Annotated in this window: 45 protein-coding genes and 2 tRNA genes; 33 read left to right on the top strand and 14 right to left on the bottom strand. The window is 38.7% G+C overall.

Annotation, left to right across the window (positions count from 1 at the left end; translation table 11 throughout):
* A partial coding sequence (locus PHV30_02850) for a MerR family transcriptional regulator (protein ID MDD5455954.1) occupies nt 1-335 on the bottom strand: 335 nt, incomplete at its 3' end.
* A gap of 147 nt (nt 336-482) precedes the next feature.
* Between PHV30_02850 and PHV30_02855 the strand changes: the two genes are divergently transcribed.
* On the top strand, nt 483-782 hold the full coding sequence (locus tag PHV30_02855; protein ID MDD5455955.1) for a hypothetical protein: 300 nt from the start codon (nt 483-485) through the stop codon (nt 780-782).
* Between the two features lie 6 nt (nt 783-788).
* On the opposite strand, the gene PHV30_02860 is transcribed toward PHV30_02855, so the two are convergent.
* Nucleotides 789-1,157: a VOC family protein gene (locus tag PHV30_02860; GenBank protein MDD5455956.1), complete on the bottom strand. Its 369-nt coding sequence runs from the start codon at nt 1,155-1,157 to the stop codon at nt 789-791.
* 157 nt (nt 1,158-1,314) lie between these two features.
* On the opposite strand from PHV30_02860, the gene PHV30_02865 reads away from it, so the two are divergent.
* Nucleotides 1,315-2,064: a substrate-binding domain-containing protein gene (locus tag PHV30_02865; GenBank protein MDD5455957.1), complete on the top strand. Its 750-nt coding sequence runs from the start codon at nt 1,315-1,317 to the stop codon at nt 2,062-2,064.
* A 159-nt stretch (nt 2,065-2,223) separates the two neighbouring features.
* Here the strand turns inward: PHV30_02865 and PHV30_02870 are convergent, their stop codons facing one another.
* Nucleotides 2,224-2,460, bottom strand: coding sequence for a DUF2164 domain-containing protein (locus PHV30_02870; protein MDD5455958.1), 237 nt, complete (start codon nt 2,458-2,460; stop codon nt 2,224-2,226).
* A 667-nt stretch (nt 2,461-3,127) separates the two neighbouring features.
* Here PHV30_02870 and PHV30_02875 point away from each other — a divergent pair.
* The 3 genes from PHV30_02875 (at nt 3,128) to PHV30_02885 (ending at nt 5,098) form a co-directional block, all read left to right on the top strand.
* Nucleotides 3,128-3,203: transfer RNA gene (locus PHV30_02875), tRNA-Gly, on the top strand.
* A gap of 61 nt (nt 3,204-3,264) precedes the next feature.
* On the top strand, nt 3,265-4,245 hold the full coding sequence (locus PHV30_02880; protein ID MDD5455959.1) for a Fic family protein: 981 nt from the start codon (nt 3,265-3,267) through the stop codon (nt 4,243-4,245).
* Between the two features lie 277 nt (nt 4,246-4,522).
* On the top strand, nt 4,523-5,098 hold the full coding sequence (locus PHV30_02885; GenBank protein ID MDD5455960.1) for an acetate uptake transporter: 576 nt from the start codon (nt 4,523-4,525) through the stop codon (nt 5,096-5,098).
* Between the two features lie 112 nt (nt 5,099-5,210).
* Here PHV30_02885 and PHV30_02890 read toward each other — a convergent pair whose 3' ends face one another.
* The 3 genes from PHV30_02890 to PHV30_02900 form a co-directional block, all read right to left on the bottom strand.
* Entirely contained in the window at nt 5,211-6,869 is a 1,659-nt protein-coding gene (locus PHV30_02890) for an ankyrin repeat domain-containing protein (protein MDD5455961.1), read from the bottom strand.
* 138 nt (nt 6,870-7,007) lie between these two features.
* On the bottom strand, nt 7,008-7,778 hold the full coding sequence (locus PHV30_02895) for a class I SAM-dependent methyltransferase (protein MDD5455962.1): 771 nt from the start codon (nt 7,776-7,778) through the stop codon (nt 7,008-7,010).
* Between the two features lie 3 nt (nt 7,779-7,781).
* Nucleotides 7,782-8,531, bottom strand: a complete 750-nt coding sequence (locus PHV30_02900; protein ID MDD5455963.1) for a glycosyltransferase family 2 protein — start codon at nt 8,529-8,531, stop codon at nt 7,782-7,784.
* A 70-nt stretch (nt 8,532-8,601) separates the two neighbouring features.
* On the opposite strand from PHV30_02900, the gene PHV30_02905 reads away from it, so the two are divergent.
* From PHV30_02905 to efp, 5 genes are read left to right on the top strand one after another with little or no spacing between them, the layout of a single operon-like run.
* Complete coding sequence (locus PHV30_02905; GenBank protein MDD5455964.1) at nt 8,602-9,057, top strand: hypothetical protein; 456 nt, start codon at nt 8,602-8,604, stop codon at nt 9,055-9,057.
* A gap of 8 nt (nt 9,058-9,065) precedes the next feature.
* On the top strand, nt 9,066-10,352 hold the full coding sequence (locus PHV30_02910; protein MDD5455965.1) for a hypothetical protein: 1,287 nt from the start codon (nt 9,066-9,068) through the stop codon (nt 10,350-10,352).
* A gap of 39 nt (nt 10,353-10,391) precedes the next feature.
* Complete coding sequence (locus tag PHV30_02915; GenBank protein ID MDD5455966.1) at nt 10,392-10,571, top strand: hypothetical protein; 180 nt, start codon at nt 10,392-10,394, stop codon at nt 10,569-10,571.
* Nucleotides 10,572-10,612: 41 nt separating this feature from the next.
* Nucleotides 10,613-11,797, top strand: coding sequence for an elongation factor P maturation arginine rhamnosyltransferase EarP (gene earP, locus PHV30_02920; protein ID MDD5455967.1), 1,185 nt, complete (start codon nt 10,613-10,615; stop codon nt 11,795-11,797).
* A 13-nt stretch (nt 11,798-11,810) separates the two neighbouring features.
* Complete coding sequence (gene efp / locus PHV30_02925) at nt 11,811-12,371, top strand: elongation factor P (protein MDD5455968.1); 561 nt, start codon at nt 11,811-11,813, stop codon at nt 12,369-12,371.
* A gap of 21 nt (nt 12,372-12,392) precedes the next feature.
* Here the strand turns inward: efp and PHV30_02930 are convergent, their stop codons facing one another.
* Together PHV30_02930 and PHV30_02935 are read right to left on the bottom strand one after the other, a co-directional pair.
* Complete coding sequence (locus PHV30_02930) at nt 12,393-12,962, bottom strand: YfcE family phosphodiesterase (protein ID MDD5455969.1); 570 nt, start codon at nt 12,960-12,962, stop codon at nt 12,393-12,395.
* 5 nt (nt 12,963-12,967) lie between these two features.
* Nucleotides 12,968-13,480 (bottom strand): adenine phosphoribosyltransferase, encoded by a 513-nt coding sequence (locus PHV30_02935; protein MDD5455970.1) that lies wholly within the window; start codon nt 13,478-13,480, stop codon nt 12,968-12,970.
* 266 nt (nt 13,481-13,746) lie between these two features.
* Here PHV30_02935 and PHV30_02940 point away from each other — a divergent pair, with 266 nt between their 5' ends.
* The 5 genes from PHV30_02940 to PHV30_02960 all read left to right on the top strand — a co-directional run bounded on the left by PHV30_02940 (nt 13,747) and on the right by PHV30_02960 (nt 18,668).
* Entirely contained in the window at nt 13,747-15,792 is a 2,046-nt protein-coding gene (locus PHV30_02940; protein MDD5455971.1) for a chemotaxis protein CheA, read from the top strand.
* Nucleotides 15,793-15,861: 69 nt separating this feature from the next.
* The gene (locus PHV30_02945) at nt 15,862-16,392 is read left to right on the top strand and encodes a chemotaxis protein CheW (GenBank protein MDD5455972.1); all 531 of its coding nucleotides are present in this window, start codon (nt 15,862-15,864) and stop codon (nt 16,390-16,392) included.
* Nucleotides 16,385-17,212 (top strand): protein-glutamate O-methyltransferase CheR, encoded by an 828-nt coding sequence (locus PHV30_02950; protein ID MDD5455973.1) that lies wholly within the window; start codon nt 16,385-16,387, stop codon nt 17,210-17,212. The genes PHV30_02945 and PHV30_02950 overlap by 8 nt, the downstream gene beginning before the upstream one ends.
* A 20-nt stretch (nt 17,213-17,232) precedes the next feature.
* A complete protein-coding gene (locus PHV30_02955; protein ID MDD5455974.1) occupies nt 17,233-18,291 on the top strand; it encodes a chemotaxis response regulator protein-glutamate methylesterase in 1,059 nt (352 codons plus the stop codon).
* A 5-nt stretch (nt 18,292-18,296) separates the two neighbouring features.
* A complete protein-coding gene (locus tag PHV30_02960; protein ID MDD5455975.1) occupies nt 18,297-18,668 on the top strand; it encodes a response regulator in 372 nt (123 codons plus the stop codon).
* Here the strand turns inward: PHV30_02960 and PHV30_02965 are convergent.
* Nucleotides 18,660-20,822: a hypothetical protein gene (locus PHV30_02965; protein MDD5455976.1), complete on the bottom strand. Its 2,163-nt coding sequence runs from the start codon at nt 20,820-20,822 to the stop codon at nt 18,660-18,662. The two genes, PHV30_02960 and PHV30_02965, sit on opposite strands and share 9 nt — an antisense overlap.
* Entirely contained in the window at nt 20,788-24,687 is a 3,900-nt protein-coding gene (locus tag PHV30_02970; protein MDD5455977.1) for a hypothetical protein, read from the bottom strand. Before PHV30_02970 ends, PHV30_02965 begins: the two co-directional genes overlap by 35 nt.
* 245 nt (nt 24,688-24,932) lie before the next feature.
* Here PHV30_02970 and accD point away from each other — a divergent pair, with 245 nt between their 5' ends.
* From accD to rho, 5 genes are all read left to right on the top strand, one after another.
* On the top strand, nt 24,933-25,841 hold the full coding sequence (gene accD, locus PHV30_02975) for an acetyl-CoA carboxylase, carboxyltransferase subunit beta (protein MDD5455978.1): 909 nt from the start codon (nt 24,933-24,935) through the stop codon (nt 25,839-25,841).
* Nucleotides 25,831-26,790, top strand: a complete 960-nt coding sequence (locus PHV30_02980; GenBank protein ID MDD5455979.1) for an acetyl-CoA carboxylase carboxyltransferase subunit alpha — start codon at nt 25,831-25,833, stop codon at nt 26,788-26,790. Before accD ends, PHV30_02980 begins: the two co-directional genes overlap by 11 nt.
* An 82-nt stretch (nt 26,791-26,872) precedes the next feature.
* Nucleotides 26,873-27,349: a thioesterase family protein gene (locus PHV30_02985; protein MDD5455980.1), complete on the top strand. Its 477-nt coding sequence runs from the start codon at nt 26,873-26,875 to the stop codon at nt 27,347-27,349.
* Nucleotides 27,350-27,510: 161 nt separating this feature from the next.
* A tRNA-Leu gene (locus PHV30_02990) sits at nt 27,511-27,598 on the top strand.
* Nucleotides 27,599-27,923: 325 nt separating this feature from the next.
* Entirely contained in the window at nt 27,924-29,159 is a 1,236-nt protein-coding gene (gene rho / locus PHV30_02995; protein MDD5455981.1) for a transcription termination factor Rho, read from the top strand.
* Between the two features lie 179 nt (nt 29,160-29,338).
* Here rho and PHV30_03000 read toward each other — a convergent pair whose 3' ends face one another.
* Genes PHV30_03000 through PHV30_03010 form a run of 3 tightly spaced genes read right to left on the bottom strand, consistent with a single transcriptional unit; the run spans nt 29,339 to nt 32,081 of the window.
* The gene (locus PHV30_03000; protein MDD5455982.1) at nt 29,339-29,755 is read right to left on the bottom strand and encodes an ATP-binding protein; all 417 of its coding nucleotides are present in this window, start codon (nt 29,753-29,755) and stop codon (nt 29,339-29,341) included.
* A 12-nt stretch (nt 29,756-29,767) separates the two neighbouring features.
* Entirely contained in the window at nt 29,768-31,489 is a 1,722-nt protein-coding gene (locus PHV30_03005) for a PAS domain-containing protein (protein ID MDD5455983.1), read from the bottom strand.
* Nucleotides 31,482-32,081, bottom strand: a complete 600-nt coding sequence (locus PHV30_03010) for a TIGR03936 family radical SAM-associated protein (protein MDD5455984.1) — start codon at nt 32,079-32,081, stop codon at nt 31,482-31,484. Before PHV30_03010 ends, PHV30_03005 begins: the two co-directional genes overlap by 8 nt.
* A 152-nt stretch (nt 32,082-32,233) precedes the next feature.
* Between PHV30_03010 and groES the strand changes: the two genes are divergently transcribed.
* The 13 genes from groES to rpiB all read left to right on the top strand — a co-directional run bounded on the left by groES (nt 32,234) and on the right by rpiB (nt 47,252).
* Nucleotides 32,234-32,515, top strand: coding sequence for a co-chaperone GroES (gene groES / locus PHV30_03015; GenBank protein MDD5455985.1), 282 nt, complete (start codon nt 32,234-32,236; stop codon nt 32,513-32,515).
* A 17-nt stretch (nt 32,516-32,532) separates the two neighbouring features.
* Nucleotides 32,533-34,185: a chaperonin GroEL gene (gene groL / locus PHV30_03020; protein MDD5455986.1), complete on the top strand. Its 1,653-nt coding sequence runs from the start codon at nt 32,533-32,535 to the stop codon at nt 34,183-34,185.
* A 178-nt stretch (nt 34,186-34,363) separates the two neighbouring features.
* A complete protein-coding gene (locus tag PHV30_03025; GenBank protein MDD5455987.1) occupies nt 34,364-36,250 on the top strand; it encodes an O-antigen ligase family protein in 1,887 nt (628 codons plus the stop codon).
* Nucleotides 36,243-37,340, top strand: a complete 1,098-nt coding sequence (locus tag PHV30_03030; protein ID MDD5455988.1) for a tetratricopeptide repeat protein — start codon at nt 36,243-36,245, stop codon at nt 37,338-37,340. Before PHV30_03025 ends, PHV30_03030 begins: the two co-directional genes overlap by 8 nt.
* A 5-nt stretch (nt 37,341-37,345) precedes the next feature.
* The gene (locus tag PHV30_03035; protein ID MDD5455989.1) at nt 37,346-38,764 is read left to right on the top strand and encodes a sugar transferase; all 1,419 of its coding nucleotides are present in this window, start codon (nt 37,346-37,348) and stop codon (nt 38,762-38,764) included.
* Nucleotides 38,746-39,426: a hypothetical protein gene (locus PHV30_03040; GenBank protein ID MDD5455990.1), complete on the top strand. Its 681-nt coding sequence runs from the start codon at nt 38,746-38,748 to the stop codon at nt 39,424-39,426. The genes PHV30_03035 and PHV30_03040 overlap by 19 nt, the downstream gene beginning before the upstream one ends.
* Nucleotides 39,423-40,865: a glutamate--tRNA ligase gene (gltX, locus tag PHV30_03045; protein ID MDD5455991.1), complete on the top strand. Its 1,443-nt coding sequence runs from the start codon at nt 39,423-39,425 to the stop codon at nt 40,863-40,865. Before PHV30_03040 ends, gltX begins: the two co-directional genes overlap by 4 nt.
* Entirely contained in the window at nt 40,840-41,556 is a 717-nt protein-coding gene (locus PHV30_03050; protein MDD5455992.1) for a pyridoxine 5'-phosphate synthase, read from the top strand. Before gltX ends, PHV30_03050 begins: the two co-directional genes overlap by 26 nt.
* Before the next feature lie 8 nt (nt 41,557-41,564).
* Entirely contained in the window at nt 41,565-44,240 is a 2,676-nt protein-coding gene (locus tag PHV30_03055) for an AAA family ATPase (protein MDD5455993.1), read from the top strand.
* A complete protein-coding gene (locus PHV30_03060) occupies nt 44,240-45,118 on the top strand; it encodes a tyrosine recombinase (protein ID MDD5455994.1) in 879 nt (292 codons plus the stop codon). Before PHV30_03055 ends, PHV30_03060 begins: the two co-directional genes overlap by 1 nt.
* A 5-nt stretch (nt 45,119-45,123) precedes the next feature.
* Nucleotides 45,124-45,834, top strand: coding sequence for a site-2 protease family protein (locus tag PHV30_03065; GenBank protein ID MDD5455995.1), 711 nt, complete (start codon nt 45,124-45,126; stop codon nt 45,832-45,834).
* A 49-nt stretch (nt 45,835-45,883) separates the two neighbouring features.
* Nucleotides 45,884-46,807 carry a thioredoxin-disulfide reductase gene (trxB, locus tag PHV30_03070; protein MDD5455996.1) on the top strand — a complete coding sequence of 308 codons (924 nt, stop codon included), beginning with the start codon at nt 45,884-45,886 and terminating at the stop codon, nt 46,805-46,807.
* 1 nt (nt 46,808) lies between these two features.
* Entirely contained in the window at nt 46,809-47,252 is a 444-nt protein-coding gene (gene rpiB / locus PHV30_03075) for a ribose 5-phosphate isomerase B (GenBank protein MDD5455997.1), read from the top strand.
* On the opposite strand, the gene PHV30_03080 is transcribed toward rpiB, so the two are convergent.
* Nucleotides 47,237-47,365: a hypothetical protein gene (locus PHV30_03080; GenBank protein ID MDD5455998.1), complete on the bottom strand. Its 129-nt coding sequence runs from the start codon at nt 47,363-47,365 to the stop codon at nt 47,237-47,239. The genes rpiB and PHV30_03080 overlap by 16 nt on opposite strands.
* Nucleotides 47,366-47,611 lie beyond the last annotated feature (246 nt).

The following is a 47,611-nucleotide window of genomic DNA, read 5'->3' on the forward strand; positions in this document are numbered from 1 at the left end:
TTTTCTCCTTTTTTTGAGCTTAATGATTTTTCCAACAGATTAATAATAGCTTCAATCCTCTGTTTTTTTATCAGCAATAATTTTTTTTGTTCCTGCAAAGCCTTTTTCCTGTCAAAGTTAGGATTGTTTAATATTTGTTTTATATTTTGCAAACTGAATCCCAGCTCTTTGTAAAACATGATCTGTTGAAGTTTTTCCAGATCATTGTCGGAATACAATCTGTAGCCTGACTTTGTACTGTCCGCTGCTTTCAGTAGTCCTATCTGGTCATAATAGTGCAATGAACGCACGCTTATACCTGCCAATATTGCCAATTCTTTAACTTTATATGCCATAATTTGTGCCTTTAATAGTATCATAAACTATTACGTTACGTTAGAGTCAATCAAAATAAACTATTATGTTTTTAATGCTTAAATTTGTTATAATAAGCAGTCAGATTCTTATCAGATAAGATCAGGCTTGGAAAAGGGGTAATTATTATGGAATATCAAACTAGGGATGACATAAAAAAACATGTTGATAATGCTGCGGATATATCAGAGGTAGAAACTGAATGTCTATTGGCCATTCAAAAACAAAATATTGATACTGAAGTTATTTTAAAGAAGGATATTGAGTCCATAAACATGGTCCAGAACGAATTGCTCAGACGGCTCATGAAAGAATCATTTGAACAGTCTAAAGAATCTTCCCTTTTGGCTTTAAGGATTGCCTTGATGTCCTTTATTATTTCTCTGATTGTACTTGGTCTATTAATAGTTAATATTATTCAGCATTAGACAAAATTACTGGATAAATTCGATTTCAATACCATTGGGGTCCTCAATAAAAAACATTTTCGGACCGCGTTCGGGCTGCAGGAATTCCCGGGTGATTTTGACTTGCCGGTCCTGCATTTTTTTATATATGGCTTCTATGTCAGCTACCTGTATGCCAATGCTTACATGCGAACAGCAGTTATGACCCTCTGCAGCCGGCTGTTTTTTATTTTCAATCAGCTCAATCTGCCCTGCGCCTTCGCCCTGCAGGAAAACAATGCGCAGGAAAGATGCAGGACTAAAATCCCGAACTACCCGCAGTCCCAGAGTGTCGCGATAAAATGTTAATGAAGGTTCGATAGCGGACAAATAAAGAGTAAAAAAATTTATATTCATGGCATTCTCCTTTTCTGATTCAGGCATATTATAACATAATGCTCAAGTTAATTTATTTCATCAGTATGATTGATTCAAAAATATACATGCATGTGACATTGACATTGAACGTCTCTAATAGTAATTTTTGAGTATATCGTATTTAGGAGGAGACATAATGGGAAAAATTAGAGTTTTGATTTGTTTGGGTGTAATGCTGTTCGGACTGGCACTTGCGGAAGATATAAAAATCGGTTCGGGCTCTGCTCCGGCTGAAAATATATTTAAACCCGTGAAAAGCGCTTTCGAATCAGCCACATCTATTGTGGTAAGCATCAATTCATCAGGCCCCAAACAGGCTTTTCTTGATCTGGATAAAGGTATTATTGATATGGCGGCAGCCGGACTTTCTTATAAGGACTGGCTCAAGTTTATGGAAACAGAAGGAGCGAAAGTGGCAAATCCTGATGCCTATTCTGCTCAAGTAATCGGCAATGACAAGATTAAAGTTATTGTAAACAAGGCCAATAATGTTAAAGCATTAAGCAAAGATCAGCTTAAAGACATTTTTACAGGGAAGGTGTTTAACTGGAAGGATGTAGGAGGGAATGACGCGCCTATAGTTGTCGTAGTTGCCAAATTAACAGCGGCTAACAGCTTTTTTTACGGCAGAATATTGGATGGAGAGCCTCCGCTAAAGGACTTCGAAGAAGTCCAGACTGTAAATGATCTGAAAAAATTAATTCAGACAACTCCGGAAGCCATTGGCATCGGCCCGGTTTCAGTTGTGGATGATTCGGTAAACAGTGTGCAGATACCTATCATTGCCAGGTCTATTACCGTAATAACCAAAGGCAAACCGTCAGCTAAAGTACAGAAGTTTCTTGATTTCATCAAAGGCGACGGACAGAAGCTGATTAAGAAGTAAGGTTTTAGAATAAGATTGATGTATCAGAAAAAAGGCGTTGGGGGTAGCGCCTTTTTTGGTTAATCGGTTCTGGGCTCGCTGACCTGAGACTCTCAGCAATCTTGAGGCCTGCTAACATAATATGATCGTAGGTTTTCCGGGCCGGGTAATGTCTAAGTTCTATTTATAAAGACTATCATAATCAAAATTAAGTTCTTCCAGCCTTTTGTCAAACCAATTTTTAGCATGATCCAGACCTTTATTGTAAAAAGCTTTTGAAAGTTCCTCCACAAAGAAGTCTAATATTTTTTCCGCTGCGATAACTCCCAATTTTTCATCTCGCTCCTCGTTAAAAAAATGTTGAGTTTTTTCTATTAATCTTTGTTTTTCTTCTTTGATTAATTCGATTTTTAGCATTTTAACTCCTTAAATGTAGCGGTATTTTTTATTCTGGGATTAAAGTTCTTAATTATATCATAATAAATTGATGTATATTATGTTTTTCGATACATCAAACAAAGAAAATAGTGCCGATTATAAAATATGGTTTTTTAAGGGATTCCCTGCCTACGCCAAAGGCTTCGGCGGGCAAGCAAAGGGAAGATAAACCCCCTCATAGCGCAAAGCGCTAAGGATTCAGTCCCGAGCGACAGCGAAAGGACGTCGAAGGGGACGTAGTCCCCTTGAAGAACATGGATTGCAGCGTGGATATTGGAGCGGGAAAAGGCGGGGTTCGTCGGCTCCTCCCGTTCGCCATCGCCACTCGCTCACTTCCGCCCGCTTCCAGCGGGCTCATCCTCGCACATTCTCGGCGTTCGCTCGGTTGCGCATCGCCCTTTGGGCTCGCTCACCCACGACCATTAATTACCTAGCTGAAGTCAATAAAATTTATTTAAATATCAATAATTCCATAGTATAATTGGCACTCGAAGCATAGAGCGGGAATAGCTCAGTTGTCCCGAAAAACCAGAAATCTTTGATTTCCTTGTTTCTCGAGGATCCTCGAAATTTCAGCGAAAGCATAGCTTTCGGAAATTTCGGGAGTAGAGCATAAGCATTTTTGATAAAATATGTTTGTTTTAAGGCGGGAATAGCTCAGTTGGTAGAGCATCAGCTTCCCAAGCTGAGGGCCGTGGGTTCGAACCCCATTTCCCGCTCCATAATTACGGTAATCTAAAAAATACAAAAAAATAAATGGTGGTATACAAATGATAGTATCATATGATACTATCATTAACTATGAGCCCACCTTTTGAACTTACTTCTAAGATACTAAATCTAACTGCTGAGATTTCTGAATTATTAGGCCGGTTTAGAAGTTTAACCAGTGTAAAACCAGAACCTAAGCTAAGAAAGCAGAATAAGATCAAAACTATTAAGTCTTCTCTGGCTATTGAAGGCAACTCCTTTACTGAAGAACAAATTACAGCCATATTAGAAGGGAAACGTGTTATTGGTCCTAAACGTGAAATCATAGAGGTTAAGAATGCTAATTTACTTTATGAGAACCTTCTTGATTACAGTCCTTATGATTTAAAAAGCTGTTTAAAAGCACATCACATTTTGATGAACGATTTAGTGGAATCTGCTGGCTCTTGGCGAAATAAGAATGTAGGTGTTTTAGATGGTACAAAAGTAAAGCATATTGCCCCAAAGCCTGACTTTGTTCCCAAGTTGATGCATGATCTATTCCAATGGCTGAAAAATGATAAGGATACCCACTACTTAATTAAAGGGGCTATTGTTCATTATGAAATGGAGTTTATTCATCCCTTTGAAGACGGCAATGGACGAATGGGGCGTTTCTGGCAGACCTTATTGTTAGCAAAGAATATGCCCATCTTTGAGTATATCCCTATTGAGTCTCTGATTGAAAAGAAACAAAAAGACTATTATTTGGTCTTGGAAAAATGTGACAAGGCTGGCAAATCAACTATGTTTATTGAGTTTATGCTGTTGATAATTAAACAAACTTTAGAAGATTATTTTAAGGATATTAAGGACGCAACCATAACGGTATCTGATAGACTGAATAGTGCCAAAGGGTCTTTTAAGAATGGTTTGTTTTCCAGAAAAGATTATATGCTTATCCATAAAACTATTTCGTCAGCTACTGCCAGTAGAGATTTGAAGGTTGGCTTAGATCAAGGATTGCTCAGTAAATCTGGCGATAAGAACAATACAAGATATAACTTCATTTAAAGCACAGATTTTCTCAGTAAGAATTTGCTATTTTTTACCAGAATATTGCCGGTCCGCAATTCTGTTATATTTCTCAACTATAGCTTTTAGCAAAGTATATGCTTGCCGTACCTCAGCGGGAATTATTACCCTGCTGATAAATTTTTCACCCTCAGGTCCATAGCAAAGGATGACAGCCATTTCAATTTTAAGCCTTATCCGATTCCGGGTAAACCTGTACACGGTGCTGTTCAAAGGCATATAATAAAATTAATGTGATACTCATAAGGAGGAAAATATGCCAGCAATAAATAAAAAACTTACCGAATCTGCAGGAGCGATAATTGATAATATCGCGAACCCTTCACCATTAGGTTTATTTGGGTTTGGGATGACCACAATTTTACTGAATGTTCATAATGTCGGGCTCTTGGGCTTTGACTCCATGATCATGGCCATGGGCATTTGCTATGGCGGTATTGCTCAGGTTATTGCCGGGATTTTTGAATTTAAGAAAAAGAATACATTTGGCGCGACCGCGTTTACCTCCTATGGTTTTTTCTGGCTGTCACTGGTTGTATTGATTATTCTGCCAAAACTGGGACTCGGCGCTATGGCCACAGACCAGGCTTTAGCTATGTATCTTTTCCTTTGGGGAGTTTTTACAACCGGAATGTTCGCGGCAACAATGCGCTCGGCCATGGAACTTCGTTGGATTTTTGCGACGCTGGCCATCCTTTTTTTCATGCTTTCATTCGCTGATTTCACAGGGATTGCTGTGGTCAAGACATTTGCCGGCATAGAAGGTATTGTTTGCGGTTCTTTGTCCGTGTACTATGGGTTTAAGCAGATTTATCTGGAAACCTATAAATAGTAGTTTGTAACGCTATTTTGCAGTATTATTTCGACACAAGAAAGTAGACAGTAAGCATAAAAAATTCGATATTTGAAAGATTCTAAAATTAAATTTCAGGCTTGAGCAGCTATTATCTTTTTTGTTTAACTTTCGGCACAGCTTTTTGATTAAACCATTCCTTTAAAAATTGCAAAGTTGCGTCATCAGCAATATATTCTACGATCCCCTTACCTTTTTTATCTTTTACAGTCACATCCGCACCCGATTCCAATAATAATTTAATGATCGGTATGTTCCCGACGTAAACAGCCCAAAGCAATGGGGTTGCCCCGGTATTATCCTTTACATTTACTTTGGCTCCGGCTTTTATTAAAGTTCTTACTTTATTTATGTTTTCTACACATATAGGTAATAGTAACAAGCTGCCGTTTCCGGTATCCGGGAAAAACTTTAATAACGCTTCATACTGCTCACGTATTTGTACTGCTAATTCCTGATTTTCTCCCTTAAATTGATCAGTTGCTTTTTGTATCCCCTTTTTCACGGTTTCCTTACTGGGAGTCCGTGCATTTATATTGGCTCCTGCCTTAATAAGCTCTTCAAACATTTGATCGCTGGAATTAATAGCAGCTGTAACTATTGCACTCATTCCTGTAATATCAATCAGGTTTACATTAGCTTTTGCCTTAATTAATAAATGAGCAACGTCATCGTGATGTCCTCTCAAAGCTAACATTAATGCACTTTGTCCCAGACTTTCCTGAAGGTTCAGATCGGCCTTAGCTTGTATAAGAAGCTCAGCTATTTCAGTATGCCCGCAGTTTATTGCGAGCATCAGGGGTGTATACCTGTTATCATCTGCCTGGATATTCGGGTTAGCACCTGAGGAGATTAGTGTGCGGATGCAATCTAAATTTCCGGCTGCTGCGGCCCTGTGTAAAGCCGTTGCTCCCCATTGGTCTTTTAAATCCAGTTTAGCCTTGTGCTGGATTAGAATTTTTAAAATATCATTATTATTCTTATGAGCCGCTGCGCTAAGCGGAGTAAATAATTGTTTGTTCGGTTTGTTGATATCTGCGCCTAATTCCAGCAGAAGATTGACGACTTCAATCTTGTTGTCGCGTGCTGCTGTAAACAAAGGGGTAAACCCTTCGTAATGGGACATATTTATATCCGCTCCTTTTTGGACAAGCAAGCGAATAAGCTCCAAATCATTATGATCACAGGCGCCTAGCAGGGCCGAGTTATTATCCAGGTCCAGTACATTCAGATTTACGCCTGAGTCGATTAGTTTTTTGGCGATTTCCTTGTTATTAGCGTATATCGCAATTATCAAGGGGCTTTGTCCCCAGCGGTCAGTGTGATTTAGATTTGCGCCCAGAGAAATCAGTTGGTCCATAATGCCCGAATTTCCTGTGTATGCAGCCGCCATGGTCGGGGTTACTCCGAATTTGTCAGGTTTCGAACAATTTTCCTGGGTCAACAATCCTTTGGCTTTAATTCCATTCCCGCCGAGAATAGACTCTACAATTAAACCTTGAATATCCTGCGCAGAAGGAAACGTATATGACTCAATTTTTAAACCCTTGAGCAATTGCTGTTCGATATTAAAATGTTCTTCATCGGAAAAGTTTTGAGGTATAAAACCCTGAACTCCCTTTTCGATTAGGACATTACGCAATAATTCATCTTTTTCAACGCGGGTATCGATCAAGGCGTTTTTATTATGATCTGCTGGCATAAATAGTCTGTAAGTTGCAACCGGGGCGTCAATTATACGTATGGTCATGCTTAGCTCCTTATTTAAATTGAATTTCAATTAATTATCGGAAGCGGAATATAAACATTTCAGTTATTTAACTACTAATTTTTTCGATATTTTTTTGGGGTGTTGGGGTGATGCATACTTTAAGAAACTAATTAACTATTAAACTTTTCTAAATACCGGTACTTTGCGGCAGAACAAAGGTTTCCAGGGCAGGGGATGCGAAATACAGCGGAAGCCGTTACTTTCGAACCAGAGGATGGCAGCATGCTGGTCCAGACAATTAATAGCGTCGGAGTCAGCTGTCCAGTATTTGTCATAGGATGGTTTGAGCTTGCCTCTGGGCATTGTCCGGTACTTTTTACCGGTTAAGAATAATAGATGCCTCAGCAGACGTTTACTGAGTATTAAGCTATATTTAAAAACAAAATTTTTTCTTAAAGGGATGGATAGTTTTACTAATTTTCCCCAGATATTGAAATCGGAAAAAGGCCGCACTTCATAGCCTTCAGCTGCCCATTTGTTGCACTGCCAGGCCGGATTGAACAACACAACTCCTCCGGGCTTTAATACCCTTTTCAGTTCATTTAATGCCAAATTCAGGCTTTCTATATGTTCGTGTGTGTTCCATGTCCAGATGGCGTCAAAGGTATTGTCCGGCAAAGGATAGTAGCCGTCCACTGCAACTGTAACATAAGGTTTGTGATAATATTTTCGCAGGTTTTCTGCCACATCCATTCCGGTATAATCCTCAACCATATCCTGATAAAGCCCCTTGCCTGATCCGATTTCCAGACATTTTTTCTTTGTTAACTGGAAATCATTGATGAATTTTTCAATATAGGGCAGGGCATCGTGGTTTTGCAGGTCTCCTGTTGTGTAATGGGTTTCTCTGTTAACCTGCTCGTAAAAATCATGAGCTTTTTTTGGCATGGTTTATAAAATGGAATATTTTTTTAATTTATGTTTGTGAAACATAAATTTTCCCATAACCAGAAGAATGGATAACCCGTATTTCAAACTTTTACCGAACCCGATTTGTGACGCGTCGTCAAAATATCTTGTTTCTATGGGTATTTCATAAATTTTAAGTTTATTATGAATTCCCTGCACAATAATTTCCGTATCAAAAACAAAATCATTGGAATTTTTTTGAAACTTTATGGTCTTCAAATATTTGGCCGAATAGGCCCTTAGGCCTGAATGGCATTCGGTCAGGAACATTCCCAGCACAATATTTTCGATAGCAGTCAGGAACACATTGGCTATAAATTTCCAGCGGGGCATTCCTCCCTCAAAAAATTCTCCTCCCAGCATTCTGGAGCCGAATACCGCGTCGCATTTGCCATCCAGAATGGGTGTGATAAGTTGCGGTATATATTTGGGACTGTATTGATGGTCCGGGTGGATCATGATTACTATGTCAGCGTCTATTTTTAAAGCTTCTTTATAGCAGGTTTTCTGATTGGCGCCGTAACCGCCGTTATTTTTATGCTCAATTACCTTTAAATTTAAGCTTTTTGCCAACTCCACGGTATTATCTTTACTGGCGTCATCCACCAGAATAATTTCGTCGACATATTCTTGCGGTATATCGTTGTAGGTGTTCCGCAGAGTTTTTTCCGCGTTAAACGCCGGCATTACCACAACTACTTTTTTTTCACCGTTTTTATAGGAGATGGACATGAGCTAAGGTTTCCTAATTTTTTGCTAATAGTGTATAATTTTAATAATTTTTTGGCTAGGGGTCTTTTAGTTGTTTAAACGTTTTCTTCTTATAATCCTTTTGTTTTCTCTATTTTTCGTATCTGTTTTGCATACACCTAAGAAAAAAATTGATTCCCCGTTTTTTCAGGAATTATGGGTGGCCGGTTATATACCGACCATGGAACAATCCTATTATGAATGTTTGAATATGCCGGATGTGAACAGCCAGCACATGGTTGTTTTCGGGTTAAAAGCTCCGACTGCGGATACATCCGTTACTTTGAATTTCGATATTATTAACCTTTCCACTGGCAAGGTTCTTTTTACCAGTCCCAAGAATAAAATTCAGCTGGTAAAAAACAAACCTTTGAACAGCGGCTTTCGTTTAAATATGCCTTCATCTCTGGATCACGGTTTTTATTATGTGCGAATGTATATTAATGATGAATTTATCAACTATAAAAATTATAATCAATGCGCCGGCAACATGATAGTTTATAAATAGGAAAAAACATGACAATTTCCAAGGATAGAAAGAAGAAAAAGAATTATCAGAAAAAAATTGAAGAAAACAGTACCTACCATTATGGCAATGAGTTTTCCATAATCAATCTGATAAAAAAAATTTTCAGGAAAATAGTCAGTTATTATAAAAATAACAAAATAGCGTTTTATTATTTTTATTTATCGGTTCTGATCAGGTTTGTATTCCATTTTATGCCGATTACATCCAACGGTGATTTGGATCAATTCAAGTACCATCAGATGGACCTATTTTATCACGGGATCGGTTACTGGTCTGAAAATTGGTCTTTTGCCATGCCGTACCCGAAACTGATCTATGTAATTTTCTATCCCTTTTTTGTTTTAACAGATTTGCTGGGGTTACAGTTCCCTGTAAGAAATGTGATACGCAAAGCCTTGATGGCTGTTGCTGTAGAACTAATTAACAGCCTGAATGTTTTTGTATTTTACGAATTTGCCAAAAGATTTTTTAAAAGCAAGGTTATAACTCATGTCACAGTTCTCACTTTTATTTTTTCGCCGCTAATGTTCATAGCTCTGGCGCAGTGGGGCGGGCATTATCTGATAGGTGATTTTTTGTTTAATATCGCTCTTTGCTGCTCCATGTTTTATATTTTCAATAAACCGGTTATCAATAATAAATTCACACTTTTTCTGACTGTTCTTGCCATGGCCCTGAGTATCAATACACACTTGAAAGAACTCGTTTATTATATCTATTTTATGGTTTTTCTTTTTTTATGGTTTATTTTTGACGGTTCGGTACGCAAAAAAATTTTTCCGGTTTTTATCAGTTTATTTTTTGTCGGGGCTTTATCTTTATTTTTATATTGGATACCCGCTCATAATGTAGAATTATTGTATCTGGAATTGACCAACAACCTTATGCCAAATACCAAAATTCTTTTTGCGCCGAAATTTTTGTGGGAATATACCCGTCTGGGTTTTTCATTTTCCATAATATTTTTTCTTTATGTTATCATCCGATACATAATTGAGGGTAATAAGCAGCCCAAGATCATCAGGGTTTATATGTTCCTGGCATTTTTATTTCTGCTTCTTTTTTTCTATGTAAATGATCCTCTGGGGTATTACGCTATGCATTTTATAGTACCTGTAATCACCGGTTACGCGTTTTCCAAAATGAACTTTAAATATGCGTATATTTTGCTTGCGCTTTTATTTATATTTTTTGATTCCAGATTTTTACTCATTATGTACCAGCAAAACGGTGTACACGGGAATCGCATATATTCTTCACACAGATATAAATAGCTGGCGTTTTGGCGAATATATTTGTAGAATATGTATTATATGTTAAGGAGGTCCAAAATGGCAGCACAATCTGGAGTTTACGGACTTGCTTTTATAGGAGCGCTGGTTTATTTTATCCAGCACGCTACTACCTTTTGGGGTGGAGTAGTGGGAGTTTTCAAGGCTCTTCTCTGGCCGGCGTTTCTCATCTACAAAATGCTTGAATTTTTACATATGTAGATATTTACCGGTTAAGGTTATTTCCTACTGTCATAATAAACATGAAACTTAAGGATAATAATATTGATATTTTTTGCCAGGTTGTTGATAATTATGGGGACGCTGGATATTCATACAGACTCGCCCGCGCTCTAAAGCTCCATCGAACTGATCGCCAGGTAAGACTGTTCATTAATGAACTACATACGCTTGCTCAATTACTGCCCGAGTTGGATGTTACCCGGGCACAGCAGAATATTGAAGGCGTGGATATAATTATTATTAATGACCAATTGGTCAAACGCATTCAACATCTGCAATTCGCTTCACTGATCATTGAATCTCTGTCCAGTCCGGTTCCGGAAGTATTTCGTAAACAGGTTTACAGTCAGTCGCAGTTAATTTTTATCCTTGAACATCTTACCGCCGAACCTGCGTTTGAAGCCATGCACGGCCTATCTGCACCTACAGGCTATGATATACCGCGCTATCTGATTGCCCAGGGCTTAACCGCTAAAAGCGCGGGCATTTTGATTGAAGCCAATCTTCCTGAAACAGTGCGAGCAGCTTCCGGTAAACAATTGAAATGGCGACAAAAATGGCTTAAGCCCTATGCCGATATTCTACCTTTTGAACCGGAAACAGCAAAAACAGGCAGCTTGTTTTCCTATGACCATGATTTTTCTTCATTATTGTGTGTTTTACAGAAAGAAATAGAAACTTACGTATTGTTCATACTGGGAGATTTATCCCAGCAGGTAATGCGTGAAGCTCTTAATCAGGAAAAGGCCATTTGGTTGAGGCCTGACGCGGCCAATCTGGGCAGTATCTATATATTATTCCCGGAAATGTTTTCGCAGCAGGACTATGACCTGTTGTTGTTTACTATGGATTTTAATATGGTACGGGGTGAGGACTCACTGGCCAGAGCTATTCTTTCCGGTAAGCCTTTTTTATGGCAGGCCTATGATCAGGGGGAGAATTATCAATTGGTAAAGGTAAACGCGCTAATGCAAGTACTGGAAAATTATGCTGAAAATTCCTTGGTTTTCAAGAATTACGCAGAGCTGACACGTGCTTATAATTGGCGCTTTTCCATTACTCATTGTGAACAGCCTCAGGAAAACTACTGTTATTTTTTTAAAAATTTTGCTACAATACAGCGTTGGCTGAATCGTTTACGTGGTGATTTGTTGGCCCAGGGAGGCATCATTCCAGCTATGGAACGGTTTGTCGAATCTTTGTAATGGAGAGTGGAGTATGAAGTTAGCTCAGGATTTAAGATCAGGAAATATTATTAAAGTCGGTAAAGACCTTTATGTCATTATCAAAACCGAATATTTCAGGGCCGCAAGATGTAACGCGGTCATGAAAACCAAATACAAAAATATGTCTACCGGTTCAGTAAGTGAAGTTATTTTTAAAATTGACGATAAGCTGGAAGATATACGCCTGGATAAAAGGGCTATGCAGTTCCTTTATGAATCTGACGGTATGTATGCGTTTATGGACCAGGAAACATTTGACCAGATTGAAATTCCAAAAGAAGACCTGGGTGACAATGCCAATTATATAAAAGAACAGGATATAGTTGATATTCTTATTTATGAAGGACGGCCTTTAAGTGTGGAGCTTCCCAGGACCGTTGAGCTGGCAATTACATACACTGAACTGGGTTTGCGCGGGGATACTTCCGGCAAGGTTTTAAAGCCGGCTACCCTGGAAACCGGTTACGTGGTACAGGTCCCGATTTTTTGTAATACGGGAGATAAACTGAGAATAGATACTACCACCGGTGAATATGTTGAACGCGTAAAATAAATTTTTTACATAAAAAGTTTTTTAATTAACAAAAATTTCTTCAATGGTATCCTGAGTATAAATTTCTTTTAAGGAAAAACTTTTTTTATCTGTATCAAAAATAACGACCGTAGCCAGAGAATTTGTGTCTCTCGGTACTGCCGGAGATCCGGGATTAATATAGATCGTGTTTTCTATAATTTTCAGACTATAAATATGAGTATGTCCTGAAATAATCACTCTTGATTTGGTCTCAAAAGCAAGATTTTTAAACTGGCCTTCTTTTTCAAACAAATGACCGTGAGTAACGCAAATTTTCAGTTTATCGAAATCTTTTATTACAAAAGGTTCATGGATCATATATTCCTTAAATTTGGAATAATCATCATATCCGTCACAGTTCCCAACATAATACTCAACAGTTTTCTCTTTGTAATTCATGAGCGAGTTCATTATCTGCTCTGAATTTTGTCTGGAAGTTTCATCTTTATTATAACTAAAGAAAATATCTCCCAGACACCATATCTGATCAGCAGTCTTGAAGTATTTTTCCATTAACAGGTTAAAAACTTTGAGGTTGCCGTGCAGATCAGAAAAAATGAGTATTTTCATGGTTTTTAGTAATGTATTAAAGAAACAATTTTTTTACAACTTAACTTCGACCTGCCTTTTAAGAAATCAAGCTCCATTAAAAAAACTATAGCCTTGGTTTGAGCATTGGTAAGCTGCAAAAGTTTTTCTATAGCATGAATTGTTCCACCTGTAGCCAGAACGTCATCCACTACTACCACCTTGTCCTTTTTGGTTAACGCGTCCTTATGGATTTCCAGAATATCTTTACCATATTCCAGATCATATTCCATGGAGTGGACCTCATGGGGCAGTTTGTTTTTCTTTCTGATCGGGACAAAACGTTTTTTGCATTTATAGGCCAGCGCTGCTGCAAAAATAAAACCGCGCGATTCGACTCCGGCTATTACGTCGAAATCCACCTTATTAAGTGCATCAGCCATTTGTTTTATTGTGCTGCGGAAGGCTTTGGCATTGTTAAGTAAAGGTGTAATGTCTTTGAATATGATACCTTTTTTTGGAAAGTCAGGGATATCTCTTACCCATTTTTTTAAGTCCATATTGTCCTCCCTTATTTATTTTAATGACCAAAGGTTAAAGTTTATTCGGTTCAGGGCAGTTTTTTATTTGATAATTGTAACATAGAAATTCAATAATTCAGATGATTTGCTGAAAATATTTTGTAAGTTCGCAGGATATTTTCAAGACTGAAGGAGAAATAAAAAAAATTAACGAAAATCATTTGCCAAACTCTGTATTTTTTTGAATTATTCGTGATATTATTGAAATAACAAAAATAATAATGACTTAATTGGGGGGTCATACCTTGCAGGAAAAAATCGATCAGCTAGCTTTAGACGTAAATTTTTTGGACGCCAGTGATATTCAAACTATCAAATGTGTTCATGATGATCTTGTGGACGTTCGTCGTGATATAGGGTCAAAAAATGAACTTATCGACAAGCTGCTGGCAACTGTTATCAATTTTGTCAGTGGAGTGATCGAAGGTAGTATTTCTTTCGAATCGCTTGAAGACAGAGTTTCATCCTTAATTAATATACTGATCCTAAATGAAGGTGAGTTAACCACAAAAAAGAAAAAAATAGCATTATCTGCTGAACTTGAGAATAATATTCGACAGGTAATTGAAAAATTTACCTTGAATGAAACAGGTATGAGCAGTATTCGGGAAACTGAAAAAAAGGAAAGTGATCAGAAAGCGAGCGTAGATGACGGCATGGACTTCATTAATGATAAACAGCTGTTTATCGATTTTATTGTAGAAGCAAGGGATCATTTGGCGGTTATTGAAGAAAGCATTCTGGGCCTGGAGGAAAATCCACATGACAGCGGCAAAATTGACGCGATTTTCAGGGCTTTTCATACGATTAAAGGTGTAGCCTTATTTTTAAGGCTCAAACAAATCGGGGAACTGGCTCATAAAACCGAAAGTGCTCTGGATAAGGTAAGGAATAAAGTTGTCCCTTTCAGTTCTCATGTGGCTGATGTTATGTTTAGCGTCCGCGACAAGATTATTTCGATGATGGATGCTTTGGAACAAAACCTCGCCAAAGATTTATTGAAAGAAAGCGAATTTGAACTGTTTGATATATTGAACGATGTAGATAATATTTTTAACATAAAAGCTGAGGCTGATAAATCTCCGGAGTCTAAAAGTGAGGATATTGTTAAAAAGAATGACCATACTTCCAATATTGATAATTCCATAAAAGTTGATTACTTAAAAATAGATCATTTAATAAATTATACCGGGGAATTGCTTATAGCTCAGTCTTTATTGTGGAATAATAACTATATTCTGGGTAATAATGATCAGAAATTTTTAAATATAATAGAACAAATCAAACGAATATCATCAGAGCTGCAAAAAATCAGTTTAAGCATGAGGATGGTACCGATTAAACAAACATTTTCCAAAATGCAGCGGATTGTTCGGGACTTGTCACACAAACTGCAAAAACAGGTAAAAGTAGTGCTTATCGGTGAGGACACCGAACTGGACAGGTCTCTCATCGAATCTATTAATGATCCGTTGGTACATTTGGTCAGAAACTCAATTGATCATGGTCTGGAAAACCCGGAGGAGAGGAAAAAATCCGGCAAACCTGAATTCGGGACCATTCACCTTAAAGCTTATCATCAGGGTGGCAGTATTGTAATCGAAGTCAGCGACGACGGGAAAGGTCTGAATAAAGAAAGAATTCTGGCCAAAGCCCTTGAAAAAGAGCTGATAAAAGATTCTACCGGTATGAGCGATCAGTCCATCTGGCAGCTTATTATGGAGCCGGGTTTTTCTACTGCGGAAAATCTAACGGATGTATCCGGCAGGGGTGTGGGTATGGATGTCGTCAAATCTAATGTCGACAAACTGCGCGGGCGAGTAGATATTTATTCGAAAAGCGGCGAGGGCACCACCATGACCTTACGTATACCTTTAACGCTGGCGATAATCCTTGGTATGATTGTAACCATAGGCGGTGAGTACTATATAATTCCTTTACAAACGATTATGGATATTTTACGGCCTCAACCCGGACAAATTCATTCAGTGGAACATAAGAATGAGGTGCTGCTGATGAGAGGGGAAACAATCCCTATCATCAGATTATACAAGATGTTAAATATTGAAAATGCCCGGACCAATCCTAATGATGCTCTGCTGATTGTAGTTGAATTCGAGGGCAAACATAAAGCTCTGATGGTTGATGATATTCTGGGGCAACAGGAAGTTGTAATAAAATCTATTTATGAAAGCCTCAATGAAAGAAAGTTTTTCTCAGGTTGTTCTATATTAGGGAATGGTAAAGCAAGCTTAATTTTGAATATGGGAAGATTTTTTTCTCTGGAATAGTTTAAAGTGAGAAAAAATTAATATAGAATATAAGTATATATAAATTATAATTAAGAAGGGGAGTGCTATATGACAAAACAATATACCGAGACACTTGTAACCTCCAATAGTACCAAAGTATTGGAAGGGAAATATTTGTCCTTCAGAGTAGGAGAGGAAGAATATGGTATACCTATAAAAAAAGTTATCGAAATTTTAAGCATGATGGATATTACTCATATACCGCATACTCCTGACTATGTTAAAGGTGTAATTAACTTGAGAGGCAAGATTATTCCCGTTATGGACCTCAGGCTGAAATTCGGTCTGTCTCAGCAGGAATATACTGAAAGGACCTGTATTATTGTTGTTGATGTGGATACTCCTAAAGGTAAGGCCTTAATGAGCATCGCTGTTGATTTTGTTTCCGAAGTGATTGACGTTTCAGCAGGAGATATCAGCGAAGCGCCGGATTTCGGCCAGGCTGTGAAGACAGACTACATTTTGGGTATAGCGAAATTTCAAAATAAAATCAAGATTTTGCTCAGCATTGAAAAAGTCCTTAATGATGAAAACATTATCAGTATTATGGAAAATGTTCAGCAAATGAAAGATGGTTGAATTTTTCGCTCCCCCTCAGTTAGAGAAGGAAACATTCCAGAAATATAAAGAACTAATTTATGAGAAAGCCGGCATCACTCTCAGTAATGAAAAAACAGAATTTTTAAAAGGACGTATATACAAAAGGCTGCGTCGTTTAGGTATCAATAATTTTGAGGATTATTTTAAACATATAACAAATCCTGGAAACGTCGATGAATTTACCGAATTTCTGAATGTAATCTCAACCAATGTTACTCATTTTTTTAGAGAAAACCAGCATTTTGATTTTTTGAAAAATGAGGTTATTCCTAAATTCTTGGACCAACCGGAAATAAATATCTGGTCTGCCGGCTGTTCAAACGGAGCTGAGCCTTATTCCTTAAGCATCACATTTATGGAATATTTTATTGGCAAAGCAAAGAAGCCTCATATTAATATTTACGCCTGTGATTTATCTCACGATGTTTTGCATGATGCAATTCTGGGTGTCTATGATGAGGAAATATTAAGGAATGTGCCGGAGAATCTTTTAAAAAAATATTTCAAGACAGGCGTCAATGAAATGAAGGGTAAATACAAAGTGCAGGAGATACTCAGAAAGTCAGTAAAATTTTACCAGCATAATTTGTTGAATCCCTTTCAGGTAGGGGTTAAGTTCGATATTGTTTTTTGCCGTAATGTGATGATATACTTTGATAATACAGTAAAGACGCAGGTTGTGCGTAATATCTTCAATGTATTAAAAGAGGGCGGCTATTTTTTTACCGGACACTCGGAAAGCATGATTGGACTAGCTAATAAAAGACCGGTAGCGCCTTCTGTATATTTAAATGACTGACAGGAGCGGTTCAGGGAATAATGGAAAAAGAAATTCGATTATTGATTGTGGATGATTCTCCGGTCGTCAGGAAAATCCTCACCAAAGCATTAGACAATAAATACGGTATACATGTTGTCGGTTCAGCTGAAGACCCATACCAGGCCAGAGACATGATTGTAAATTTAAAACCGGATGTAATCAGTCTGGACGTGGAAATGCCAAAAATGGACGGCCTAACATTTTTGCATAAAATTATGACATACTTTCCGGTACCAACGATAATTGTCAGCTCTATTACACAGGAAGGAAGCAGTAACGCTTTAAAAGCCCTTGATCTGGGAGCTATAGCAGTTGTGGCCAAACCTGATCAGAATTCGGTTGGAGACTCCGTAATTGAAGAATTAATTCATAATATTCATCTGGCATCCAAAATAGACATACATCAGTTTAAGAAAAAAAACGCCAAGAAACAGGACGTAATACCGTCGAAGTTAAGCTACGCGTCTACGCCTTCTATTCCCAAAATTATCGCTATCGCTTCCTCAACAGGTGGTGTGGAAGCGCTGCGGGTAGTTCTTCCTCAGTTCCCGGAAAATTCTCCGGGAATTCTGGTAGTTCAGCATATGCCGCCTGTATTTACCAAATCCCTGGCCAATACTCTCGATCAGATATGTGCATGCCAGGTGAAAGAAGCCGAGAACGGTGATATAGTTAAGAATGGTCATATCTTTATTGCTCCTGGAGATTTTCATATGTTATTAAACAAGAGTGACAACGGTGGCTATTTCGTATCTTTGAAGCAGGGGCCCCCTGTTTGTTATCAGCGTCCTGCGGCTGATGTGCTTTTTCAATCGGTAGCCAGGGCTGCCGGTAAATATGCTGTCGGTGTTGTGCTGACCGGAATGGGTTCCGATGGAACAGCCGGTTCCAAAGCCATGAAGGAATGCGGGTCGGTGATTATCGCACAGGACGAACCTACATCCGTTGTCTACGGCATGCCCAAATCGGTTTTTGAGTCCGGAGTGGTTGATAATGTGTTACCACTACAGGACATCCCTAAAAAAGTTTTGGAAACCTGTGCGCAGATAAGAAATTAGAAATTATGACTAAAAGAACAGTATTGATAGTTGACGATGATAATACTCTGGTAGACGTTCTATCTTTGACTTTAACTATTCTCAGGGATATTAATGTGGAGAAGGCTTCATCTGGAATAGAAGGTATTCAAAAGGCTGAAGCCATAATTCCGGACCTTATCATAATGGATTACAAAATGCCCGGTATGAACGGATGGGATGCGGCCGCGCAGCTTAAAAACAATCCCAAGACCAGTCATATACCTATTATCGGTTATACTGCCTGGGCGGGGAAAGAGGATATTCAACGTGGTATACGTCTTGGTCTGAACGAAATAATCACCAAACCGGTTGATCTGGATATCTGGGAAGTTAAACTAAACCATTATTTAAAATAAAATTTCTTCTTTATTGAAGTAATGTTCAAAAAGAATTTCCAGTTGCCCGGTCCTCATCATCCATTGTAAAAATTCCTGTCTGGTAACAAAAGTTGTCAAAACATATTGTTTATCACCGGGCAGAATGAATCCATGTTCCACAAAATAATTAACATATTTCAAGTAGGGATTGTCCAAAGTTATATTCTGAAAAAAAGTACTTTCTTTAGAAGATGAATAAATATCAAGACTTAAAGCCTGTGCGATTACTTCCATAGCGGTTTTCCTGGTTATTATCTGATAATCATCACGTTTTTCAATCCATTTATTAGTGAGAGCGAATTGATAAGCATCATTGATCCATTCTCTGTTATCCTCGGAATGTGGCAAAACGATTTCTTTAAATTTTGTCAGCCAGGTGATGATATCTTTCTGCGACACTCTGCCTAACGGATTAAAATGGTCGGAGCGGTCAAGAACTCCTATAGTGGCCAGTTTGTCCAGATTCTCACTATCAATATCCTTATAATGGAAGAGGCGAATTATGTAAAAGTGGTAATTTATTTCTCCGTCCTCGAGAGTATTGGTAAAAACGATCCTGTTTTTGCCATATTGCAAGGGTATAATTTGTTCAAATTGACCTATCTTTCTCATTTTGGCTACGTTATAAAATCCTGTGGTCTTGTTGCTGATTGTGAGTTGCGAAAGCCGGTCGGCTACTCCATTGAAAGAAAGCTCATCTTTATATGTAGTCAGGGAATCCTGCTCGGGCCTGATAAAATCCATAAAAGCATTATTTACATTAAGTATCGATTTGTTCCCGGCCATATCGTAGGCTTCCAGACTGAAATTTTTTTTAATCAGACTGACCGGATATTCAATAGAAAAGCTGTTGTTCAGGAACTGAATATGTTCTTTTTTTTGATTTTCATCGGTTAGCCTGGCCCCATCCTGTCTCAATATTTCGTTGGCTTGCAGATATAATTTGATGGTTTTGTTAAATACATGACCGATAAAGGAAAGTCTGGGCTTTTTGTCGTCCAGCACTATTTGAACAGTTTTGGAAAAGTTGCTGGATTTATTGTCCAGCAGAGAAAAACTTTTGGTTTTTACATTATTAATATCCGAGTTTAAAGGTATTATGATTTCCCATTGGCCGTTTTGATTGGTCTGGGCTTTTTCTACCGGAGCTTCATTCACATAGGCCCAGATCAAAGAGTTTTTTGGCCCCCAGCCGGAAATCGCTACCTTTTTTTGATTGGTGAAGCCGGGATACTGATAAATAAGCGGAGTTTGCATTTTTTCCAGTTCCTGCAGCGATATGGAAAAGTAAGAAATAGGGTTGTAAATATTATCTGCGATCGGTAACTGGTAAGTGTAATCAATATATAGGCCCATGTTCATATCAAAAGGACTGTAAAGTTTGTCATAAAATAACCCTATGCCGAATGTATAGAAACGACTTTCAACTCCTGTGCGTAAATGCAGATATTTGTTAGCATCATAATTTATTCCTAACTTAAAAGAGTTGTTACTGTAATCCGCTTCCAGTTGATAGTCTGTGTTTTTATAATTTACCCCGCAACCCAGATAGTTTTTGTCCTGATTGATGTCATAAGTAAGTCCCAGATAAATATTTTGCAGCCAGTAACTGGACATCAAGAGTCCGAACCTGTGAAATGTATCCATTTGACTATCAAATGAGTATTGCTGCAGACCCAGTGAGTACCCGCAGTCAAAATCTTTAAAGATAAAAAAATCATTTATTTTATTGCCTATACCGAATCGAGCCTGGTTTATAGACGCGGAAAAGTCACCGTTGGCCCTTATCCTGTCATCGATGAATTGGGTAATAGGTATACCGTTCATATATTGCGAAAAGAACGAAAATGACAAAGAAAAATTAGGAAACGGATAGGTAAAATTTATATGGGTATTATTCAATTCGTTTTCAAAAACCAGATTGTACCAATAAAAAGACATACAGTCGCTGTGGCCCAGCAGTGCCGGGTTTAGCACAGAAGCGAAGATATTGTCCTTGTAGGCAATTCCGGAATTGCCCATGCTGCCTAGCTGCGGATGATAGAAGGAATTGATAATATCCCATTCCTGAGCAAATATCAAAGAGCCCAGAAGCAGGCTAGAGAACAATAAATTTTGTAATACTTTTAACATAATTTTTCTTTCCGGATTCGTGGATCACAATTTTTAATAAATATAAACCTTTATGCAGCAATTCACCGTTATTTAATATTCCGTTAAAGGAAACCAGTTTGTAACCGAAATCGCTGTAGTCCTGTGCATAATCCCATACTGTACTTCCCAGGCTGTTAAACAGGTAGAGGTCTACGTGACATGGCTTGCTTAGAAGAAAGCCTATTTTCATCGGATCGGCCTGTATATTCAGCGGATTAACTTTGGTCGGATAAACTAAAAAATTACTCACAAAAAAATCATTATTGCTGAAGAATGTTATATCTGCTGTAGGGTACTGGTTTTTAGCGGTATCGTAAGGAACAATTTTTATTGTCCCCTGATTGGCATTCAGCGGACCTATTTTCAGTACGCCTTGATCAGGATCGCTAGCAACTGCAGGAACCGAGAAGGGTGTTAACATAACATCATTGAAATATGTTTGCGTCAGGCTTAAATCTACTTCGCGGCCGTTACGAATGAAATAAACAAGCAGGTAATCACCATTTTCAATAATTTCACCGTTGCGAAAATTAGAAGTAATTCCGAAGGATTGTCTTTCCACTTTTTCTATATATTCAGGAAATTCCAGGAAGAAAATATCCTGAGTAGGGATACTTATTTTTGTCGAACTGTTACCGGAGGTTGTACTTTCCCAGTTAAATGCTTTTACACGTCTGAGGTCTATATTTTTTCCCAGATAACGGTAACGCAGAAAACCATCGACAAAAAGACTTTCCGGTACAAAAGACTGATTGGGTGAGGCGATATAAAAAATATCCAGTGAAGCTTTGGAAGCAAGAGTGACCGGAAAAGACTGAGTTGTTACAAACTCATAAAGGTAGGATACATTCAGACTGCTGAGGTTTTGTTCATAAAATTGCGGGTACATGTCCTTTATGGATATGGCAGAACCAAAATCATTATGGACCCTGAAAGAAAGATAAATTTGTTTAGTTATCACATCATGCAGTACGGATGGAGTTACACTTATTAATTCCAGACTTACCTTGTTTTCCGTAAGGGAAATTAAGCCGTCAGGTTTGGGAAGCGGGAACATTGCGGCGATATTAATTGAACTTGTTGCAGCACTTTTATTGATATTTATTCGCAGGTAATCACTCATGTATTGCGCCTGCGGGATCTTCATCCCTATATCGAAGAGTATCAGAAAATTATAATCACCATGTGTATTGGATAGTTGTTTTAGGGTAATATCAGCCGTTGTTTTACTGCTGAAACTTACAATCGTACTCTGAAGTATGTCGGAAAGTGAATATTGGTCATTATTATCTTCATCCTGTACAACTGTAATTTTTTTGATTCCCAGATCATCACCGGTAAACAATACCAGGTTATTACTGATCTGGATGTTTAATGTCGAAACGTTTTCAATCGCTTTTACGTAAAATTTCAGGACCGGCGACAGCACTTCTCCCAGAATGCTTACCGTGCTTACTAAAAAATTGCTGCTGCTGATAAAAATATCAGCTTTTCCGGTCGTAAAGTCTACGGTCGGGGAACTTTCGAGAACACTTTTTAATGTATGATTATTACCGAATAATGATTCGCTGTAGTTTAAATCCGTTAGATGTCCCAGGGCTTTTTTATTTGTTTCCGTACTTTGGGCAAGCACATAGTTAATAAAAAAAAGTTTTTCCTGAGAAATATCATTAAAAGTAGTAAGAACCTGATTAAGGGTAAGCACTATTTCTTCATTCGGCGAGATATAAACATAATTGCCTCTCTGGATATTTAAAAGTTGAGGATCAACAAAATCCCAGATATTGTTGGTATTGGTATCCCTATAAACGGTTACGCCCTCAATACGACTGTTATCGGAAAAATCATTCAGGAATTTCAGATCGGCGTTGTTACGTAATTTTATGCTGTTAACTGTGGTTGTGCAGAAATATGATTTTAACCTGAAGGCCAGTAAAGGTACTTCCATACCCCCGATAAATATCGAGTTCTGTATATTGCTGTTTATATCAATGCGCACACCGCCCAATAACAGGTTGCAAGTCGGCATAGTTTCAAAGGCGTTTATGGCGAAGTTTGAAAAAATACCTCTCACCGAAACTCCGGTTATTGCAAAATTTATACTGATACCTGCCTGCATACTGCCTGTGGGGAGATAAGCCAGACTATAGTTGTAGGTTGTACCCAGAGCCATATCCGCAGTAGGTAACGTTAACGTGTTATCTCCTATCAGTATATCGGCAGTAATTTTTTTGTTACTGTCATCATTTGAATAAAGTATCAACTTGCTTCCGTCCAGGGACTGATTGCTTTGCACATTGCAGACCACAGTGAATAGCTTTGAAGGTTCTATAAAAGGCTGCGCATGGATACCGAAAATTGGTAATGATGAATTGTCATTAAAGCTTAGTATGTTCGGGGTAGAGTTGTAAAATGCCTTTAGCGCTGTTACTGTAAACGTTTTTGCCAGATAGTCACCTGTGATGGAAGTTGTTACAGGCGAGAAAATACCGCCGAAGTTACTGCGTCCTTCTATAGCGTCCAGAGTCAGATGAATTACTTCATAGCCATAGTCTATAGTTGGAGCCAGGTTCATTACCAGATAATAATTTTTTGGGTTTGTGATAAACAAAGACTGTGGTATATCCAGAGTAATACGATTATTACTGACAACACCAGGAGACAGTATAAATTGGTTTTGATCATTTAGATTTGTGGGGCCGCCGGTGTCTTCGTATAATTTGAAGTCAATCTGGTTCAGGCTTACAGTTCCGGATATCTGAAATCCCAGACGATCGCATAGCAGCTGATCGGCAATATTACTGCCATCCTGATAAATTTGCAGATGATATATAATATTTTTTTGCGAACCCTGAGGTAAAAAATAGTTAATGGTCAATGTCAGCGATTTTAAGGCCAGAATTGTATCTGTAGGCACTGCAGACTGACTGACAACCATTATATTTAAGGATGGCAAAGGGTCAAAAGTATATATGCTGGTATTGGAATTCGCGCCGAGGACATTTATTGAAGCAATCGTAATATCCAGGCTTGTACCATCCGCTATGCTGGGATCGGATTGATAAGCGAGAGTGAAATTGTAGGATGTAGGCCCGGTCATTGTTGCATCTGTTATCATTTGAATTGTGTTAAGCCCCTGGGCCAGGCTTATCGAGCTTGTTGGACCATTTAGAGAAAACAGGACGATTGAACCCAGATTGGAACCATGGTTGGCAGCAACATTAATGATAACGGATAACTGGTCTGAAAAGTCTATGGTCGGTGATACATCAAAATTGAAAAAAGTGACAAACTGATTGTTTGTGCATTGGAAATTGGAGCTTATTGTATTATCGGAATACAAGGTTGAAATCGAAAAATTTTTTAACATACTGGTGCCAGGCATAAAACAGGGTACCGGGGAACCACCGCCGTCTGTAGCTTCTATTGCATTTAGTGATAAAAGCAACTGACTATTCCCCACATTAGCGGAAGAAGCAATGTCAATCGCGATCATATAATTTTTGGTAGTAGATATCTGGTTGGTGGACAAGAGATTTAATGTCGTATGATTGTTGGTAATAGTATATGAAATGGGTAATTGACTGCCATTAGGAACATTACTGCCGTCTACCGGATATATGGAAAATTTTATATGATCAGGATTTATATTGCCTGATACGGTAAAGTCAACTGCCCGCCAGTAATCGAAATTACCGGATGGTGAAAGATTAAAATAATAAGCAGGGTTACGCACCGAGCCTCTGGGAATTATCAAAGAGATTGTGCCTGCGTTGTTATTCAGCACAATGTCACTAAATGATAAAGCACAACATAAAAGCAGAAAAGTTAAAATCTTTTTCAACGAAAATTACTCCCCAATTCAAGCACACTTAAAAGCATATTCAGGCTGTCCGAAAATATGTGTTTTGTCATTGCGAGGAACAAGGTCTTCATTTTCGGACAGACATAACAAAATATAAATCTTCAACTTATGAAATTATTCGTTTCATTAATTTATATTATATATGTATATACGGTCTTTCTGAATATTTTCTGCATATTATTTTTGTTTTTCATTATAAAAACGTTATGTTATGATATAAGCCTATGTCGATTTTAGACTGGTTTGCCAAAAAGAACGATAATGTTGTCGTAGAGCGCGAAAAGCTTGATATCCCCGGTAATTTATGGGTTAAATGTATCTCTTGCGGTGGCGTGTTATATAGTAAAGAACTGGAAGAAAACCTTAAAGTCTGCAATCACTGCGGGCACCATTTTCGTCTCACCAGCAAAGAACGTTTGTTTATTACGGTGGATGCCGATTCTTTTGAAGAAATTAATCCCGGCATGGAGCCGGTAAACAGTCTTGGTTTTACAGATACAATTTCCTATGATGATCGCATTAAACAGGCCAAAAAGAAGTCCGGTATGAAAGAAGCTGTTATAACCGGCACAGCTAAAATCGAAGGTTATGCTGTTGCCGTTGGCATTATGGATTTCAGTTATATGGGCGGCAGCATGGGTTCGGTTGTCGGTGAAAAAATAACCCGTCTTATAGAAACAGCAATTGAAAAAAACCTTCCGGTTATTATTTTTTCAGCATCCGGAGGCGCCAGAATGCAGGAAGGTATTTTATCCCTGATGCAGATGGCCAAGACCTCAGGAGCTCTTTATCGTCTGAAAGAAAAGGGTTTATTGTATATTTCCGTTATGACCGACCCGACGACCGGTGGTACGACAGCATCTTTTGCCATGCTTGGCGATTTGCATATAACCGAGCCCAATGCCTTGATAGGTTTTGCCGGTCCCAGAGTTATAGAACAAACCATCAGACAAAAATTACCCAAAGGGTTCCAGCGCAGTGAATACTTGCTGGAGCATGGTATGATTGATTACATTTCCCCTAGAAAAGAGCTAAAGAAGTTATTAAAATCTTTATTGGAATTTACGCAGTACAACAAATTAATTGTTGCGGATAAAAATGAGAGCAACGAAAAAGCGCAGGATGATGAATAGAAACTATCTGGATTTTGAAAAACCTATTTTTGAACTGTATAACAAAATTGAGGAGCTGAAAAAATTGTCCGGCAGCAAAAAAAATATGGATGAAGATATAAAAAAGATAAAAGATAAGGCTGAACAGCTCAGGGACAAGATTTTTACCCATCTTGAGCCCTATCAGATTGTACAGATTGCACGTCATCCGGACAGGCCTCTCACCTCAGATTATCTGGAAAATGTTTTTACCGATTTTATAGAATTGCATGGTGACAGGCTTTATGGAGATGACAAAGCCCTGATTGGCGGATTTGCCAAACTGGATAACAGGCCGGTTATGGTTATCGGTCATCAAAAAGGTAAAGACACCAAACAAAATATTTATAGAAATTTTGGCATGCCACATCCTGAAGGCTACAGAAAAGCCTTACGTTTGATGAAGCTTGCTGAAAAGTTTTCTTTGCCGGTTGTCGCTTTGGTCGACGTGCAGGGAGCATATCCTGGGCTGGGTAGTGAAGAAAGAGGCGTAGCCGAAGCTATCGCCAAAAATTTGCAGGAAATGATGGGGCTTAAGGTTCCGATAATAGTAATCATAACAGGTGAGGGTGGCAGTGGCGGAGCTCTTGGTGTGGCTATCGGCAACAAAGTAGCCATGCTAACATATTCGGTTTATTCGGTTATCAGCCCGGAAGGGTGTGCGGCAATACTCTGGAGAGACTCATCTATGGCTTCTGTAGCTGCTGAAAACCTTGGCATTACTGCTCCCAAACTTTTGGAAATAGGTGTAATAGACGAAATTATTGAAGAACCGCAAACAGGGGCGCATAGTGATCCGCAAAAAGTGTATAAAAAAGTCAAAGTTTTTTTGAAAAAAGAACTAAAACGATACAGCCAGTATCCGCTTGATAAATTACTGGAAGAACGTTATCAAAAATTCAGAGTGCTGGGGAAATTTACTGAAGCTTAAATGCTCGTATTTTTTATAATGATACTCGACGCAAAATGGAATTGCAGCAAGGAGCCGTGGAGCGAGCTGCGGAGGTGTGCTTATGCACATTGAGAAAGCGAGCGACAAAGGCAACCCAGGCTATGCCGGAGGCTTCGCCGAGGCGAGCGCAGCCGCAAACCATTTTACTAAGAGTATAACTACTCGTGTACGTTATCAGGAAACAGACAAAGGCAATCGTGTTTATCACGCTCAGTATCTTGTCTGGCTGGACATGGCCAGGACAGAATATTTACGCTCCCATGGTATTGATTATGCCAGGTTTGAGGAAGAAGGATATTTCCTGGTTGTGAAAAAAGTTGAGGTTGATTATCACTTTCCGGCACAATTTGATGATCTTATTGATATTGTTATTAATAGAATAGAACGGCAAAAAATCAGGGTTGACTTTTATTATGATATCGTACATAATTCCTCAAAGAAGCTGCTGGCTTCTGCGTATACTCAGTTAGTATGTATAAATAAAAAGGGTAAGCCGATTAAAATTCCAGAAAAAATGATTTCGATTTTGAGTGATTGATTTTATATTCTAGTAGAATAGTTTGCGGAGTTTATGAATGTGTTCGACGCAAAATGGAATTGCGGCGAGACGCCAAGGAGCGAGTCCCGGAGGTGTGCGAATTGCACATTGAGGAGGCGAGCGACGAAGGGCAACAAAGCCGCAGACCATTTTGCTAAGAGGCCGAAGTGGCGGAATTGGTAGACGCGTTGGTCTCAAAAACCAATGGGCTTTTAGTCCATGCCGGTTCGATTCCGGCCTTCGGTACCAGTCTTCGCTTCGCGACGAGCGAAGTGAGGAGCGTTAGCGAAGACTGTCGCGACGTAGCATTAGCCTGGGCGGACAAGTAGTTTTTAGTTGTCGCCAAGATAGGACTCGGCAAACCAGTTAAATAAGTGTTACTGAACCGAGAGATTTTAAAATTCTTTAGGAGGAATTTATGGTAGAAAAAAAGTATTCAGGTAAAAGGGAGGATGATATGTCCGTCAAAGAAACAGCAACTGTACAGGTACCGGTTAATACGTCCGTTCCTACTGAAATGAAAGGACAAGCTGCTGCTCCGCGTACCAGTGATAAAGATAAAATTGACCAGACGTTGAATATTGTTCATTTGCAACACCTGGAGCTTGATCAGCTTTATGCCAAAGCCGAAGAATTGGGTTTGGAGAATTATCGCTTGTTTGCCAGAAATGACCTGATTTTCAAGATTCTGGAAGCGAACACTGCTAAAAACGGATTTATTTTTGCTGCTGGAATACTGGAAATTTTATCGGAAGGTTATGGTTTTTTAAGAATAAATAATTATTTACCCGGTGAAGATGATATCTATGTTTCGCAAACCCAGATTAAACGTTTTATGTTGAACACCGGCGATTATGTCAGCGGACAGGTAAGACCTCCCAAAGAAGGCGAACGTTATTATAGCCTTGTCAGGGTTGAGGCAATAAATAATAAGGATCCTGAACTGGCCAGAAAAAGAACTTTATTTACCAATTTAATTCCTGTATATCCTTCCAAACTTTTAAGAATGGAAAATAAAGCCAGCAATATCACAGGTCGCATAATAGATATGGTTACACCTATAGGCAAAGGACAAAGAGGTCTTATAGTGTCGCCGCCTAAAGCCGGTAAGACAACTATATTAAAAGATATTGCCAACAGCATTACCATGAATAATCCGGAAGTAATCATTAAGGTTCTTTTAGTGGACGAACGTCCTGAAGAAGTTACGGATATGGCCAGAAGTATTCAGGGTGAAGTTATCAGTTCCACTTTTGACGAACCGCCCGAGAGGCACGTCAGGGTCGCGGAACTTGTTCTGGAAAGCGCCAGACGTCTTGTGGAATGTGGAGAAGATGTTGTCGTTCTTTTAGATAGTATTACCCGTTTGGCCAGAGCCTATAACCTGGTAGTGCCGCCCAGCGGACGTACTTTGTCTGGTGGTTTGGACCCAAGCTCGCTGCATAAACCTAAACGTTTTTTCGGGGGCGCCAGGCAGATTGAACACGGCGGCAGCCTGACAATCCTGGCAACAGCCCTGGTAGACACCGGTTCCAGAATGGATGATGTTATTTATGAAGAATTCAAAGGTACAGGTAATATGGAATTGCATCTGGACAGGAAACTGGCCAACAGACGTATTTATCCGGCCATAGATGTGGTAGCTTCTGGTACAAGAAAAGAAGAATTGCTGCTTTCCGAAGAAAATCTGAAAAAAATCTATATGTTGCGTAAAAATATCGATTCCGATAACGCGGTGGAAGAATTGATCAAACTTCTCAAACAGACAAAAAGTAATGAGGAGTTTTTGAACTCAGGGATTTTCAACTAGCTTTTTTAAATATTTTTCTTTTCTTTGAAATACTGACAATCCATGGTTGAAATCTTTTTTACTTCAATTGCTGGATATTGTTTGCATTTAAAGTTTAGTGCCTTGCAACCGTAAGGGAATTCTTTGTCCCAGGTTATATAGTAGAATTGACAATCAAGACATAGATTACGGGCCATTATTTACTTGATTTTTTTACTCATATACAAAACCGTATAATGGCCGGATGAAAAAATATAGGATACATCGTCCATTATGGTTTTTATCAGATAGATTCCACGTCCGCCACGACCCCAATCCTTTTTTAACGTAATTCGTTCATAATATTCAGGATTGAATTCTTTACCTCCATAATCTTTGATAATAATAATAAAGTCTTTATTCTTCACCATGAAATCAATATCTATATGCATTTTTTTATTATTCGAGGAACCATGCGCGATGGCGTTACTGATCCCCTCATTGAGGGCAAGCTCGACATTGACCAGGTCTTCGTCATTAAAGGAAATATTTTTACAGAAATCTTTGAGTATTTTTCTGATATCCTTTATTAGCTTTAAATCGCAGGCAATTTGTATATGTAAATGTTGATCTTTCATTATTTTCTCCGTTTATTCCACAGGCAGGTTCATATTATAAAAGGTCCCTTTATTATTTGATTCAATAGAAAATGTCCCGCCATGCGATTTGGCGATGTGGTTAACAAAGGCAAATTCCAGATTAAGGTCTTCCAGTTTCTGGTCGCTTTGCATGAATTTTTCCAATTGAACGCTTTTTTTGGTTAGTTCCAATAGTTCCATGCTATCAAATAAATAGTTGTAATGTATAATCTGAACAAGCAGATTTTTTTCCTCTGTAAGAAGAGATGTTTTTATATCCACAGTTTTGAATAACAGATTGCCTCCGGCGATTTTGACAATAAAACTGAGTATGGTATTAATGGATTGTTCCATTCTGTCCGGGTCCAGCATATTCTTTTCGATTTGTTTATCAAGTACCATATTCATTTTGAACTGGTTCTTGTTGAAAACTGCCCCCATAGAATCTATAACTTTTTCCACTATATAGTTTATGTTACAGGGCTTTTTGGCAAGCCGCATGGGGCCTGATTCTATTTCAGTATAGAATATCAGTTTGTTCATCAGGTTAAAGACAAGATTTATATTGTTGGACAATTGTTCTTCAATCTCAGGTTCATTGGAAAATTTAAACAATTCTTTGGTTTTTTTGATACTTAGCAACGGTGTGTACATTTTTGTGGCCGTAAGGAACAATATCTCGGATTTTTCTCTCTCCTTTTGTTTGGTTTCAGTAATATTTCTGAAGGATATAATATATTTATCGATATCTCCTTTATGATTGAATATCTCGGAAATTTTGCCAAGGAGCACAACACGTTCTGGCTTGAATAAGACCATATTTATGTTGGGATTGGATGGAGATTTTAGCAGTTCATTGATAAGTATATCTTTTTTTATAGGATTTAAAGAAAATAAATCTCTGGCCGCAGGATTTTCCATAATGATTTTTTGATTGGTGTCGGTAATTATTATTCCGTCGGAAATGTTATTAATAATGGAACTCAATCTTTCTGAAGCCACTTTTTCTTCTTCGATAATCGATATAATTTTCAGTTGATTGGCAACAGCCATGGAAATGGTTTTGCCGACTTCCTGGTCGTACTCATCAAAGTCGTTCCGGTTACTTTTATTAATGATTTGAATGATGGCAGTTACTTTGTTATCAACGGTAATAGGGATTTGCAGCAGATTATATGTAATGGAGATATCATCAGTAAAAATCAATTCACGTTCTTCCGGCAGAAAATAGTTTTTAGTTAAACCTTTATCCCAGCGCTCCAGATTTATATCAGCTCCTAAAGGTCTGGAGAAGAAACGCGGGAATTTTTTGCTTATTGACTGATAAATTGTTGCAATATGTCCATTGTCCTGTTTGGTGATGATCTGGACAATTTCTACTCTAAATATCCTGAATGAATATTCCAGGGCAAGCTTCATTATCTCCTCAAATGAATAAATAGTAGGAATAGTAAGAAAGAATTTTATATATTGGTACATAAGAATATTTTTATCTTGCAGTTTATTAACGGTTAACTCTGTTTCCGCCGAAAGGATAGACAGTACTTCATTGGTTTTTTCGCCCACGCGTGAAAATATGTTTTTGCCTTTTCCGGAAAAACGGGCCAGTGTGTTGCCGGTGATTATTTCGTTAAGGAATTTGACCAGGTTTCTGGAAGCAAGGATAAGAGAAAGCTGATAGAGAACAAAAACAAAAACTATGCCTGCAAAAATTAATATAGAGAGATTATGCATTGGGTTGTTTTACCGTATATAAAAGTCTTACCCTCTTCATTTTTATTATATCAACTTTAAGTAGCTGTGAGAATAATTCTTTCATATTTATTTGTTTGTCTGCGGTATTTTTCACTTTCAGATATAACTGAGTTTGGTTCAGGCAGCCATATTTTATTATTTCCGGGATTTTTTCCAGCATGGGAATGGCTTTATTCAAAGATTTATTATTATTAAATTGAACCATATACTCAATGGCGTATTTATGTTTGTTATACCACTTTGCCGGATATTTGGTAGAAACTATTTTTTTGATAATAATACCTCTGGGGCAAATAGTTTGTAGTTTTTCCGATATTATGTGGGCGGGAACATTTTTTTCAAGTGTGATATGGATTAGCTCATGCACTCCTTCCACACCTAACCCGAGTGGTTGAATAAAATTTATTTTCATATTCCTTTGAGTTTTCAGATTATAAGCCAGAGGCAAATCAGCAATACGTAGCAGTCTTTCCCAAAGGTTTATGTAATCGAGATGTCCCAGATAAAGCATGGAATCTGTTTTTTGATGAACAATTATGTAGTAAAACTCTTCTGAACCCTGTACGTTCATATTCTATATATTCTAGTTAAGATTCGGGAATTGTCCAATAACTATCAAAAAGTAATGATAAAAAATACTTGCGCTTTTTTTTTGCTTATATTATATTATGTATGCTTAGCAGTCGGGCACGTAGAGTGCTAATAAAAAAAGGAGGTAAGATTATGTTGAAACCACTAGGTGACAAAGTTATAGTAAAACCTAGCAAAGGAGAAGAAAAAACGAAAAGTGGAATAGTGCTCCCTGATTCTGCTAAAGATAAGCCGAACGAGGGAGAAATAGTAGCAGCAGGTCCCGGTAAAAAGACCGATGACGGTAAGGTAATCCCTTTGGATGTTAAAAAGGGTGATGTTGTTGTATATACAAGTTATTCCGGAACAAAAATTAAAATTAATGATGAAGAGTATTTAATTATTTCGGAAAGCGATATTTTAGCGAAAAAATAAATTAAGGAGGTTAAAATATGGGTGGCAAATTATTATCTTATAACGAAGACGCTTGGAAGAATCTCAATACCGGCGCTAAGGCCGTATATGATGCCGTTAAAGTAACTCTGGGCCCCAGAGGACATAACGTTGTCATAGAAAAAAAATGGGGTTCCCCTACAATTACTAAAGACGGTGTAACCGTTGCCAAAGAAATCGAACTGAAAGAACCGTTTGAAAACATGGGCGCGCAATTGGTTAAAGAAATAGCTTCTAAAACCAACGATGTTGCCGGTGACGGTACAACAACAGCTACGGTTCTTGGTTATGAAATATTTAAAGAAGGCCTGAAAATGGTAAACCGTGGAATGAACCCGGCTTCTTTGAAAAAAGGTATTGATAAAGCTGTGGAAGCCGCAATTAAAGATATTGCCGGCAGAAGCAAAAAAGTGGAAAAGAAGGAAGCTATTTCTCAGGTAGCCGCTATATCCGCTAACAATGATTTCGAAATCGGTAATCTCATAGCAGAAGCTATGGATAAAGTTGGTAAGGATGGTGTTATTACTGTTGAAGAATCAAAAGGGATAGAAACATCTCTTGATGTGGTTGAAGGTATGCAGTTTGATAAAGGTTATGTATCTCCTTATATGATTAATGACAGTGAAAGAATGGAAGCGATTCTTGATGATCCTTATATTCTTTTAACTGACAAAAAAATATCTTCAATAAAAGATTTACTGCCAATTTTAGAGAAAATTGTAAACGTAGGCAGACCGTTGTTAATTATAGCCGAAGATCTGGAAGGTGAAGCGCTGGCGACTCTGGTTGTCAATAAACTGAGAGGCACGCTGAATGTAGTCGCTGTAAAAGCACCTGGTTTCGGAGACAGAAGAAAAGCCATGCTGCAGGATATCGCTATACTTACAGGTGGAACGGTAATTTCCGAGGAAACCGGTTCTACACTGGAAAATATCGATATTGAAATGCTGGGCAAAGCTAAAAAAGCTAAAGTAAGCAAGGAGTTGACTACTATAGTTGAAGGCGCAGGGACTCAGGAAGATATTGATGCGCGTATCGGCCAGATTAAAAAAGAACTGGAATTGTCCGATTCTTCTTACGATAAGGAAAAATTACAGGAAAGATTGGCCAAATTATCCGGCGGAGTAGCCGTGGTAAAAGCCGGAGCTGCGACCGAGACCGAGCTTAAAGAAAAGAAACACCGCATTGAAGATGCATTATCCGCGACCAGAGCGGCTGTAGAAGAAGGCATTGTTTCAGGCGGAGGAGTAACATTAATCCGCGCCATAAAAGCTATCGAAAAAATGGAAAAGGATGTAACCAATCCTGATGAAATGGCCGGAGTGCTCATTGTAAAAAAAGCTCTGGAAGCTCCGTTAAATACAATTGCTTCAAACGCAGGTCTGGAAGGAGCTGTTGTTGTTGAAAAAGTCAAAGAGCTTAAAGACAATGAAGGATTTAACGCTTTGACACTTAAATATGAAGATCTGTTTAAAACAGGTATTGTTGATCCTGTTAAGGTAGTTCGTTCTTCTTTGCAGAATGCAGCCAGTATCGCTTCTATGCTTCTTACAACTTCAGTATTAATAGCTGAAGAACCTGAAGAAGAAAAAGCGTCTGCTGGTGCCGGTATGAACCCTGGAATGGGTGGCGGCATGGGCGGAATGATGTAATTAGTTAGAGGAGAAAAATAAAAAAAGCCCGCTACTGACAGCGGGCTTTTTTTATTTTATAATAACAACCGACATGACTTTTATCCAGTTTGTTCGAGATAATTTGTTCCTTCTTGAAATAATAATTGTTTCCGCATTGTTTTGTTTTTATTACCTTGTGGAAACAAAGGTTCCACCTTTGAAGCGAGCCATAAACGGCTTGCTGCTGGTGCTGATTTTCGGCATTCCTATTTTTTTTACATCGGTTACCAGAAGCGTTTTTGAAGTAAATAAACTGCTCTTGCTCAGGTTTACGACTATTCTTATCGGTATGCTCTGGGTAACCAAGGCTTTGCTTGTAGATTATGAACAAAAAGAAGAGGATGAAGCGCATAAAGGTAAACCCTATTACAATTTTTTGGGGTTGCGCTGGTACAAAACAGGGCTGGAAATTCCTATCGTTTTATGGCTTATACTTAACTTTATATCCACCCTGGTCAGTAGAAATATCTATGTATCCATTATAGGTGCTTATGATCGCTGGGAAGGCATAATGACAGTAATCAATTATGCGTTTCTGGTCCTGATTTTTGCCAAAATGGTAGATTCTATAAGATTATTTTACTGGATTTTTTTCTCTTTTATTATTTCAGCTTCCATGAGCGCCATATATGGTATTTTCCAAAGTGCCGGCATGGACTTCATGCAATGGTCCGCGGATGCCACAGCCAGAGCTTTCGGCAGCATAAATAATCCTGTACATTATGGGCCTTATATCGGCATGATGATCACCTTGGCTTTCGGTTATATGCTGCAAGTCAAACATTTCCAGGATAAAATGAAACCCATCCTTTATCATATTTTATATTATGTCTCATTTGTTCTGACCATTGTTATTTATTACGCTATGTTTTTATCCTGGGGCAGGGGAACATGGCTGGGTTTTCAGGGAGCACTAACATTCTTCCTGCTGTTTATTACCAAACTGTTTGATTCCAGCGATAAAAAAAGTTTTTTTATGGATTTTATTTTTACCATTCTGATAGTTGCCGTTACTTATGTGGTTGTTTTGTTCAAAGTTTATAAAGTAATGCCAATTATTATACTGCCAGCTGTCTTCGCAGTTTTTGCATTCTATTATTATTGGATAGTCAAAATCTGTAAGAAATCACCACTGAACTTTGTAGAACGTATAATAATCATCATTTTAGCTTATCAAATACAGCAAATATCCATAAGTTTTATATATTTTCTATATTATATGTTATGTTTGGCAATCCTCTTTTTTATTCATATCAAAGTCCACAAAAAAGAAAGCATTTTTTTACAGAACAGACTGGTTATGGTCGTATTATTCAGCTTTGGGTTCATTCTGATAGCGCCGACAGTAACGGATTTCCTTATTTATCTGTTTTTTCTCTGCTCAGGCTACATTTTGACCCTGTTTTATTCCTTGATAAAAGATAAATCGGCTGTAATTGTGGGTGGTGGAGTAATAATTATTATTTGTCTGATAATTCTTGTTCCCCAGCATTCTTTGTTTCAGAAAATTCTGGAAGCCAAAAAAGGTAATACCAGTCACGTTATAGATACTGCCACAAACAAAATCAATTCGTATAAAACAGAAGCCATCTCCGGCAAGTCAGCGCGTATGAGCATGTGGAAAAGCGGTATTGTCTGGGGTTTGAAGAATCCTCTATTCGGTACCGGCCCGGATACGGTTAAGGAAATGTATCCTTTTTATCGTAGGGTTGAATACGCCAGGCTGGAAGGAGGCCATAATCTTACTCCTGACCGTTTGCATAACGAATATGTCAATACTCTGGCCACCACAGGCGTAACGGGCTTAATTTTGCGTTACATAGTTTTTATAGGGGTTTATTTATTTTTGATTGTCAGTTATCTATATAAAAATTTGAAAAATCCCTCATATTATTTAATATTAAGCACATTGACCGGATTTATTTTTTATCAGGGCCAGGTGTTGTTTAATTTCGGAGTGGTTGCCACCGCTTCTTTAAATTACATGTTAATGGGCCTTGGACTGGCCATAGGTTATTATAATTTGGGTAATAAAAATGAATAACAAGGTTTTGGCTAAAGATACACGGTATATTATTTTAACCGTCCTTTTGTTTTTAGGTTGTGTGGGATTATGGCAGAGTCTTCTTCCCTGGCTTGCGGAATATAATTACCGTGCAGGCTTTGTCGCCAATACTTATAGAAAATTTCCGGAATCGATCGGATATTTGGATAAGGCCTTTAAATACGCACCCTGGGAAACTTATTATCTTATAACCCAGGTCAAGAATTACGAAGAAATGTCCAGGATTGTCGACCCTTTACCGGAAAAAGTAGCCTGGTTAAATAAGGCAAAAAGTATGTATAATTATATGCTCAGGATAAATCCGACGAATCCTTGGTACTACAACGGGTTAGCCTCTATTGATCTGGCTCTGTTCAATTTAAGCCAGACTGTTGAGGAAAGAAAAAAGTTTTTTGAAGAGGCTGGTGAAGCTTATAAAAAGGCTGCTAATATTGATACAAAGAACCCCTTGTTTCAAATGTCTCTGGCTTATTATTATCACCGTTCCGGTAAGATTGATGAGGCCTATAAACTTTATCAGAAATGTGTCAAGCTTGATGACTGGTTCGTTGAGGCTTATTACAATATGGCAGAAATAGATTTAATGCGCAACAATGTAGAAAGCGCCATTAGGAATTTTGAAGGCATGGCTGCTGCCGACAGAGCAAATTATGATGCCGAGAACAAACGGTACGGCGAATGGGTTAAAGGCGGAAATTTTAATAACTACCGGGCAAAATTGGCAGAAATTTATTTGAGCCAGAAAAATTTTCCCAAAGCCATTGAATTTTTTAAATGGGCCGCTGAAGCCAGACCTGACGATCCAAAAATCTGGAGAGGACTAGGTGTCTCATATCATCAGGCTGGTCAGCTGGAAATGGCTATTTACGCTTATAAACAGGCAATAACCTTTGACCCGGAACTGAACGATATTTATAAATATTTGGGTTACCTTTACTACAATGTGGGTCTTTTCAACAGCAGCATAGAGAATTTAAGAAAATATCTGAGCGTCAACCCAGGTGACGAAAAAGCCCGGATGGATTTAGGCAGGATTATAGCTGTTTCCAGCCGTTTCAAACCCAATTAACCGAGATGCTTAATATTTCTTTCGGAATAGTCATCGATCTGATCATTATCAATCTTTCCTACATAATTGCTTATATTATAAAATTTAAATTAAAATTTACCTCTTTTTTTATTATTCACTGGGGTAATTATTATCCTCATGCCCAGCTAGAACCTTATTTACAGTCTTTATATATTATCAGTATTATCTGGATAATCTCACTGGTATTTTTTAAAGTTTATGAAGAAAGAAGTGGCATTCTGGCCGGTATTGAAGAATTTTTAAAAATATCCAAAGCCGGTTTTATGGCAACATTTTTTGTTTTAGCCAGTATGGTCATTATCAGTTACTTCCCCAAGTCTCGTTTTGTTTTGTTCTACGCCTTGTTCATAAATATTGTTTTCATGACAGCCGCGCACAGTATCTTGTTTTATATGTTTCATCATGTCTTTATAAAAAAAGATACTTTAAAAAAAGTATTAATAATCGGAACTGATGAAACAGCTCAGTCATTATATGAAAGACTGGTTTTGGACAAAAAACATCATTATGAAGTTATAGGAGCAATCGGTGAGAAACCAAAAAAGCTTTTATACTCCGTAGAAAAAACCTTTGTTCATCAGGGTTCATATGAGCAACTCTGGGAAATTATTGAAAAACGGCAGATAAGTGATGTTTTTATTGCCAGCACAGGTTTGAGCCGCAAAGAAGTGTCGGATATAATTGATCCTCTCATCGATAAAGGTTTGAGTATCAGGATAATTCCTTCTTTTTATGATGTGGTATCCAATAAAATAGAAACAACCGATGATATCGGTATTCCGTTATTTTCTGTAAAGTCAAACGCCTTGAAACCGAGTCAATCTGTTGAAAAACGCATATTGGACGTTGTTTTGTCTGCACTTTTTTTGGTTATATCCAGTCCGCTTTTTCTGCTTATCAGCATCTTGTTGAAACTGGAAAACAAGGGTCGGGTTATTTATAAACAGGAAAGAGTCGGTAAAAATGATAAAATTTTTATTATGTACAAATTTCGTTCCATGCCCGAAGGAACTGAAAAAGAAACAGGGCCGATAATACAGACAACCGACCATATTGACCGCTCCACAAAGTTAGGGAAATTTATTCGCCGCACATCTCTGGATGAATTGCCGCAGTTCTGGAATATTTTAAAAGGTGAAATGAGTCTTGTTGGGCCCAGACCGGAAAGACCTTTCTTCGTTGACCAGTTCAAAAAGGAGATACCGGACTATGACAAACGCCATAAAGTACTGCCGGGACTGGCCGGCTGGGCTCAGGTAAACGGTAGGGCCGCGCTTTCCACCAGAACAGATGAGAAATTGATGTATGATTTGTATTACATCAATAACTGGTCTCTGAGCTTTGACATAAAAATTTTAATCAGGACTATGCTATATGTGATCACATGGCGCGGCGCATACTAATACTTTTACTTATCATTTCATTCTGTTTTGCCTTTGATTATGAAGTAATCAAGAACAGACAGAACCAGGATGACATCACTACAATTTATTTAAATAATAAAGAGGTTTTATCCCTGATGGGGGCTGATGTGGTATCTTTGAAGAAAGCTTATTCGTTTATAGCCAGGCTTATGCAGTTTGATCAGTTAAATTATGACGAAAAAGATATTACGGTAAGAAAAATCCAGGCAAATCAGTATATTATTCTCTGGAGTGATCAGAAACTTTTAAGCTTTAATGAACAGGACAAGCTTTTAAATGATGCCCGCGGAAATAGTCTGGATAAACTCCGGAAGTTTGTAGAATCAATTAAAACAAGCGACAGGCCGGCCCAAATAATATTACCGCAAAGGAGTTTTAATATCCGTCAGATAACTCAGATCAAAGAGATAAATATTAATATGCCCAAAGACAGCAAATTTTTTCCTGCTGTCCATCCCTCATTGCCTTTGGGCACAAAATTAAGGGTCTTGAATCCCTCCAAAGACTGGAGTATAGTGGTGCAAATTGTAAAAAATGATAATCTGGGTTTAGAAAACAGCCTGGGATTGAATGCCAGGGCAATAAGTGCTTTAGGATTTGATAATCAGGCTGTTCCGGTGATAAGGACACAACTTTTATGAATAAACAGGTTAGAGTCAGGTTTGCGCCAAGCCCCACGGGAAATCTGCATATCGGCAGCGCCCGTACAGCTCTTTTTAATTTTTTATTTGCCAAATATAAAAAAGGAAAGTTTATTCTGAGAATAGAAGACACAGACCTGCAAAGGTCAAAAAAGGAATATGAAGAAGATATTTTGGCCGGGCTTAAATGGCTGGGTATAGAGTGGGATGAAGGCCCGTTAGTGGGCGGAGATTATGGCCCTTATTATCAAAAAGAACGTTGGCAGCAAGGTATATACAAAAAGTATGCGGACGAACTGGTAAGGGAGGGGAAGGCTTACTATTGTTTCTGTGAACAGCAGAAGGAACAGGATAAAGATGATAACGAAGAACAGCACCAGGTTATGAAATACAGCGGTCATTGCCGAAATTTGTCTGAGCAGGAGGTAATAACCAAACTGGCGCAACACAAGCCCTATGTAGTTCGTTTTAAAGTTCCGGAAGAAGTTCTTACCTTTCATGATCTGGTTAGAGGCGATATCAGTTTTGATATGGCTTTACAGGGAGACATGGTCATACTGAGGTCCGGAGGCATGCCTACATATAATTTCGCTGTGGTTATCGATGATCTGGAAATGCAGATTACACATATTGTCAGGGGAGAAGACCATATCAGCAATACTCCTAAACAAATTCAGCTCTATCAGGCGTTAGGTCATAAGGAACCTGAGTATGCTCATTTATCAATAATCCTTGGGCCGGACAGGGCCAAGCTCAGCAAACGTCATGGCGCTAAATCTGTAAGTGAATTTAAAAATGAAGGGTTTTTAGCTGAAGCTGTGTTCAATTTTTTGTCCGTATTGGGGTGGTCGCATCCTTCGGATAAGGAAATTCTTTCCAGAGAAGAATTATATTCCGGTTACACCCTGGAAAGGGTGAGTAAGAGTAATTCCATTTTTAATCTGGAAAAGTTAATTTGGATGAACGGACAGTATATCCGGGCTTTGGCAAATGACCGGTTGTTTGCGGAGCTTAAACCTTTTATAAAATATAAAATAGATAAATATAATAATGAGCAGTGGTTATCTATCGTCGATTCTGTGAAGGAAAAACTGAGTCTGCTGACTGACATTAACGAACAGATAGCTGTTTATTTTGAAGAAAACATCAGTTATCAGAATGAACAGCATGATGTGGGTGTCCTGGAAATACTCAGTGACTATATGGACCTGCTGGCAAAAAGTTCTTTCACTATCGAAGAGTTAACTCAAATAACCAATGATTTTGTAAAGGAGCGAAAAATCAGTAAAGGCCAGCTTTTTCATGGGTTACGCTATGCTGTTACCGCGCAACCTAAAGGCCCGGCCCTTTTCAAGCTTCTACATGTTCTCGGTAAGGATATTACCTGCAAAAGAATTAAGGAATTTTTGAGCTATGCCCAAAGTAATTCTCGGACTTAATATAGATCATGTTGCTACTCTGAGACAGGCCAGAAAAGGCTTTGAGCCTGATCCGCTGGAAGCTGCGCTTATCGCGCAAAAAGCGGGCGCTGATCTGATAACAATTCATTTAAGAGAAGACCGTCGGCACATTCAGGATAATGATGTCCTGAGGATTAAGCAAGCTATATCCGTTCCCCTGAATCTGGAAATGGCCCCTGTACCCGAAATTGTGGACATTGCTTTAAAAGTTAAACCCCATAAAGTGACGTTAGTGCCGGAGAAAAGGCAGGAGCTGACTACCGAAGGTGGCTTGGATGTGGTAAAAAATTTTGAGAAAATAAAAAAAATTAACAGCAGGTTCCAGAAGGCCGGGATAATCGTGAGCCTGTTTATTGAGGCGCAGAAAAAGCAGATAAAGGCTTCCAAAGATAGCGGCGCTCCCTCAATTGAATTGCACACAGGCCGATATGCGGAAAGTTCCGGGCTGAAACAGCAAAAGGAACTGGAAAAATTACAAGAAGCTGTAGCTTATGCTCAAAGTATAGGTCTGGCAGTGCATGCAGGCCATGGACTGAATTATGAAAATACAGCCGCGGTTGCCGCGATTAAAGGGATTGAAGAACTTAATATAGGTCATAGTATTATTTCCAGCGCGGTTCTGCTAGGCTTGCCTCAGGCCATAAAAAATATGAAACAAAATATGCTATAATTAGATCCATGATTTGCCAAATTTGTAATAAACGTCCTGCCACAATAAATATTTCCACTTCGGTGAATAATGTCAACAAGTCCATGTTTGTCTGCGAGCAATGTGCCAGAGAAAAGAACCTGGTTTTTTTTCCCCCGCAAATGCTGGATTCTTTTGCCAAACAGAACCTGCCACCTATTATTGATTCTCTGCTCAAGCAATTTAGTCAGCCATCATTTGACAGAATATATGAAATGTTTAGCGAACACGCTAAAAAGGTTATGTATCTTGCGCAGGAGGAATGTAGAAGACTGGGCCATCCTCTGATTGATACAGGGCATTTGCTGCTTGGCCTTATCAAGGAAGAGGGTGTGGTGTACAAGATGTTGCAGGACCAGGGCCTGAACATAGTTGAGTTTTTTTCCGAGTTGGAAAATTCTATAGGCAGGGGAGACGCGGTAGGTGATTTGAACAAGGAAATAAACCTGAGCCCGCGAGCTAAAAAGGTCCTGGAATTGGCACATTCCGGCGCCAAGGAATTTAAAAGCAAATATGTAGGTCCTGAGCATATTCTAATCGGGCTGCTCAGGGAATCCGAAGGCATAGCCAGCATCTTTCTTAATAAAAAAGGCATCCATCTGGAGCAGGTGCTGAATATTTTTTCCAGCACCACAAAAAAAGAAGAAAAAGAAGATGATGTTTATCAGATGTTCGGTGATTTGCTTTTTGACTCCCAGGAAAAAACTGCGGAAATGAAAGATATTTTCGCCCAGTTCGGACGCGATTTGTCCAGATTGGCCGCAGAAAATAAACTGGACCCGGTTATCGGACGCGAAGCAGAGATTAAAAGAATTATTCGTATCCTGTCGCGTCGTACCAAGAATAACCCTGTTCTTATCGGCGATCCGGGGGTTGGGAAAACAGCCGTGGTGGAAGGTCTTGCGCAAGCCATAGTGAATGGCGAAGTGCCGGAAAATCTCAAAAATAAACGGGTTATTGATTTACAACTGTCATCTATTATAGCCGGGACACGTTTTCGTGGCGATTTTGAGGACCGTCTGAAGAAGCTCATCGATGAAGCCAGTAATAAAAAAAGTAATATAGTATTATTTATCGATGAACTGCATACTATTATCGGCGCCGGTTCTGTAGGAGATAACGCTATGGACGCGGCCAACATTCTCAAGCCTGCGCTGGCTCGTGGCGAGTTGCAGTGTATAGGCGCCACAACCATTGATGAATACCGCAAGCATATAGAAAAAGACGCTGCCCTGGAAAGACGTTTCCAGAAGGTAGACGTGGCCGAGCCCGGTAAAGATGAGACAATTCGTATTCTTCAGGGGCTCAGAGACAAATATGAGGCTTACCATTGTGTAAATATAGATGATGATGTGATTAATTATTCTGTAGAGCTTTCATCCCGATATATTACTGACCGTTTTTTGCCCGACAAAGCTATTGACCTCATTGATGAGGCGGCGGCAATGGTGCGTCTGGAGTCCATTTCGCTTCCGGATGAAATAAAGCATGCTCAAAAAGAATTGTTATCTGTTAAAAAAGAAGAAGTAGCTGCTGTAAAAAATCAGGAATATGTTAAGGCCGCAGCCTATCGGGAACAGATTGAATGGCTGGATAAACATATTCTGGAAGAAAAGGAAAAATGGACAGCCAGCAGGGGGACAAATATTATAAAGGTCACCAGAAACGATATCGCCAGCGTAGTATCGGACTGGACCAAAATTCCTATAACTTCTCTGACCGAAAACGAATTAGCCAGGTTTGTGAACATGGAAGACCACCTCAAAGCCCGTATTGTCGGACAGGAAGAAGTTATCCATGAAATTTCTCGCGTTCTGAAAAGGGCCAGGTCCGGGCTCAAGGACCCTGAAAAACCTATCGGCGCCTTTATTTTCGCCGGTCCCACAGGTGTAGGTAAAACTGAAACAGCTAAAGTGCTTACCGAGTACCTGATGGGAGATAAAAATAAACTAATCCGCTTTGATATGAGCGAATATATGGAAAAGTTCAATGTTTCCAAACTGATCGGTGCGCCCCCCGGTTATGTAGGTTATGACGAGGCCGGTCAGCTCACCGAAAGAGTACGTAGAAACCCTTACTCGGTTATTCTGTTTGATGAAATAGAAAAAGCCCATCCGGAAATATTTAATATATTGTTGCAGATTTTAGACAGCGGAATTCTAACCGATAGTCAGGGCCGTAAAGTTGATTTTCGCAATACAACGATAATAATGACCACCAATATTGGGTCATCAGAGAGCAAAGGTATAGGTTTTTCCCCGAACGATGAAAAATTGAATTATGAGTCTTTTAAACAAAACGTACAGGCAGAAATCAAGAAAAATTTCAGGATTGAATTTCTTAACAGACTGAGCGGCGTTATTGTGTTTAAGCCGCTTACCAAGGAAAGTATGAGCCGGATTTTTTCGCTTCTGCTACAGAATATCAAAGACCGGCTGAAAGAAAAGAATTATGAGATTAAAATTTCCAAAAAAGTGGAAGATTATCTGATTGAACAAAGTAATTACAAGGAATACGGAGCACGCTCTCTATCCCGTATAATTGAAAAAGAGATTGAGGATTTTATTGCCAACAAGCTTCTGGCCGGAGATATAGCAAAAAATACAGAGTTTTCTTTGCAGCTGACCAAAAATAACCTTATCACCGTGGGAGTCAAAAAAAATTAATGTATGAGGATGTGCTGAACTCTTTTTGCAGGTATTTAATTATTGAAAAAGGTTATTCAACCAATACCTCAAACAGTTACCGTTCAGACCTGGAACAATTTTTTAAGTACACCAAAACAACATCATTGAAAGAGCTTGGTATCAGCAGTATAAATCAGTATTTATTAACACTCAAAAAACGGGAATTTCAGAAGTCTTCAATGAATAGAAAGCTGGCTGCGCTGAGTTCATTTATAAAATATCTGTTAAGAGAAAAATTGATAACCGAGAATATTGCTGTGCATATTGAATTTCCCAAGTTCAGGAAAAGATTGCCCAAGACCCTCAGTAAACAAAGTATCACCTCTTTGTTAAAAGAAAAAGAAGCTCTGGAAACAGAAGCTGACACTTTGCACGTCAGGGACAAGGCAATGCTCGGCCTTTTATATTTTTGCGGTTTGCGGGTATCGGAAGTCATAGAACTGGATATTCGAGCTGTAAATTTGCCTGAAGGTTATATCCGGGTAAGAGGTAAAGGCAACAAAGAACGTATGGTACCCTTGAACCAGGAGATTATCGGGCTTTTGGAAAATTATCAGAAACTGTGGCCGGATCTGGACAAAAAATATTATTTCAGTAAAAAGAATGGCAAACCTCTTACTCGTCAGCGAGTCTGGGAAATACTTAAAAAATGGGGAGTTCAGCATGCCGTCAAAGAGAAATTAAGCCCGCACAGGTTGCGGCACACCTTTGCCACCAACCTTCTGGAAAATAATGTAGATTTAAGGTATATACAGGAAATGCTCGGTCATAGTAATATATCAACGACAGAAATTTATACCGCGGTGAGCACCAAACGTTTGCACGAAATTTATGACAAAGCTCACCCCAGGGCCTGAAATCTATGATCTTATTGTATTATTCAATAAACGTGGTTGCTTTGATTGTGTCGGTTATTTTTCATGAACTGGCACATGGTTACGCGGCTTTATATTTTGGTGACGATACTGCCAAAAATGCCAAAAGGCTCAGCCTCAATCCGGTTAAACATCTGGACCCCATCGGTTCTGTTCTGCTACCGCTAATCCTGTTGGCTATCCGTTCACCTTTTTTGTTTGGCTGGGCCAAACCTGTTCCCATTAATTACAGCAAAATGAGAAATCCCAAAGTCAATATAGTTTTTGTGTCGCTTGTAGGCCCTCTGGTCAATATCCTGTTTATTATTCTGGGGTTTGTTTGCCTGAAAACAGTCAGCAATTATATAACTCATTTTTATTCTCATGATATTTTCCAGTATTACTTGACGCTTACACCGGACCTGAAAATGAACGTTTTAAAAAGTGAACACTTGAAATATTATTTTCTGGCTGCCGAATTTTTTATCCAGTTAATACTTATCAACTCCATACTGGCTTTTTTTAATTTAATACCCATACCGCCATTAGACGGCTCCAGATTACTAATACCTTTCCTTTCTCCCAAGATGGAAGCAGTCTATTATTCGCTGGAAAGATACGGCGTAGTACTGATTTTCGTTTTGTTATATTTCAACGTTTTTGATAGTATCTTCGGTTTTATCCTTAATTTTTTTGTAAGGCTTATTTTTAGTTTGTAACAAGTACAGTTCTGTCATTTCACGGCCTGTGTTATAATTACTTCTAGCTATGCAAACAGATATTTTAGTCATTGGCGGAGGCCCCGCAGGCCTTACAGCCGGGATTTACGCGGGAAGAGCCAAACGCTCGGTTCTCATTCTGGAACGGGCTATTGTCGGAGGTCAGCAAGGGCTCACAGAAAAGATTGAAAATTATCCGGGCACAGGTAAAGAAGGCAAAAGCGGATATGAACTTAGCCGTTTAATGGAAGAACAGGCCACAACTTTTGGGGCAAAAGTTTTGAATGACGGAGTAAAAACCGCGGATTTGGCCGGAAACCTGAAAAAAATTCAAACTAATTTTAATGGGCAGATAGAAGCGAAAGCTGTCATTATTGCTACCGGACGCGACCCCAAACATATAGGTATTCCCGGTGAAGAAGAATTCCGGGGCAAAGGCGTTTCTTATTGTGCGGTTTGTGACGGTGCTTTTTTCCGGGAAAAAAAAGTAGCGGTTATCGGTGGTGGCAATAGTGCGCTGGAAGAAGCTTTGTACCTTACCAAATTTGCTTCTAAAGTGATTATCATTCATCGGCGCAAGGAATTCAGGGCGGATAAAATTGTGCAGGACAAGGTCAGGCAGCATCCCAAGATTGAGCTGCTCCTGGAATATGTTCCGGAAAAAATTCAGGGCAAAACCGTGGTTGAGTCTCTGGTCCTGAAAGACGTGAATTCAGGAAGTTCTAAAGAAATCAATGTTCAGGGAGTCTTTATTTATGTAGGTAACATTCCCAATACGGATATGTTCAAGCCCGATCTGGCCCTGGATAATAACGGCTATATTGTTACTGATGAAGACATGCATACTAACCTGGAAGGTGTTTTCGCGGCCGGAGATGTGCGGCAGAAATCATTACGGCAGGTAGTAACTGCAGTTGCGGATGGGGCAATCGCCGCTATTGAAGCGGATAAATATCTGGAAAAGGAAGGGTAAAATGAAAATAATCATCGGCGGAGATCATTCATCTGTTGCTCTGAAAGAAGCTATTGGCGATTACATCAAGAAAAATTATAAATTTAAGGTTAAAGATATCGGCACGCATAAAAATGATTCTGTGGATTATCCTGATTATGGCTACAAAATAGCTCAGGAAGTAGCCAAAGGAAGTGCGGATAGAGGAATAGTCATCTGCGGTACGGGAATAGGCATTTCCATTGCCGCCAATAAAGTAAAAGGAATACGAGCTGCCATGTGCTATGACGCTTATACCGCGATTATGTCCAGAAAACATAACGATGCCAATGTTTTGGCCATAGGGGCCAGAACTACGCTTTTGGAAAACGCTTTGATAATAGTGGATTTATGGTTAAAAACCGAGTTTGAAGGCGGCAGACACCAGAAAAGGGTAGAACTTTTAAATTCTTACCCTTCGCGATGAGCTTTCATATCCATTAATTCGCTGATCACGTCATCTGTAGCGCCCAGGAGTTTCATCAATTTAATTTCCGCGTCAAAACTGAGTGTGTTACTTTCGAAGATTTCATTAGCCATAAATGCCTCCTTTTGAATTTGTTTTATAATAAGTATTCCCTGAAACCGGGATTTGAAACATATATCAGAGAAAAAGAATATATGCCGCCTCACCCCCTAACCCCTCTCCACGAGTGGAGAGGGGGAAAACGTAACTGCTACAGCAATGGCACCGAGAAATGCGGAGATACAAAAAAGAGCATGTCATACTGAGCCTGTCGAAGTATAGACATGCGGTTGCCAATAGTTCTACGACGCTCCGGCAAT

This window comes from Candidatus Margulisiibacteriota bacterium (assembly GCA_028715625.1).
GTDB lineage: Bacteria > Margulisbacteria > Riflemargulisbacteria > GWF2-35-9 > GWF2-35-9 > JAQURL01.

Coding starts and splice junctions, on each gene's coding strand:
- PHV30_02855 (MDD5455955.1), top strand. CDS start 483: ATGGAATATCAAACTAGGGATGACATAAAAAAACATGTTGATAATGCT.
- PHV30_02860 (MDD5455956.1), bottom strand. CDS start 1,157: ATGAATATAAATTTTTTTACTCTTTATTTGTCCGCTATCGAACCTTCA.
- PHV30_02865 (MDD5455957.1), top strand. CDS start 1,315: ATGGGAAAAATTAGAGTTTTGATTTGTTTGGGTGTAATGCTGTTCGGA.
- PHV30_02870 (MDD5455958.1), bottom strand. CDS start 2,460: ATGCTAAAAATCGAATTAATCAAAGAAGAAAAACAAAGATTAATAGAA.
- PHV30_02880 (MDD5455959.1), top strand. CDS start 3,265: ATGATACTATCATTAACTATGAGCCCACCTTTTGAACTTACTTCTAAG.
- PHV30_02885 (MDD5455960.1), top strand. CDS start 4,523: ATGCCAGCAATAAATAAAAAACTTACCGAATCTGCAGGAGCGATAATT.
- PHV30_02890 (MDD5455961.1), bottom strand. CDS start 6,869: ATGACCATACGTATAATTGACGCCCCGGTTGCAACTTACAGACTATTT.
- PHV30_02895 (MDD5455962.1), bottom strand. CDS start 7,778: ATGCCAAAAAAAGCTCATGATTTTTACGAGCAGGTTAACAGAGAAACC.
- PHV30_02900 (MDD5455963.1), bottom strand. CDS start 8,531: ATGTCCATCTCCTATAAAAACGGTGAAAAAAAAGTAGTTGTGGTAATG.
- PHV30_02910 (MDD5455965.1), top strand. CDS start 9,066: ATGACAATTTCCAAGGATAGAAAGAAGAAAAAGAATTATCAGAAAAAA.
- PHV30_02915 (MDD5455966.1), top strand. CDS start 10,392: ATGTTAAGGAGGTCCAAAATGGCAGCACAATCTGGAGTTTACGGACTT.
- earP (MDD5455967.1), top strand. CDS start 10,613: ATGAAACTTAAGGATAATAATATTGATATTTTTTGCCAGGTTGTTGAT.
- efp (MDD5455968.1), top strand. CDS start 11,811: ATGAAGTTAGCTCAGGATTTAAGATCAGGAAATATTATTAAAGTCGGT.
- PHV30_02930 (MDD5455969.1), bottom strand. CDS start 12,962: ATGAAAATACTCATTTTTTCTGATCTGCACGGCAACCTCAAAGTTTTT.
- PHV30_02935 (MDD5455970.1), bottom strand. CDS start 13,480: ATGGACTTAAAAAAATGGGTAAGAGATATCCCTGACTTTCCAAAAAAA.
- PHV30_02945 (MDD5455972.1), top strand. CDS start 15,862: ATGACAAAACAATATACCGAGACACTTGTAACCTCCAATAGTACCAAA.
- PHV30_02950 (MDD5455973.1), top strand. CDS start 16,385: ATGGTTGAATTTTTCGCTCCCCCTCAGTTAGAGAAGGAAACATTCCAG.
- PHV30_02955 (MDD5455974.1), top strand. CDS start 17,233: ATGGAAAAAGAAATTCGATTATTGATTGTGGATGATTCTCCGGTCGTC.
- PHV30_02960 (MDD5455975.1), top strand. CDS start 18,297: ATGACTAAAAGAACAGTATTGATAGTTGACGATGATAATACTCTGGTA.
- PHV30_02965 (MDD5455976.1), bottom strand. CDS start 20,822: ATGTTAAAAGTATTACAAAATTTATTGTTCTCTAGCCTGCTTCTGGGC.
- accD (MDD5455978.1), top strand. CDS start 24,933: ATGTCGATTTTAGACTGGTTTGCCAAAAAGAACGATAATGTTGTCGTA.
- PHV30_02980 (MDD5455979.1), top strand. CDS start 25,831: ATGATGAATAGAAACTATCTGGATTTTGAAAAACCTATTTTTGAACTG.
- PHV30_02985 (MDD5455980.1), top strand. CDS start 26,873: ATGCACATTGAGAAAGCGAGCGACAAAGGCAACCCAGGCTATGCCGGA.
- PHV30_03000 (MDD5455982.1), bottom strand. CDS start 29,755: ATGAAAGATCAACATTTACATATACAAATTGCCTGCGATTTAAAGCTA.
- PHV30_03005 (MDD5455983.1), bottom strand. CDS start 31,489: ATGCATAATCTCTCTATATTAATTTTTGCAGGCATAGTTTTTGTTTTT.
- PHV30_03010 (MDD5455984.1), bottom strand. CDS start 32,081: ATGAACGTACAGGGTTCAGAAGAGTTTTACTACATAATTGTTCATCAA.
- groES (MDD5455985.1), top strand. CDS start 32,234: ATGTTGAAACCACTAGGTGACAAAGTTATAGTAAAACCTAGCAAAGGA.
- groL (MDD5455986.1), top strand. CDS start 32,533: ATGGGTGGCAAATTATTATCTTATAACGAAGACGCTTGGAAGAATCTC.
- PHV30_03030 (MDD5455988.1), top strand. CDS start 36,243: ATGAATAACAAGGTTTTGGCTAAAGATACACGGTATATTATTTTAACC.
- PHV30_03035 (MDD5455989.1), top strand. CDS start 37,346: ATGCTTAATATTTCTTTCGGAATAGTCATCGATCTGATCATTATCAAT.
- PHV30_03040 (MDD5455990.1), top strand. CDS start 38,746: ATGGCGCGGCGCATACTAATACTTTTACTTATCATTTCATTCTGTTTT.
- gltX (MDD5455991.1), top strand. CDS start 39,423: ATGAATAAACAGGTTAGAGTCAGGTTTGCGCCAAGCCCCACGGGAAAT.
- PHV30_03050 (MDD5455992.1), top strand. CDS start 40,840: ATGCCCAAAGTAATTCTCGGACTTAATATAGATCATGTTGCTACTCTG.
- PHV30_03055 (MDD5455993.1), top strand. CDS start 41,565: ATGATTTGCCAAATTTGTAATAAACGTCCTGCCACAATAAATATTTCC.
- PHV30_03060 (MDD5455994.1), top strand. CDS start 44,240: ATGTATGAGGATGTGCTGAACTCTTTTTGCAGGTATTTAATTATTGAA.
- PHV30_03065 (MDD5455995.1), top strand. CDS start 45,124: ATGATCTTATTGTATTATTCAATAAACGTGGTTGCTTTGATTGTGTCG.
- trxB (MDD5455996.1), top strand. CDS start 45,884: ATGCAAACAGATATTTTAGTCATTGGCGGAGGCCCCGCAGGCCTTACA.
- rpiB (MDD5455997.1), top strand. CDS start 46,809: ATGAAAATAATCATCGGCGGAGATCATTCATCTGTTGCTCTGAAAGAA.
- PHV30_03080 (MDD5455998.1), bottom strand. CDS start 47,365: ATGGCTAATGAAATCTTCGAAAGTAACACACTCAGTTTTGACGCGGAA.